At 64.6% G+C, this 53,401-nt stretch carries 60 protein-coding genes, 1 tRNA gene and 2 pseudogenes (1 of these 63 cut by a window edge); 30 read left to right on the top strand and 33 right to left on the bottom strand.

The window, feature by feature from the left end; translation table 11 throughout:
* Positions 1–431 carry the 5' portion of a TetR/AcrR family transcriptional regulator gene (locus tag QJT82_RS35670; RefSeq protein ID WP_028343504.1) on the bottom strand. The gene continues 184 nt to the left of window position 1, outside the view, so only the first 431 of its 615 coding nucleotides appear in the window; it begins with the start codon at positions 429–431; its stop codon lies beyond the left edge, outside the window.
* 75 nt (positions 432–506) lie between these two features.
* Between QJT82_RS35670 and QJT82_RS35665 the strand changes: the two genes are divergently transcribed.
* Complete coding sequence (locus QJT82_RS35665; RefSeq protein WP_028343503.1) at positions 507–911, top strand: hypothetical protein; 405 nt, start codon at positions 507–509, stop codon at positions 909–911.
* 273 nt (positions 912–1,184) lie between these two features.
* On the opposite strand, the gene QJT82_RS35660 is transcribed toward QJT82_RS35665, so the two are convergent.
* The 5 genes from QJT82_RS35660 to QJT82_RS35640 all read right to left on the bottom strand — a co-directional run bounded on the left by QJT82_RS35660 (position 1,185) and on the right by QJT82_RS35640 (position 6,238).
* Positions 1,185–2,402: an alpha-hydroxy acid oxidase gene (locus tag QJT82_RS35660; RefSeq protein WP_338132192.1), complete on the bottom strand. Its 1,218-nt coding sequence runs from the start codon at positions 2,400–2,402 to the stop codon at positions 1,185–1,187.
* 44 nt (positions 2,403–2,446) lie between these two features.
* Positions 2,447–3,256, bottom strand: coding sequence for an MlaD family protein (locus QJT82_RS35655; RefSeq protein WP_028343501.1), 810 nt, complete (start codon positions 3,254–3,256; stop codon positions 2,447–2,449).
* 259 nt (positions 3,257–3,515) lie between these two features.
* Positions 3,516–4,445 carry a DMT family transporter gene (locus QJT82_RS35650; protein WP_028343500.1) on the bottom strand — a complete coding sequence of 310 codons (930 nt, stop codon included), beginning with the start codon at positions 4,443–4,445 and terminating at the stop codon, positions 3,516–3,518.
* Between the two features lie 218 nt (positions 4,446–4,663).
* Complete coding sequence (locus QJT82_RS35645; RefSeq protein WP_028343499.1) at positions 4,664–5,050, bottom strand: hypothetical protein; 387 nt, start codon at positions 5,048–5,050, stop codon at positions 4,664–4,666.
* Between the two features lie 414 nt (positions 5,051–5,464).
* Positions 5,465–6,238 carry a LuxR family transcriptional regulator gene (locus QJT82_RS35640; RefSeq protein WP_028343498.1) on the bottom strand — a complete coding sequence of 258 codons (774 nt, stop codon included), beginning with the start codon at positions 6,236–6,238 and terminating at the stop codon, positions 5,465–5,467.
* A 78-nt stretch (positions 6,239–6,316) separates the two neighbouring features.
* Between QJT82_RS35640 and QJT82_RS35635 the strand changes: the two genes are divergently transcribed.
* The 3 genes from QJT82_RS35635 to QJT82_RS35625 are packed head-to-tail and all read left to right on the top strand — an operon-like array spanning position 6,317 to position 8,554.
* Positions 6,317–6,973, top strand: coding sequence for an acyl-homoserine-lactone synthase (locus tag QJT82_RS35635; RefSeq protein ID WP_051448079.1), 657 nt, complete (start codon positions 6,317–6,319; stop codon positions 6,971–6,973).
* Entirely contained in the window at positions 6,933–8,297 is a 1,365-nt protein-coding gene (locus tag QJT82_RS35630) for a cytochrome P450 (protein ID WP_245288857.1), read from the top strand. The genes QJT82_RS35635 and QJT82_RS35630 overlap by 41 nt, the downstream gene beginning before the upstream one ends.
* A 38-nt stretch (positions 8,298–8,335) precedes the next feature.
* The gene (locus tag QJT82_RS35625) at positions 8,336–8,554 is read left to right on the top strand and encodes a hypothetical protein (RefSeq protein WP_028343496.1); all 219 of its coding nucleotides are present in this window, start codon (positions 8,336–8,338) and stop codon (positions 8,552–8,554) included.
* Positions 8,555–8,607: 53 nt separating this feature from the next.
* Here QJT82_RS35625 and QJT82_RS35620 read toward each other — a convergent pair.
* Positions 8,608–9,076 (bottom strand): annotated as a pseudogene (locus QJT82_RS35620) (YbaK/EbsC family protein).
* 478 nt (positions 9,077–9,554) lie between these two features.
* Here QJT82_RS35620 and QJT82_RS35615 point away from each other — a divergent pair.
* The 5 genes and pseudogenes from QJT82_RS35615 to QJT82_RS35595 form a co-directional block, all read left to right on the top strand.
* Positions 9,555–10,721 (top strand): annotated as a pseudogene (locus tag QJT82_RS35615) (adenylosuccinate synthase); the annotation flags it as partial.
* Between the two features lie 35 nt (positions 10,722–10,756).
* Positions 10,757–12,304: a hypothetical protein gene (locus tag QJT82_RS35610; protein WP_028343493.1), complete on the top strand. Its 1,548-nt coding sequence runs from the start codon at positions 10,757–10,759 to the stop codon at positions 12,302–12,304.
* A 198-nt stretch (positions 12,305–12,502) separates the two neighbouring features.
* Entirely contained in the window at positions 12,503–12,937 is a 435-nt protein-coding gene (locus QJT82_RS35605; RefSeq protein WP_028343492.1) for a DUF5413 family protein, read from the top strand.
* A gap of 375 nt (positions 12,938–13,312) precedes the next feature.
* Positions 13,313–13,681: a cyclic nucleotide-binding domain-containing protein gene (locus QJT82_RS35600; protein ID WP_146993002.1), complete on the top strand. Its 369-nt coding sequence runs from the start codon at positions 13,313–13,315 to the stop codon at positions 13,679–13,681.
* Between the two features lie 94 nt (positions 13,682–13,775).
* Entirely contained in the window at positions 13,776–14,339 is a 564-nt protein-coding gene (locus QJT82_RS35595; RefSeq protein WP_028343490.1) for a DUF4112 domain-containing protein, read from the top strand.
* Between the two features lie 113 nt (positions 14,340–14,452).
* On the opposite strand, the gene QJT82_RS35590 is transcribed toward QJT82_RS35595, so the two are convergent.
* The 5 genes from QJT82_RS35590 to QJT82_RS35570 all read right to left on the bottom strand — a co-directional run bounded on the left by QJT82_RS35590 (position 14,453) and on the right by QJT82_RS35570 (position 17,915).
* The gene (locus QJT82_RS35590) at positions 14,453–14,743 is read right to left on the bottom strand and encodes a hypothetical protein (RefSeq protein WP_016844322.1); all 291 of its coding nucleotides are present in this window, start codon (positions 14,741–14,743) and stop codon (positions 14,453–14,455) included.
* Positions 14,744–14,967: 224 nt separating this feature from the next.
* A complete protein-coding gene (locus QJT82_RS35585) occupies positions 14,968–15,132 on the bottom strand; it encodes a DUF3309 family protein (RefSeq protein ID WP_016844323.1) in 165 nt (54 codons plus the stop codon).
* Between the two features lie 196 nt (positions 15,133–15,328).
* Positions 15,329–15,742 carry a peptide-methionine (R)-S-oxide reductase MsrB gene (gene msrB, locus QJT82_RS35580; protein ID WP_028343489.1) on the bottom strand — a complete coding sequence of 138 codons (414 nt, stop codon included), beginning with the start codon at positions 15,740–15,742 and terminating at the stop codon, positions 15,329–15,331.
* A 115-nt stretch (positions 15,743–15,857) separates the two neighbouring features.
* Positions 15,858–16,574, bottom strand: a complete 717-nt coding sequence (msrA, locus tag QJT82_RS35575) for a peptide-methionine (S)-S-oxide reductase MsrA (RefSeq protein ID WP_028343488.1) — start codon at positions 16,572–16,574, stop codon at positions 15,858–15,860.
* Positions 16,575–16,805: 231 nt separating this feature from the next.
* Positions 16,806–17,915, bottom strand: a complete 1,110-nt coding sequence (locus QJT82_RS35570; protein WP_028343487.1) for an ATP-dependent RecD-like DNA helicase — start codon at positions 17,913–17,915, stop codon at positions 16,806–16,808.
* A 218-nt stretch (positions 17,916–18,133) separates the two neighbouring features.
* Between QJT82_RS35570 and QJT82_RS35565 the strand changes: the two genes are divergently transcribed.
* The 7 genes from QJT82_RS35565 to QJT82_RS35535 all read left to right on the top strand — a co-directional run bounded on the left by QJT82_RS35565 (position 18,134) and on the right by QJT82_RS35535 (position 25,010).
* Positions 18,134–19,339: an LLM class flavin-dependent oxidoreductase gene (locus tag QJT82_RS35565; protein ID WP_028343486.1), complete on the top strand. Its 1,206-nt coding sequence runs from the start codon at positions 18,134–18,136 to the stop codon at positions 19,337–19,339.
* 314 nt (positions 19,340–19,653) lie between these two features.
* Positions 19,654–20,604: a sulfonate ABC transporter substrate-binding protein gene (locus tag QJT82_RS35560; RefSeq protein ID WP_028343485.1), complete on the top strand. Its 951-nt coding sequence runs from the start codon at positions 19,654–19,656 to the stop codon at positions 20,602–20,604.
* A gap of 40 nt (positions 20,605–20,644) precedes the next feature.
* The gene (locus QJT82_RS35555; RefSeq protein WP_028343484.1) at positions 20,645–21,598 is read left to right on the top strand and encodes a sulfonate ABC transporter substrate-binding protein; all 954 of its coding nucleotides are present in this window, start codon (positions 20,645–20,647) and stop codon (positions 21,596–21,598) included.
* Positions 21,580–22,761, top strand: coding sequence for an FMNH2-dependent alkanesulfonate monooxygenase (ssuD, locus tag QJT82_RS35550; RefSeq protein ID WP_035632763.1), 1,182 nt, complete (start codon positions 21,580–21,582; stop codon positions 22,759–22,761). The genes QJT82_RS35555 and ssuD overlap by 19 nt, the downstream gene beginning before the upstream one ends.
* Positions 22,758–23,564, top strand: a complete 807-nt coding sequence (gene ssuC, locus QJT82_RS35545; RefSeq protein WP_028343482.1) for an aliphatic sulfonate ABC transporter permease SsuC — start codon at positions 22,758–22,760, stop codon at positions 23,562–23,564. The genes ssuD and ssuC overlap by 4 nt, the downstream gene beginning before the upstream one ends.
* An 8-nt stretch (positions 23,565–23,572) precedes the next feature.
* Positions 23,573–24,412: an ATP-binding cassette domain-containing protein gene (locus QJT82_RS35540; protein ID WP_028343481.1), complete on the top strand. Its 840-nt coding sequence runs from the start codon at positions 23,573–23,575 to the stop codon at positions 24,410–24,412.
* Between the two features lie 7 nt (positions 24,413–24,419).
* Complete coding sequence (locus QJT82_RS35535) at positions 24,420–25,010, top strand: flavin reductase family protein (protein WP_028343480.1); 591 nt, start codon at positions 24,420–24,422, stop codon at positions 25,008–25,010.
* 26 nt (positions 25,011–25,036) lie between these two features.
* On the opposite strand, the gene QJT82_RS35530 is transcribed toward QJT82_RS35535, so the two are convergent.
* Entirely contained in the window at positions 25,037–25,354 is a 318-nt protein-coding gene (locus QJT82_RS35530) for a hypothetical protein (RefSeq protein WP_281446686.1), read from the bottom strand.
* Between the two features lie 224 nt (positions 25,355–25,578).
* Here QJT82_RS35530 and QJT82_RS35525 point away from each other — a divergent pair, with 224 nt between their 5' ends.
* A complete protein-coding gene (locus QJT82_RS35525) occupies positions 25,579–25,734 on the top strand; it encodes a hypothetical protein (protein ID WP_016844338.1) in 156 nt (51 codons plus the stop codon).
* 577 nt (positions 25,735–26,311) lie between these two features.
* On the opposite strand, the gene QJT82_RS35520 is transcribed toward QJT82_RS35525, so the two are convergent.
* The 9 genes from QJT82_RS35520 to QJT82_RS35480 all read right to left on the bottom strand — a co-directional run bounded on the left by QJT82_RS35520 (position 26,312) and on the right by QJT82_RS35480 (position 34,132).
* Entirely contained in the window at positions 26,312–26,488 is a 177-nt protein-coding gene (locus tag QJT82_RS35520; protein ID WP_196238220.1) for a hypothetical protein, read from the bottom strand.
* Between the two features lie 172 nt (positions 26,489–26,660).
* Positions 26,661–27,098, bottom strand: coding sequence for a hypothetical protein (locus QJT82_RS35515; RefSeq protein ID WP_028343479.1), 438 nt, complete (start codon positions 27,096–27,098; stop codon positions 26,661–26,663).
* 400 nt (positions 27,099–27,498) lie between these two features.
* Entirely contained in the window at positions 27,499–28,884 is a 1,386-nt protein-coding gene (locus QJT82_RS35510; protein ID WP_028343478.1) for a sigma-54 dependent transcriptional regulator, read from the bottom strand.
* 54 nt (positions 28,885–28,938) lie between these two features.
* On the bottom strand, positions 28,939–29,289 hold the full coding sequence (fliN, locus tag QJT82_RS35505) for a flagellar motor switch protein FliN (RefSeq protein WP_016844340.1): 351 nt from the start codon (positions 29,287–29,289) through the stop codon (positions 28,939–28,941).
* A 20-nt stretch (positions 29,290–29,309) separates the two neighbouring features.
* Complete coding sequence (locus QJT82_RS35500) at positions 29,310–29,933, bottom strand: FliH/SctL family protein (protein WP_028343477.1); 624 nt, start codon at positions 29,931–29,933, stop codon at positions 29,310–29,312.
* Positions 29,933–31,018 carry a flagellar motor switch protein FliG gene (fliG, locus tag QJT82_RS35495; protein ID WP_018273552.1) on the bottom strand — a complete coding sequence of 362 codons (1,086 nt, stop codon included), beginning with the start codon at positions 31,016–31,018 and terminating at the stop codon, positions 29,933–29,935. Before fliG ends, QJT82_RS35500 begins: the two co-directional genes overlap by 1 nt.
* Before the next feature lies 1 nt (position 31,019).
* A complete protein-coding gene (gene fliF, locus QJT82_RS35490) occupies positions 31,020–32,645 on the bottom strand; it encodes a flagellar basal-body MS-ring/collar protein FliF (protein WP_028343476.1) in 1,626 nt (541 codons plus the stop codon).
* 174 nt (positions 32,646–32,819) lie between these two features.
* Positions 32,820–33,095 carry a DUF1153 domain-containing protein gene (locus QJT82_RS35485; RefSeq protein WP_002714638.1) on the bottom strand — a complete coding sequence of 92 codons (276 nt, stop codon included), beginning with the start codon at positions 33,093–33,095 and terminating at the stop codon, positions 32,820–32,822.
* Positions 33,096–33,271: 176 nt separating this feature from the next.
* Complete coding sequence (locus QJT82_RS35480) at positions 33,272–34,132, bottom strand: LysR substrate-binding domain-containing protein (RefSeq protein ID WP_028343475.1); 861 nt, start codon at positions 34,130–34,132, stop codon at positions 33,272–33,274.
* 104 nt (positions 34,133–34,236) lie between these two features.
* Between QJT82_RS35480 and mdcA the strand changes: the two genes are divergently transcribed.
* From mdcA to QJT82_RS35465, 3 genes are read left to right on the top strand one after another with little or no spacing between them, the layout of a single operon-like run.
* Positions 34,237–35,868, top strand: coding sequence for a malonate decarboxylase subunit alpha (gene mdcA, locus QJT82_RS35475; RefSeq protein WP_028343474.1), 1,632 nt, complete (start codon positions 34,237–34,239; stop codon positions 35,866–35,868).
* 12 nt (positions 35,869–35,880) lie between these two features.
* Positions 35,881–37,140 carry a malonyl-CoA decarboxylase gene (locus tag QJT82_RS35470; RefSeq protein ID WP_080686909.1) on the top strand — a complete coding sequence of 420 codons (1,260 nt, stop codon included), beginning with the start codon at positions 35,881–35,883 and terminating at the stop codon, positions 37,138–37,140.
* Positions 37,141–37,175: 35 nt separating this feature from the next.
* The gene (locus QJT82_RS35465) at positions 37,176–37,955 is read left to right on the top strand and encodes an alpha/beta hydrolase (protein WP_028343473.1); all 780 of its coding nucleotides are present in this window, start codon (positions 37,176–37,178) and stop codon (positions 37,953–37,955) included.
* 118 nt (positions 37,956–38,073) lie between these two features.
* On the opposite strand, the gene opgC (QJT82_RS35460) is transcribed toward QJT82_RS35465, so the two are convergent.
* From opgC (QJT82_RS35460) to QJT82_RS35450, 3 genes are all read right to left on the bottom strand, one after another.
* Entirely contained in the window at positions 38,074–38,514 is a 441-nt protein-coding gene (gene opgC, locus QJT82_RS35460; RefSeq protein ID WP_281446685.1) for an OpgC domain-containing protein, read from the bottom strand.
* A 40-nt stretch (positions 38,515–38,554) separates the two neighbouring features.
* Complete coding sequence (gene opgC / locus QJT82_RS35455; RefSeq protein WP_281446684.1) at positions 38,555–39,301, bottom strand: OpgC domain-containing protein; 747 nt, start codon at positions 39,299–39,301, stop codon at positions 38,555–38,557.
* 124 nt (positions 39,302–39,425) lie between these two features.
* Complete coding sequence (locus QJT82_RS35450) at positions 39,426–39,605, bottom strand: hypothetical protein (RefSeq protein WP_100213586.1); 180 nt, start codon at positions 39,603–39,605, stop codon at positions 39,426–39,428.
* A 515-nt stretch (positions 39,606–40,120) separates the two neighbouring features.
* Between QJT82_RS35450 and QJT82_RS35445 the strand changes: the two genes are divergently transcribed.
* Complete coding sequence (locus tag QJT82_RS35445) at positions 40,121–41,098, top strand: helix-turn-helix domain-containing protein (protein WP_028343471.1); 978 nt, start codon at positions 40,121–40,123, stop codon at positions 41,096–41,098.
* 201 nt (positions 41,099–41,299) lie between these two features.
* Here the strand turns inward: QJT82_RS35445 and QJT82_RS35440 are convergent, their stop codons facing one another.
* The 3 genes from QJT82_RS35440 to QJT82_RS35430 all read right to left on the bottom strand — a co-directional run bounded on the left by QJT82_RS35440 (position 41,300) and on the right by QJT82_RS35430 (position 42,027).
* Positions 41,300–41,500, bottom strand: coding sequence for a hypothetical protein (locus QJT82_RS35440; RefSeq protein WP_028343470.1), 201 nt, complete (start codon positions 41,498–41,500; stop codon positions 41,300–41,302).
* Positions 41,501–41,646: 146 nt separating this feature from the next.
* Complete coding sequence (locus QJT82_RS35435; protein WP_028343469.1) at positions 41,647–41,868, bottom strand: hypothetical protein; 222 nt, start codon at positions 41,866–41,868, stop codon at positions 41,647–41,649.
* Positions 41,869–42,027: a hypothetical protein gene (locus QJT82_RS35430; protein WP_196238219.1), complete on the bottom strand. Its 159-nt coding sequence runs from the start codon at positions 42,025–42,027 to the stop codon at positions 41,869–41,871.
* A gap of 164 nt (positions 42,028–42,191) precedes the next feature.
* Between QJT82_RS35430 and QJT82_RS35425 the strand changes: the two genes are divergently transcribed.
* From QJT82_RS35425 to QJT82_RS35415, 3 genes are all read left to right on the top strand, one after another.
* A complete protein-coding gene (locus tag QJT82_RS35425) occupies positions 42,192–42,377 on the top strand; it encodes a DUF3606 domain-containing protein (protein ID WP_028343468.1) in 186 nt (61 codons plus the stop codon).
* A gap of 1 nt (position 42,378) precedes the next feature.
* Positions 42,379–42,555: a DUF2934 domain-containing protein gene (locus QJT82_RS35420; protein WP_155258709.1), complete on the top strand. Its 177-nt coding sequence runs from the start codon at positions 42,379–42,381 to the stop codon at positions 42,553–42,555.
* Between the two features lie 114 nt (positions 42,556–42,669).
* Positions 42,670–43,014: a DUF1236 domain-containing protein gene (locus QJT82_RS35415; RefSeq protein WP_028333446.1), complete on the top strand. Its 345-nt coding sequence runs from the start codon at positions 42,670–42,672 to the stop codon at positions 43,012–43,014.
* Between the two features lie 113 nt (positions 43,015–43,127).
* Here QJT82_RS35415 and QJT82_RS35410 read toward each other — a convergent pair whose 3' ends face one another.
* From QJT82_RS35410 to QJT82_RS35400, 3 genes are all read right to left on the bottom strand, one after another.
* A complete protein-coding gene (locus tag QJT82_RS35410) occupies positions 43,128–43,346 on the bottom strand; it encodes a hypothetical protein (RefSeq protein ID WP_051448078.1) in 219 nt (72 codons plus the stop codon).
* 363 nt (positions 43,347–43,709) lie between these two features.
* Positions 43,710–44,423 (bottom strand): flagellar hook capping FlgD N-terminal domain-containing protein, encoded by a 714-nt coding sequence (locus QJT82_RS35405; protein WP_016844363.1) that lies wholly within the window; start codon positions 44,421–44,423, stop codon positions 43,710–43,712.
* Between the two features lie 10 nt (positions 44,424–44,433).
* Complete coding sequence (locus tag QJT82_RS35400; protein WP_051448077.1) at positions 44,434–46,017, bottom strand: flagellar hook-length control protein FliK; 1,584 nt, start codon at positions 46,015–46,017, stop codon at positions 44,434–44,436.
* A 358-nt stretch (positions 46,018–46,375) separates the two neighbouring features.
* Between QJT82_RS35400 and mnmA the strand changes: the two genes are divergently transcribed.
* The 6 genes from mnmA to QJT82_RS35370 all read left to right on the top strand — a co-directional run bounded on the left by mnmA (position 46,376) and on the right by QJT82_RS35370 (position 51,298).
* The gene (mnmA, locus tag QJT82_RS35395) at positions 46,376–47,572 is read left to right on the top strand and encodes a tRNA 2-thiouridine(34) synthase MnmA (protein WP_028343465.1); all 1,197 of its coding nucleotides are present in this window, start codon (positions 46,376–46,378) and stop codon (positions 47,570–47,572) included.
* A gap of 75 nt (positions 47,573–47,647) precedes the next feature.
* Positions 47,648–48,286, top strand: a complete 639-nt coding sequence (locus QJT82_RS35390) for a methyltransferase domain-containing protein (protein WP_028333443.1) — start codon at positions 47,648–47,650, stop codon at positions 48,284–48,286.
* 53 nt (positions 48,287–48,339) lie between these two features.
* The gene (locus QJT82_RS35385; protein WP_028343464.1) at positions 48,340–48,705 is read left to right on the top strand and encodes a hypothetical protein; all 366 of its coding nucleotides are present in this window, start codon (positions 48,340–48,342) and stop codon (positions 48,703–48,705) included.
* 116 nt (positions 48,706–48,821) lie between these two features.
* Positions 48,822–48,898: transfer RNA gene (locus tag QJT82_RS35380), tRNA-Met, on the top strand.
* An 801-nt stretch (positions 48,899–49,699) separates the two neighbouring features.
* Positions 49,700–50,305 carry a reverse transcriptase family protein gene (locus QJT82_RS35375; protein ID WP_259244847.1) on the top strand — a complete coding sequence of 202 codons (606 nt, stop codon included), beginning with the start codon at positions 49,700–49,702 and terminating at the stop codon, positions 50,303–50,305.
* A 60-nt stretch (positions 50,306–50,365) separates the two neighbouring features.
* Positions 50,366–51,298 (top strand): trypsin-like peptidase domain-containing protein, encoded by a 933-nt coding sequence (locus tag QJT82_RS35370; protein WP_245288854.1) that lies wholly within the window; start codon positions 50,366–50,368, stop codon positions 51,296–51,298.
* 81 nt (positions 51,299–51,379) lie between these two features.
* Here the strand turns inward: QJT82_RS35370 and QJT82_RS35365 are convergent, their stop codons facing one another.
* The gene (locus tag QJT82_RS35365) at positions 51,380–52,801 is read right to left on the bottom strand and encodes a hypothetical protein (protein ID WP_028343463.1); all 1,422 of its coding nucleotides are present in this window, start codon (positions 52,799–52,801) and stop codon (positions 51,380–51,382) included.
* Entirely contained in the window at positions 52,798–53,190 is a 393-nt protein-coding gene (locus QJT82_RS35360; protein ID WP_028343462.1) for a hypothetical protein, read from the bottom strand. Before QJT82_RS35360 ends, QJT82_RS35365 begins: the two co-directional genes overlap by 4 nt.
* Positions 53,191–53,401: the final 211 nt, after the last annotated feature.

Below are 53,401 nucleotides of genomic sequence, written 5' to 3'. Positions count from 1 at the left end.
TCGATCAATGCGGTGACGCCGCGGCGGCGGCGCTCGTTGCGCTCGCGCACGGCCTCGGCGAATTCGGGATCGGTCGCCATCGCGTCGTGCAGCCGGCCGACCGCGGAATCCCGGCTCCAGAATCCGCAGAAGATCTCGACCATCCGGTCGAGCGCGGCGCGCGGATCGGCCATCGTCATGGCGTCGACGAGCTGATGCAGCCCGCCATGGCGCGCGATCTCGTCGAACACGGCCTCGAGCAGCCCGCGCCGCGAGCCGAACTGGTTGTAGACGGTCAGCCGGGTCACGCCGGCCGCCTTCGCCACCGTATCCAGCGAGAAGCGCGCGATGCTCTCCTCGCGCAATGTGCGCGAGGCGGCCTCGATCACACGCTCGCGGGTCTCGGCGGCGGCGGCGCTGCGCGCCGGGCTCACATAGCTGCGCGGCGGCATCGGTTTGCCTTGCTTTCGTCAGATTGACTATACATTATGTATATCTAATTTCCAATGCCCGTTTGGAGCGACAACATGCAGACCGCCCTCATCATAGCGCTGTCCCTTCACGTCCTGTCCTCGGTGTTTTGGGCCGGCTCGAGCTTCACCCTGGCGCGCACCGGCGGCCTCGGCGGCGAAAAGCTGCTGTTTCCGCAAATCGGCGCCGCGACGGTCGCGGTCGTGACCGGCGCCACGCTCTGGCGCCTGGTTCACGAAGGCTCGTTCGGGCTGTCGGAGCAGATTTTGGCCGGTGGCGCGATCGCAGCACTGGCCGCGATCGCCGTGCAGATCATCGTCGGCGGCGGCGCGGTCCGGCAGCTGCGCAATGATGCCGGCGATACCTCAGCCGCGCGCTCGCGCCTGGCGGTTGCCCAGCGCATCGCCGCCGCCCTGCTCGCGGTCACCGCGCTGTGCATGGGCGCGGCGCGCTATGCGTGATGGTTTCCTACCTCTCCCGCTTGCGGGCAGGGCTATCGCATATGCCGCCTTCGGCGGCTGCGGAGGTAACTCGGCCTCGTGGTTCGAGACGCGCCGCAAGCGGCGCTCCTCACCATGAGGGTCTACTATTTTGCCGCAAAACAAGACCTCATCCTGAGGAGCCCGCCGAAGGCGGGCATCTCGAAGGATGGCCACGAGGGCACCGCCACGAAATGCGATAGCCCTGCCCGCTAGCGGGAGAGGGGACGTAGTCCCGTTGCGGATGCAATCGTCTCAGAACTTCCGCACCAGGTCCGGGGTGATCTCCTTCAGGCTGCGAATGCCAAGCAGCGCGAGATCGCGGTCGATCTCGGCATGCAGCAGCGAGATCGCGCGCGCCACGCCGGCCTCGCCGGCGACCACGGCGGCATAGAGGAACGGCCGCCCGACCCAGACGAAATCAGCACCGAGCGCCAGCGCCTTGATCACGTCGGTGCCGCGGCGGATGCCGCCGTCGACCATCACGGTCATGTTGCCCTTCTGCGCCGCGATCTCCGGCAGCGTGCGCAAGCCGGCGACGGTGTAGTCGAGCTGGCGGCCGCCATGGTTGGAGACCATCACGCCGTCGCAGCCATGCTCGCGCGCCAGCCGGGCGTCTTCCGGCGAGATCAGTCCCTTGACCACGAGCTTGCCGCTCCAGCGCTTGCGGATCAGTTCGACATGCTTCCAGGCCAGCTGGTCGCGGCTGCCGATGTTGCGCATCAGATTCTTGGACAGCACCGGCGGGCCCTGCTTGGCGTCCATGTTCTCGAAATGCGGCATGCCGTGATTGAACACGGTGCGCGCCCAGGTGTTGAGCAGCCAGTCGGGATGGGTGATGGTGTCCCAGAACACCCGCGGCGTGATCTCGAGCGGCACCTGGAAGCCGTTGCGGATGTTGTTCTCGCGGTTGGGCGGCACCGGCACGTCGGCGGTGACGACGAAGGTGTCGTAGCCGGCGGCGGCGACGCGATCGACCAGCGGCTCGATCCGCTCGGGAAGGCCGGCGAGATAGGCCTGGTACCAGGCCGAAGGATTGGCGGCGCGAACGTCCTCCAGCGTGATCAGCGAGGAGGCCGACAGGATCATCGGGATGTTGGCGGCGGCCGCGGCGTGCGTCAGCACGATGTCGCCGCGATAGGCGCAGAGGGCAGAGGAGCCCATCGGCGGAATGCCGAACGGCGAGGCGTAGCTCTTGCCGAACAGCGTCGTGGACTGGTCGCGGCCGGAGACGTCCTGCAGCACGCGCGGCACGAAGCCGTATTCCTCGAACGCCCGGCGATTGTCGGTGCGCGCTGTGTCGGTCTCGGCGCCGCCGGAGATGTAGCCGTAGAGGAATTTCGGCAACAGCCGCCGCGCCTGCGGTTCGAAATCGTCGAGCGTGAGATAGCGCCGCAGATGCCGCGGTACGGCGGGTGCTGCGCGGTTGACGGTTGCGGGAGGCGGAGAGGGGGCTGCGGTCCGGTCGTGCACGTTGAGCGTTTCCGTTGTTCTTGGTTCTTGGTCGGAAGGCCAGACTAGCGCCTGCCGGCGGGCCCGACAAATTTCTCGTTGAACTTGTTGACGGACTGGTTGACGTCGCTGAGCGTCTTGCGGGTCTCGGCGATCATGGCGCCGGATTTCTTGTCGAAGCTCTGGATCAGCTCGCGCAGCGAGATCACGGTCGGCAGCAGCTCGCCGCCATATTTGTCGCTGCCGAAGCTCTTCAGGAACTTGTCGGCCGCGGTCATCTTGGCGTCGACCGCGCTGATCCCGTCGTCGGCGGCGTCGATGAAGCCGGCGATCAGCTCGCCATTGCCGGACAGCGAGTTGGTGAAATTCTCGAGCCCGAGCAGCGAGTCCTTGATGTCGGCCTCGTTCTCGCTGATGACGCGGTCGACATTGCGCAGCGCGACCCGCAGCTTCTCCTGGATTCCCATCGTGCCTTCGGCGTCGGCTGTCAGCTCGGGAATGCCGTCGGCGCCGAGCGTCGGCGGCGGAGCATCGTCGGTGCCGCCGGTGAAGGAGATCGAGGCGATCCCGGTGAGGCCCTGGAATTCGAGGCCGGCCTGCGTGTCCTTCTTGATCGGGGCGTTGCCTTCGATCCGCGTCATCGCCACCACGCGGTGCCGGTCGAGCCTGATCGAAACCACCTCGCCGATCCGCACGCCGGCGAAGTTGACGCTGCCGCCGCGGCGCAGGCCGGAGGCTGAGCCCTCGAAGATGACGCGGAACGGTACCATCCGCTTGATGCCGGCATAGCGCTGATAGCCCAGCCAGCCGCCGAGCGAGCCGGCGATCAGGGCCAGCGTCAGGGTGCCGATCAAGAGATTGCTGGCGCGCGCCATGCGTAAAACCCGTCTGCGAAGCAGACCTCAAGAGATAGCGGATTTGCCGCGGATAGTCACCGCACCTGACCCCTTACCTCGCCCCGCTTGCGGGGTCGAGACGAGCGAAGCTCGCTCTTAGAGGTCGGATCGCATGCAGCGCAGTGGAATGCGGTCCGGGTGAGGGGGAGTCTCCGCGCATTCGTCTCTCGCCGTCCTCGCGGAGCGAGCCCCTCACCCCAACCCTCTCCCCGTAAGAACGGGGAGAGGGAGAGGAGAATTACGCACTCTGCTTCCGCGACGCCGCGAAGACGCCGGCCAGCACCAGCGCGAAGCCGATGAAATGGAAGGCCTGCGGATGCTCGCCGATGAACACGATCGACATGATGGTGCCGAACACCGGAACCATGTGGAAGAACGGTGCGGCGCGGTTGGCGCCGATCAGCTGCACACCGCGGTTGAAGCACAGATAGGCCAGTGTCGAGGGGAACACCGCGACATAGAACAGCGACAGCAGATTGTTGATCGTGAGCTGCATCACCGGACGCGCGCCGAGTTCCCAGATGTAGAGCGGGATCAGGACCAGCGCGCCGCAGCCGAAGGTGAAGGCGGCGACCGACAGGCCGTGGATTTTGGGCCGCTTCAGGGTCAGCACCGAATACAGCGCGAAGATCACCAGTGCGACGATGAAGATCAGATCGCCCTTGTTGAATTCGATCTTCGACAGCGTCGTGAGATCGCCGTGCAGCAGGATCACCAGCACGCCGGCGAGCGACAGCAGCACGCCGAACAATTGCGCCAGCGTCAGCCGTGCGCCGAGCAGGATCAGCGACCACAGCGCGACCACCAGCGGTGCCGCGGATTGCAGCAGCAGCGTGTTGAGCGCCTGGGTGTGCTCCAGCGCCCAGTATTGCAGCGTGTTGAAGGCGCTGATGCCGGTGATCGACATCAGCACCATGATGCCGAGATTGTTGCGGATCACGGGCCAGTCGCGGACGAGGTGTTTCCAGGCAAACGGCAGGATGATCAGGAAGGCCGCCGACCAGCGCAGGAACGACAGCGTCACCGGCGGAATGTGGCCGGCGGCGAGGCGGCCGACGATCGCATTGCCGGCCCAGCACGTCGCGGTGATGCAGAGCAGCAGGTACGGCTGGTTGGCGATCCAGGAGCCGGCCGCAGGCGTTGATGTGGTGGAATCGGAGGCAGACATAAAGAGGGCCCGGGTTCACGACGCCGCGGCCTGCCCGGCTGGCACCGCCGGGCCGGTATGGATCTCCCCGGCTCGGATCACAGACACGGATTCCGCCATTCCATCAATGGGGATAGACGCATCGCGACCATGCGCGAAGACCCCTTCACCAAGGCAGCATGGCGGCGTTTGGCAGAGGCAGCCCCGCACCGGTCGCGCAGGGAATCGAACGCCTGGTCCTAGCCGGTCTCCGGCGGCGTGGTCTGGCGCTTGACGATCTGCTCGGCGAGTTCGATCAGGATCCGCTTGGTGTCGGGGTCCTGCACGTCGCGAAACACCCGCAGCATGCGCAGTTCGAGCAGGGACTGCAGCGATTCCGCCGTCTGCCCGGCTTGCGTCGGCGCTGCCGTGACCGGCCGGCGATTGAGGATGTCGGCGGCGATTCCGAGCATCTCGGCGACGGTAGCCAGGCGACCGGTATCGATTTTCACGGTGCCGTCGACGCCGTTCTTTTGCAGGGAGGCGCCGGCGCACAGGATCTCGGCGAGATCCGCCTGCGACAGCCCGATTGCGCGCCAGCGCGCCTGTACCAATTGGTCGATCTGGTCGTCCTGTGATGTGCTCATGATGCGTTCAGACCATCTCCAGCTCGGTCCGTGGACAGCATTTCCGCTACGAAAGTTGGTAGCAAATGAACCAGCGGTTCGTCGCGATGGGACTTCTACGGATCATGCGGCTGGACAACGGGTCCTGCCGTACCGGGCAACGTGCAGGATGATCCGCGTCTCTATGCCAGCCGGGCAGTCGCGCCGGACGGGCACCGGAGTGCGCACCCTGGTCTGGTATGCGCGCGTCAGCGTCATCCGGCCCTGGCCTTATTATCAAGACCGTGCGCGAATGCAATCAGGGGGCGATCGGGAAGATCAACCCAACCCGGATGTGTGACCGCGCCACAGATCGCGGGTGTTTGGTCCTGGCAGGGCGATGCGGTGGGCATGGCGGCAGCCCCGGGGAGCACCGCCATGGCTGCGCGGCGCCGCTCACAAATCGATGATCCCGAGCGCGATGCTCTTGGCCACCCCGTGAGTCTTGTTGGATGCCTCGAGCTTGCGCAGCGCCTGCTTGATGAAGCCTTCCACCGTCTCCGGCGAAATGCCGAGGATCTGCGCGGTGTCGGCCACGGTCTTGCCGCGCGCCGCCCAGGCGATCACTTCCTTTTCCCGCCCGGTGAGCTTGATGGTCTCGGCGGCGTCCGCGGGTTTGAGGATGGTCGGCGCGTTGCGTTGGTCGCGGTTGACGATATCCATCGCCCGCTGCACCCAGTAGATCATCAACAGATGCAGTTCATGGCGATGGCAGACGAACAGCTTGTCGAAGTCGCGCGGCTCGTCTTCCCAGAAGAACACCGTCGAGCTCGAATGCACGGCGCCGAGCCGGTCGCGATAGTGGAACGGCACGACGAAGCCGTCCTTGAATCCGAACTCCCGGGCGGCGTCCATCGTCTTGACCTCGGGCGGTCGCCTGCGTCCGCTTCGCTCCGGCAGCTTCAGGCTGCTCCAGCTGAACGGCGTGTTGGTGCGTCGTGACCGCGCCAGCGCCGGATCGGCATGAACGAACTCGTTCTGCACATACGCCCGCTTCCAGGCGTCGGGAAATGTGCCGGTATGATAGGGCAGATCGAGGTCGGGCCGGCCGGCATCGACAAAGGCAAAGCCCGAGAAGCCGTAGTTCTGGACAACGCGGTGCAATGACGAGCTGAGCTCGTCGATGGTATCGGACGCCTCGATGGTCGAAATCGCGTCTACCAGGCCCATTACTAAAACCCCCGGTTTCCGGGGGTACCACAGTTAACCCCTTTCGTTCCAGATGTTCCGCATTTGGAGGAAGGGATAATGCCGCATTTATTGGACGGCTATCATGCACTCATCACCAGGGAAGAGCTTGATCCGGCGCATGTCGGGGCGATGTTGCGGCTGCGCAAACGCCTGTTCGTCGATCATTGCGGCTGGCTTCTGACCACGGTCGGGGATGCCGAACGCGATCAGTTCGACTGTTGGTATACCGAGCACTGCCTGTTGTTCTCCGGCGTCGAGCTCGTCGGTGGCTTCCGGGCGATCCGCACCGATTATCCCTACCTCACCGCGTCGGTCTTCCCGCAGCTTGCGGTGCGCCGCTTTCCGAGCCGTCGCGATGCCTGGGAGATCAGCCGCTTCGGCGTGCTGCCTGGTGTCGCGAGGTCGCAGACCGCGCGCGTGAACTACGCGCTGATGTTCCGCTTCGCCGAGCTGCGCGGAGCGAAGGCGCTGGTGGCGCTGGCCGACCTCTCCTATGAGCGTTTTCTCACCCGCATGGACATCCGCACCCGCCGCTACGGCCCGCCGCAGGTGATCGGCAATGATCGCATGGGCCGCCCGCTGACGGCGCTCGCCGGAGAAATCCCGCTCGGTCTCGCCGCCAATCCCGGCCTGACCAAATTCCTCGACCTTGGACGGCAATTGGAGATCCACGATGCCTCACATGTTCTCGGACGTTCGAGCATTCCAGCGTGATCCGCTGCGTCTGCTGTTGACGCGCGGCAACGAGTCCGCGCTGGGGCTGGTGCCGCTGCGGCTCGGTCCCGCTCCCGTCTTCCTGGTGAACGATCCCGATCTGCTGCGCCCGATCCTGAAGGCGCCGGAGACCGACATCGGAAAGGGCAAGCTGATCAAGAAGCTTTCGCCGGTGCTCGGCCGCAGCTCGCTGATGCTGAGCGGCGAGGAGCACAAGCGGCGGCGGACGGTGCTGCAGAAGCACATGGCCAAGGGCAGCGTCGAGAAATTCCTGCCGCATATGTGCGCCGAGATCCGCGCGGTCGGCGCCAGCCTGGCGCGGCTCGGATCGTTCGATCCGCACCATGTCACCGCAATGCTGGCGCTGCGGACGATCTGCGTCGCGATCTTCGGCTCCCAGGTGATGTCGTCCGGCGACGAGGAAGCCCTCGTTCAGGCGGTGGGCGCGATCGAGGACGATCTGGCGGAAGAGATGTTCCGCGCGTTGCCGTTCGGTCCGGTGGCCTGGTATCGGCGGCGCAAGAACCGGGTCTGTGCCAAGCTTGCGATGTCGACGGTGGTGCAACGCCTGCGCCGCAAGGCGGGTTCGAGCAGCGCGCTGCGCGATCTCGAGGCACTCGGCCTGACCGATCGCGATCTCGAGGACGAGATCCTGACATTGCTGCTGGCCGGCCATCACACCACAGGTTCGACTGCCGCGTGGATGTTCTACCAGATGGCTGCCGATCCCGCCCTGATGGACGAGATTGCCGACGAGGCGGCGGAGTGCCTCGGCGACGACGGCGAGCTGCGACTTGACGCGGTGAAGCGCGCCAATCTGAGCGCGACGCTGGTCAAGGAGGTCTGCCGGCTCTATCCCAGCGCCTGGTGGTTCTCGCGCGAGGTGATGCAGCCGGTGACGATCGGCGGGCGCGATCTCAAGGTTGGCACCTCGCTTCTGATCTGCCCCTGGCAATTGCAGCGCGATCCCAGGCATTTCGAGGATCCGGACCGCTTCCTGATGACGCGGCGCTACAACACCGACGCCTACATCCCGTTCGGCGCCGGTCCGCGCGCCTGCGCCGGGATGGGGGTTGCGATGCTCGAGCTGCAACTGCTCGCGCTCGAGATCGCCGCGGCCTATCGCTTCACCGGCGTCAGCCCGAATCCGGCGCCGTGGCCGAAAGCCTCGGTGACGCTGATTCCCCCGCCGATGACCATCGACATCGAAATCCGCGAGACGCGCTCGCGCATCCCGCATCTCGGCGACGAAGCCGAGCATCTGCCGTACATCCCAACCGTGGGTGCGGCGTCCATCAGCACACTACAATCGGTATCCCAATGACAACTCAGCTAACAACGGCCAGCGCCGGGCAAAGGGCCATGGATCAAGTGCAAGTGCGCAGTTTGCGCGACGTCATCGCTGTCTTGATCGAGCAGCGCAGCATCGTGAGGGCTGCCGGCGCAAGCTTCGCCGCGCATCTGCTCGACCTCGCGATCATGCAGCTGCGGCTCAACGTCAACGATATTTCGGCGGAGGAATTATCCGGTCTGTCCGACTTCGTCGGCGCGGAGTTCATGAGGGACAAGTCCTCGCATTGATCGCGGCGATCGGTCTTCCGATCAGTCTTGCGTAGGATCAGTCTTGCGCAGGTTCAGTCCTGCGTCGCCACCAGCGGCTTCATCATGGCGCCGGCGGCAAGCGCGGCGTCGTTCGGATCGATTTCGATCTGCAGGCCGCGCTGGCCGCCATTGACGAAGACGGTGACGTGGGAAGTCGGAGGCCAAGCGGTCTTAGGAAGACAAATATGTCTGGCAACTCCTTGGCTCACAGAACGACATGGCTACGATCCGACTTGGGCGCATCATCCTGGCCGACTTGCCGCCGAGGGCGGCGGCAAGCTTCTTCATGCTGACCTCGCAGTCGGACGGCACCACGGCGCAGACCGGCTTGCCGTCGACCTCCGCCATCAGCGTCTTGAGCATGCGGTTCGGGTCGACGCCGAGCGCCTCGGCCGCCTGCAGCCCGATGCTCTCGGCGCTGGAATCGTAGACATAGGTGTGAAGCTTGAAGGCAATGCCGAGCTTGCGCAGCGCCATCGTCGCTTGTGTCGAATTGGGCATGGACCCTGCCGGTTAATCTAGGTGAATGATCGCCGTAATAAGAGCTGCGATCAATCCGCAGCACGTCTGGCGTCACGTTGCCGTAACATTAAATTCCCGCCAGCCCGGCGCGGCCGGGCGCAGCATGGAATTTAATGGGGATATCAAAGGGTTGTAGCTCGTCTAAAAGGCGTAAACGGGCCCCTTCTTGCTTGCGCAGCCGATCCGCTTCCTTTATCCGGTAGGCGCCTTGCGTGCGCGCGGCCGGGCGCCGCGATTTAGGCTGGGCATATCAATGCAGATCGCAGTGGGCGGACGCGTTTTCGCCGCGATCATGGTCTGAAAACACCTGAAGTCGGAGGCCAAGCGGTCTTAGGAAGACAAATATGTCTGGCAACTCCTTGGCTCACATAGGGTCGGGAGGCCAAGCGGTCTTAGGAAGACAAATATGTCTGGCAACTCCTTGGCTCACAGAACGACATGGCTACGATCCGACTTGCTCGTGATCAATGGCGAGACCTACAAGCTGGCGCTGCTGCCCTCCGGCGTGCTGCGCCCGAACAAGCTCGCGGTGATCGGCAATGGCGTGGTGTTCGATCCGCAGGCCTTCCTCGACGAGGTCGCCAAGCTGAAGGGGCAGGGCGTCGCGGTTGGACCGGACAATCTGCGGATCGCCGAGAACGTCACGCTGATCCTGCCGCTGCATCGCGAGCTCGACGCGTTGCGCGAATCCGGTAACGCCATCACCTCGATCGGCACCACCCGCCGCGGCATCGGCCCGGCCTATGAGGACAAGGTCGGCCGCCGCGCCATCCGCCTGATGGACCTCGCCGACCTCGACACCCTGCCGCACAAGATCGAACGCCTGCTGGCGCATCACAATGCGCTGCGCCGCGGCCTCAATCTGCAGGAGATCGACGGCAAGGGCATCCTGAGCGAGCTCTCGGCGCTGGCGCCGAAGCTGCTGCCCTATGCCGAGACGGTGTGGCGGCTGCTCGACCTCAAGCGCCGCGAGGGCAAGCGCATCCTGTTCGAGGGCGCGCAGGGCGCGCTGCTCGACGTCGACCACGGCACCTATCCCTATGTGACGTCGTCCAACACGGTGGCGGCACAGGCCGCGACCGGCACCGGCCTCGGCCCGGGCGCGGTCGGCTATGTGCTGGGTATCTGCAAGGCCTACACCACCCGGGTCGGCCAGGGTCCGTTCCCGACCGAGCTGAACGACGAGATCGGCGAGGAAATCGGCCGTCGCGGCAAGGAATTCGGCGTCAATACCGGGCGCAAGCGCCGGGTCGGCTGGTTCGATGCCATGCTGGTGCGACAGACTGTCCGTACCTGCGGAATTGCCGGGCTGGCGCTGACCAAGCTCGATATTCTCGACGGGTTCGACAGCATCAAGGTCTGCATCGGCTACAAGCTCGACGGCAAGGAAATCGACCATCTGCCGGCGGGCGAGGGCGCACAGGCCCGGGTCGAGCCGATCTATGAGATCATCGAGGGCTGGAAGCAGCCGACGGCCAATGCCCGGTCCTGGGCGGACCTGCCGGCCCAGGCCATCAAATACGTTCGCCGGGTCGAGGAACTGGTGGGGTGTCCGATCGCCCTGCTGTCCACCAGCCCGGAACGTGAAGATACTATTCTGGTACAGAATCCGTTCGAGGCTTAACGGGATATTACCTATATCCCTCCAATTGTGTGGAAATGGCTGACTACTACCCGCTGATCGCCCGCGCCATCGCCGGATTGGACCCCAACGCCCCCGGCGAAGCCCGCCGTGCGCTGTATGCGCGGGCGCGAACGGCGTTGATCCAGCAGCTTCGCGGCGTGCAGCCGCCGCTCTCCGAATCCGAGATCACCCGCGAACGGCTGTCGCTGGAGGAGGCGGTTCGCAAGGTCGAGTCCGAAGCCGCGCAGCGCGCCCGCGAGGCCTCGCGTCCCGGTGGCGCGGCCGCTGCCCGCGGCAGCCGCGCCAATGCCCGGCCGCCCGAGCCCGGTCCCGCCGACACTGCCGCGCGCCCGCGGCCCCCGGCCGACCCCCGTCCGCCGCGCAATTTGCGCCCCGACGCGCCGCCGCCGGCCCCGCCGCGGCCGCAGAACCCGCCCGGTCCCGAGACCCAGGCGCCGCCGCCCCGGCCGGGCCCGCCCCGCCGCGGTCCGGAAGGCGCGCCGCCGCCGGTGCCGCCGGCCGCGCCGGGCGTGCGCGGCTTCCGCGACATCACCGCCGACGCCGACGATCTCGGCCGTGCCGCGGCGCAAGCCAGCCGCAACGCGCGCAAGACCTACGCCAACGTGCCGTCGCCCTCGCCGGAATTCGACCGGCTCGAGCCGAGCCTGGAGAATCGCGGTGGCGATCCCGAGGCGCCGTATTCCTACGACGAGTCGATCGAGGAGGCCGAGCGCTACACCCCGCAGCCGCCGCAGGGTCCGCCGCCGCAGCGGTCGCGGGGCGGCAATGGCGAGCGCGAGCCGAAGAAGCCGCCGCGCGTCGGGTCGATGTTCCCGTTCAAGACCGCGATCGTGATCGGCATCCTGCTGATCCTGGTCGGCACCGGCATCCTGTTCCGGCAGCAGGCCACGACCCTTGTCAGCAGCCTGTTCAAATCCTCAGCCCCGGTCGAGGCGCCGAAGGATGCCGCGTCGACGCCTGCCAGCAAGAAGATCACCGACCGCGTCGGCCAGCCCTCGTCGTCGGGCGAGACGGTCGCCCCGGTGGCGCAGCGCGTGGTGCTGTATGACGAGGACCCGTCGGATCCGAAGGGCAAGCAGTATGTCGGTTCGGTGGTCTGGCGCACCGAGCAGGTCAAGGGATCGGGCAACCAGAAGCCCGACATCGCCGTGCGCGCCGACATCGACATCCCGGATCGCAAGTTCAAGATGACGATGTCGTTCCGCCGCAACACCGATTCATCGTTGCCGGCGAGCCATACCGCGGAATTGACCTTCATCCTGCCGCAGGATTTCGCCAATGGCGGCGTCGGCAACGTGCCGGGCATCCTGATGAAGTCCAATGAGCAGGCGCGCGGCACGCCGCTGGCCGGGCTCGCGGTCAAGGTCACCGACGGCTTCTTCCTGGTCGGCCTCTCCAATGTCGACGCCGACCGCTCGCGCAATCTGCAACTCCTGAAGGAGCGCTCGTGGTTCGACGTGCCGCTGGTCTACACCAACCAGCGCCGCGCCATCATCGCGATCGAAAAGGGCGCCCCCGGCGAGCGAGCCTTCAACGAGGCGTTCGCCGCGTGGGGTGAGTAGCGGCGTTAGCTCTCGCCTTCGTTGCCAGCAATGTCATCGCCCAGCTTCGTCCGGGCGATTCCGTATCGCAGCAAGATCTGCGGCTGTTGCAGCGCATTCGACGCGCAGCGCTCCGGAACATCGCCGCGGCTTTCGATTTTTCCCTAGAACCGTCGCGCGACCGCGTTACACTTGGCTGACGTCGGGCAAGGGGACGCCATGAAACGCTATCTGATCTTCGCAGCCATCGGTCCGTTCATCGGCGGCTTCCTGCTGCTGCTCATGACCACCTATCAGTCCGGCTACTGGACCGAGACCAGTGGCGGCGAGGTGACCAAGCTGCTCGTCGTGTTCGTGAAGTCGCTGCAATACAATTATCTGTTCGGCATCGTGCCGTCGCTGATGTTCGGTGCGATCGACGACATCCTGATGCATGTGAGGCGGATCGCGCCGGTGGTGCGGATGCTGCTCGTCGGCGCGGTGGCGTTCGTTGGCGCGGCGTTGACCTACGCCTCGCACGGCTCCGAGAGCGGCGCGGTGCAGTTCATCCTGTACGGAATGGTCGGCTTCATCCCGGGCGTGATCACGTCCTGGCTGGCGCACAAATATGCCGAAGAGCTGCACGCGCCGGCGCAGCCGGCTTCGCAGCACTAGGCGTCTACTCATCACCAAGGGAAAAGCAGAAATCGCGATCGGCGACGTCTGACCAAACGGCGAATGATCGCATCGGGATCGGACAGGGCCGCGCTTAACGCACGGCGCGGAATAGATCACCCGTTGCAGTAGTCTTGTCAGCGCACCAGACGGCCGGAGGGCCAGCGCACTTCACATAACTGTCATATCATCGTCACGCAAACGTAGTCCCAATGTCATGCCCGCGTCGTCCTCGCGACCCGCGGCCGCCCGGGGCAGCGGCGATGCCGATCTCGGGCCTGCTCTATTCTGTGTTCGCGCATTGATTTCAGCCGTCGCTGCAGACGACCGGGGACGTACGGGATCTGCGTCCGGATTCGGGGAAAGGAATTTCGAGTGGCAGATGCAAGCTTCAGCCTTCTGACGGGCAACAGTATCGAAACGCGCCTGGTCCGGGCCGGCGGCGTGATCTTTCGCGAGGGCGAGCAGGCCAACGAGCTCTTCGTGATCAAGAGCGGCTATGTGCGCATTCAGGTCGGCAACAAGACCATGGCGGACCTGGCGCCCGACACGATCTTTGGCGAGATGGCGTTGATCGACAACGAGCCGAGGAGCGCGACCGCCACGGCGCTCACGGATGTCGAGCTCGTCCCGGTCTCGGAAAAGCAGTTTCTCTTCCTCGTGAGCCAGACGCCGCATTTTGCCCTGAAGGTCATGCGGACGCTGGCGCAGCGCCTTAGAACCATGAACAAGGGCGTCTACTGAACGCGAGCACGGCAGAGCCTTGAGGTAACAGGCCTTGAAGGTGACACAGTGGTAATGTGACGCAACTTGAACCGCCTGCCTGCGTTACCATGTGATGGCCATGCCCGAGGACGACATCTTCACGCCCCACGCCGCGCGATCGCGGCCGCCTTTTGGCGGCGCGCAGGCGCGCAGCAAGGTCATCGACCAGGACGGGCGCGAGCTCGCCGATGGCCCGCTGCATCCGCAGTTCCAAGGTTTTCAGGGAGCCTTTCAGGAAGGCTTCCAGTTCGACTTCCGCAACTCCACCGCCAATCCGTTCGGCAATCTGACCCGCGAGCAGCGGCTGGCGCGGCTGGAGATGATCGCAAAGCTGCTCGACGTCGCCTTCATCGTGCCGGGCACCAATGTGCGCTACGGCATCGATGGGCTGATCGGCCTGATCCCCGTGGTCGGCGATATCATCACCACCGCGATCTCGCTGTGGCTGGTGCGTGAGGCCCGGTTGCTGGGCGCGCCCTGGCACATCACCGCGCGGATGCTCGCCAACGTCGCCGTCGACGGCGTGATCGGCATGGTGCCGGTGGCGGGCGATGCCTTCGACGTGATGTTCCGCGCCAATATCCGCAATGTGCGGATGCTGCGGCGCTGGCTCGACAAGCAGCCGAGGCGCGCATGATCCGGAAAAGTGTGCAGCGGTTTTCCGGTCAGATCATGCGCAAATAAATCCCTCTCAAAACAAAAGCCCCCGGATCGATCCGAGGGCTTTTCGTTGAGCGAAGAGCAGAAAGCTTATGCGGCGTCAGCGTCGGTCTGGCTGGCGGCCGGGCGCGGACGACGCGGCAGCGGGAAGGCCTCGCTCTCATAGAGCGAGCGGATGCCGTTCTGGTCGAAACGGGCTTCCTCGACCTGGAGATAGGCGCCGTTCAGCGAGTCCGCCGGCAGCTGCTCCATCGCGAACTGCACGGCCTCGGCAGCGGTGCCGAAACGGCGGTAGGCGAAACCCGCCCGCTTCTTCTTGCGGATCGCGGCAGGGAACAGTTCGGCGGATGTGTTATAGTTGAACGGACGCAGGGGACGCATGGTCGACGACCTCTTGTGTTCTTTTCAGTTGGCGTTGCGAAAGGGATTTTGGGGGACGGCGGCCTATTATCGGCGGCGCGCCGTACATGTCATTTCGACCCCTAATATAGGCCTCTTTGACAAAAATGCGACCCCAGAAGAGCCCCTGACAGGGCACATGCTGAATCCGCGCATAGCACGGGCACCGGCCAGATAAGTCATTTTGTTTCAATGACTTATGGCTCTCAAATCTTGTCGAGCCAGGCCAGGATCGCGACCACGATCAAAATCACCCCGAAAAGGCCCATTCCGGAGTGGCCGAGGCCATAGCCATAGCCGCGAATTCGGCCGCTATAGCCGCCCAGCAGGATAATCAGCAAAAGGATGATGAGGATCAGTCCAAGCGACATGGCGCCCTCCTCAGAACAGGCGGCAGCCGCACGGCGAGACGCCTACGGCCCCGCGAACACCGAGCAAAGCACATTCCGGCCTGCGAGTCGTTAAGGCCGTCAGCCGATCACGAGGATGTTGCCGGGGGCCGGAGCCAAAACGAAGCCCCACGCGACCGGCCTGTTGGTCGCGTGGGGCGCGGCGTGGTGGGCGGCGTTACTTCTTCTCGTCGAGCTTCAGCGCCGCCGAGTTGATGCAGTAGCGCAGGCCGGTCGGGCCGGGGCCGTCGTTGAAGACGTGGCCGAGATGGCCGTCGCATTTCGAGCACAGCACCTCGGTGCGGATCATGCCGTGGCTCATGTCGCGCTCCTCGTCGACATGGCTCTCGACCGAGGGCTTGGAGAAGCTCGGCCAGCCGCAGCCGGAATCGAACTTCTGGTCGGACTCGAACAGCGTCTGCCCGCAGCCGGCGCAGACATAGGTGCCCTTGCGGGGATCATGCTCGTATTCGCCGGTGAAAGGCCGCTCGGTCGCTTTCTCGCGCAGCACGGCGTACTGCATCGGCGTCAATTCCTTGCGCCACTCGGCCTCGCTCTTGCGGACCTTGCCGTCGGTCTTGGTATCGGACATTCAACCTCCTCGGTTTGATCGTCATTGCTAGGAGCGAAGCGACGAAGCAATCCATCTATCCGCTTGCGGCACTATGGATTGCTTCGCTTCGCTCGCAATGACGGGAAGCGTCGCCTCAGTTGGTGACCTTGGTGCTGCCCACCAGCGTCGGCTTCTCGATGTAGTTCTCCGCGAAGATCTTCCTCAGGTTCTCGACCTTCGGGATGTCGTTATAGGCAATATAGGGCTGGTTCGGGTGCAGCGTCAGATAGTCCTGGTGGTAGCCCTCCGCCGGATAGAACGCCTCCAGCGCGCCGACCTTGGTGACGATCGGCTTCTTGTAGACCTTGGCGGCGTTGAGCTGGGCGATATAGGCGTCCGCGACCTTCTTCTGCTCGTCGCTGGTGGTGAAGATCGCCGAGCGATATTGCGTGCCGGAATCGGGGCCTTGCCGATTCAGCTGGGTCGGGTCGTGCACGACGGAGAAGAAGATCTGCAGGATCTTGCCGTAGGAGATCTTCTGCGGGTCGTACTTGATCTCGACCGATTCCGCATGGCCGGTCGTGCCGGTCGAGACCTTCTCGTAATCGGCGTTTGCCTTGCTGCCGCCGGAGTAGCCGGACACCGCGCTGACGATGCCGGCGGTGTGCTGGAATACGCCCTGCACACCCCAGAAGCAGCCGCCGGCCAGCACCGCGGTCTTGATGCCGGTTTCCGGCGCGCTCGCGGCCGGCGGCGGGATGATCACGGCGTCCTCGGCGGCAAGCGAGGGCGCAACGGCAAAAGCTGTGACGGCCAGCGCGCCGATCGCGGCGGCGCAAAGCGAGAGGCGGCTGAGGGAGCTTTTGGGCATGGGTTCCTCGTGGGATCGCAATTGGGGCCAGTCTAGAGCGGGAGCCGCCATTGGCCAATCAGGCCGGCGGCTCCGACGCTTCAAAATACGGGCGAGGGGGCGTTTTGTTACGGCGCCGGCCACACGGTTTCGTGAGAAGGAGAACGTCATTCCGGGGCGATGCGAAAGCATCGAACCCGGAATCTCGAGATTCCGGGTCTAGTGCTTACGCACCATCCCGGAATGACGGCGTCACACCACCACGCTGAGCCGTTTCGCTGCCCGCGTAATCCCCGTGTACAGCCACCGCGCGCGCGAGTCCTGGAACGCAAAGCTCTCGTCGAACAGCACGACGTCGTCCCATTGCGAGCCCTGCGACTTGTGCACGGTCAGCACGTAGCCGTAGTCGAACTCGTCATAGGGCTTGCGCTGCTCCCACGGCACGCCCTCGACGCCGCCGTCGAAGCATTCGCCGCGCACCGAGACCTTGGTGACCTTGTAGCCGAAGTCCTCGTCCGGCATCACGCGCATGGTGATGATCTTGGATTTCGACTGCGCGCGCGCCTTGACCCGCCACAGGCCGCCGTTGAACAGGCCCTTCTTGCGGTTGTTGCGCAGGCAGACCAGCTTGTCGCCGGCAACCGGCAGCGGATCCTCGATGTTCTGCCGCTGCCGCACCCGCATGTTGTAGGCGCGGCGGGTGTTGTTGCGGCCGACCAGCACCTGGTCGGCGCTCATCACGCGGTCCGGATCGAGCTCCTTGCGCGACACCACCTCGCTCTCGCCGTGGCGGCCGATCTCGAGCTCGCGGCCCTCCCGGATATCCATCGACATCCGCACGATCGGATCGTCCTGCGCCTGGCGGTGCACCTCGGTCAGCATCGCGTCGGGCTCGGCATCGGTGAAGAAGCCGCCGCCCTGGATCGGCGGCAATTGCGCGGGATCGCCGAGCACCAGCAGCGGGCAGTCGAACGACATCAAATCGCGGCCGAGCTCGGCGTCGACCATCGAGCACTCGTCGATCACGATCAGCTTCGCCTTCGATGCCGGCGCGTCGTCCCAGAGCTCGAAGCTCGGCTGCTCGACGCCGGACTCGCGGGCGCGGTAGATCAGGGAATGGATCGTCGAGGCGCTGTCGCAGCCCTTGTTGCGCATGACGAGCGCCGCCTTGCCGGTGAAGGCCGCGAACTTCACCTCGCCGTCGACGCCTTCGGCGATGTGGCGGGCGAGCGTGGTCTTGCCGGTTCCGGCATAGCCGAACAGGCGGAACACAGGCGGCGTGCCGTTCTGGCCGGGCTTGGCCTTCAGCCAGTCGGCGACGGCTTTCAGCGCAGTGTCCTGATGCGGCGTGAAGGTGGTCATGAGCTTTCGGAAAAGTGAGCGCGCGACCGATAGCGCCGCGACTCAGGCCAGCACAAGCTAAACATTCATGCGTTCCGATCAAGCCATCTCCCGCTGTGCGGAATTGGGGTTTCGCCCCCGAGGCTAGACTTGATCCGGGGCACCACTAGACTGCCCCAAAACAACAAGCGGTCGGGACCACGACACGTGGTCGAGCAAGCGACCTTGGGAGTGACTCCATGAAATTCGGCATCTTTTACGAGCTGCAATTGCCGCGCCCCTGGAACGACGGCGACGAGCTCAGGCTCTACCAGAACGCGCTGACGCAACTGGAAACCGCCGACCGGCTCGCCTACGACTACGCCTGGGTCGTGGAACACCACTTCCTCGAGGAATATTCGCACTCGCCGGCGCCGGAATCCTTCCTTGCCGCCGCGAGCCAGCGCACCAAGAACATCCGGCTCGGCCACGGCATCTTCCAGCTCACCACCAATCATCCGGCCCGCGTCGCCGAGCGGGTCGCGGTGCTCGATCTCTTGAGCAACGGCCGCTGCGAGTTCGGCATGGGCGAGAGCGCCTCGATCACCGAGCTGACGCCGTTCGGCCGCGACATGGAGACCAAGCGCGAGGTGTTCGAGGAAGCCGTGCAGGCGATCTTCCCGATGTTCACCAAGGTCGGCACCGAGCATCACGGCAACTATTTCGATATACCCTTGCGCAATGTCGTGCCGAAGCCGGTGCAGAAGCCGCATCCGCCGCTGTGGATGGCGTGCTCGCAATTGCCGACCATCGAACGCGCCGGGCAGAACGGGTTTGGCGCGCTCGGCTTTCAGTTCGTCAGCGCCGAGGCGGCGCATGCCTGGGTGCACGCCTATTACAACGCGATCACCAAGCGGCTGAACAAGCTCGCCGACTACGAGATCAATCCGAACATGGCGCTGGTCTCGTTCTTCATGTGCGCGAAGACCGACGAGGAAGCCCGCAGGCGCGCCGACGGCGCAACCTTCTTCCAGTTCGCGCTGCGCTATTACGGCCAGGCGCAGAACCGGCAGCGGCCGGCGCCCGGCACCGTCAACATGTGGGACGAGTACAACAAGTGGAAGCGCGACAATCCGGAGGCGCAGGAGGCCGCGCTGCGCGGCGGCCTGATCGGCTCGCCCGAGACCTTGCGCAAGAAGCTGCGGCGCTTCCGTTCCTCGCATATCGATCAGGTGATCCTGCTCAACCAGGCCGGCAAGAACACGCATGAGCACATCTGCGAGTCGCTCGAGCTGTTCGCCAAGGAAGTGATGCCGGAGTTCCAGCACGATCCCGAGCACGATGCCTGGAAGAAGGGCGTGCTGGAAGGCTCGATCCAGCTCGAGGAGATCGACACCCAGGCGTTCACGGACCGCTATGGTAAACTCGCGGTCAATGTCGGCTCGAAAGCCGCCGCCGCCGGCTGATCGATTGCTGGAGCATCGGCTCTGATAATCAGAGCCGATGTTCCAGATTCTTGTTGGACGCGTTTTTTTACGCGAACCGGTACCCACTTCGCTCGAAAACGCTTCTGTACAGCGACCTCGCGTTTCCGTGAGGAAAATAATTCGCTACGCGCGATCCGTGCCTTAAAAGAAACGGCACGCGCGATGCCAGCACCTAAGTGCTGGCATCGCTATTTTTGTGCGGTGCTCGACAGCTTCATTCGCGCGCCCCATCATCCTGACATCGCATGATCGTGCAGCGCGATAGCGCGCTTGATCGTCAGGAGAGTTTTGGAATGAAGCGTCGTGAGTTCCTCCAGCTGTCGCTCGTCACAGCCGCCGCCGCTGCGCTGTCACGCGGTGCGCAGGCGCAGGCGGACGCGAAGGAAATTCGTATCGGCTACCAGAAGAACGGCGTGCTCGTTATCACGCGCCAGCGCGAGGCCTTGGAAAATCATTTCAAGCCGCAGGGCATCAGCGTGAAATGGGTCGAGTTCTCCTCGGGCCCGCCGATGATGGAAGCGATGAATGTCGGCAGCGTCGATTACGGCGCGGTCGGCGATTCCCCGCCGATCTTCGCGCAGGCCGCGGGCGCCGCCATCGTCTATGCCGCGGCTCAGCCCATCATCAACGGGTCCGGCATCCTGGTGCCGCAGAATTCGGCGATCACGTCAATCGCCGATCTCAAAGGCAAGCGGGTCGGCTTCACCAAGGGATCGAGCGCCCATAACGTCGTGATCCAGACGCTGGAGAAGGCCGGGCTCACCTATGACGACATCACGCCGGTCTATCTGACGCCGCCAGACGCCGGTCCCGCCTTCGCCAATGGGGGCATCGATGCCTGGGCGATCTGGGATCCGTATTTCGCGATCGCCGAGACCAAGCAGAACGGCCGCATTCTGGTCAAGACGCGCGACATCACCAAGACCAACTCGTTCTACATCGCCAACCGCGACTTCGCCCGCAATCGCGGCGCGGTCCTGCAGCAGATCGTCGATGTCACGACGTCGAGCGCGGCATGGGCGCAGGCGCATCCCGACGAGGTCGCCAAATCGCTGGCCGCAGTCACCGGCGTGCCGCTCGATATCCAGACCATCGCGGCGAAGCGGGCGGGCTTCTCGGTCGGACCCGTGACCGACGACATCATCGCGACCCAGCAGGGCGTCGCCGACCGCTTCTTCAAGCTCGGCCTGATCCCGAAGCAGATCGCGATCCGCGACATCGTCTGGCGCAATCCCCAGACCTGATCGGCGCACGTTTGGTCATTTCAATGCAGAGGATAGTCCCATGACGCGTTTATTTCGACGCTGGGTCGCCCGCGCGGTGCTGTCGCTCAGCATCGTCGCCGCAACCGTCAGCGCCTCCTACGGCCAGGAGAAGGTCGTCCGCATCGGTTACCAGAAATACGGCAAGCTGGTGCTGCTCAAGAGCAAGGGCTCGCTCGAGGAAAAGCTGAAGGCGGTCGGCACCAAGGTGGTGTGGACCGAGTTTCCGTCCGGGCCGCCGCTGCTCGAAGCGCTCAATGTCGGCGCGATCGATTTCGGCAACACCGGCGAGGCGCCGCCGATCTTCGCGCAGGCTGCCGGCGCGCCGATCCAGTATGTCGCCTACGAGCCGCCGGCGCCGAAGGGCGAGGCGATCCTGGTGCCGAAGGACAGCCCGATCAAGTCGGTCGCCGACCTGAAGGGCAAGAAGGTCGCGCTGAACAAGGGCTCCAACGTCCACTATCTCCTGGTGAAGGCGCTGGAGAAGGCCGGCGTCAAATATTCCGAGATCGAGCCGGTGTTCCTGGCGCCGGCCGACGCGCGCGCGGCGTTCGAGCGCGGCGCGGTCGATGCCTGGGTGATCTGGGATCCGTTCCAGGCCGCGGCCGAAGCTGCGACCGGCGCCCGCACCGTCGCCGACGGCACCGGCATCGTCGCGAACTATCAGTTCTACTTCGCCTCGAAGAAATTCCTGCAGGCCGATCCGAAGATCGTCGAGCTCGTGCTGGCGCAGCTGAGCGAGGTCGATGACTGGGCCAAGGGCGATATCCACGCCGTTGCCGAGCAGCTGGCGCCGAGCATCGGCCTGTCGGTGCCGGTGGTCGAGGTCGCGCTGAAGCGGCAGGCCTACGGCATCAAGCCGGTCACCGATGCCGTGGTCGCGGACCAGCAGCAGGTCGCCGACACGTTCTTCGCGCTCGGCCTGATCCCGAAACAAATCAAGATTTCCGACGTCGCATGGAGGCCGGGCACGTGAGCACCCCAACCAACGCCAACATCCTCTGGTTCCTGCCGACCCACGGCGACAGCCGCTATCTCGGCACGTCGATTGGCGGCCGCGAGGTGAACTTCAATTATCTGCGCCAGATCGCGCAGGCCGCGGATCAGCTCGGCTATTACGGCGTGCTGCTGCCGACCGGGCGGAGCTGCGAGGATTCCTGGGTGGTGGCCTCGGCCGTCGCGCCCTGGACCGAACGCCTGCGCTATCTGGTGGCGGTGAGGCCCGGCTTGCAGTCGCCGAGCGTCGCCGCACGCATGACCGCGACACTGGACCGGCTGTCGAACGGCCGCCTGCTGATCAACGTCGTCACCGGCGGCGATCCGATCGAGAACAAGGGCGACGGCATTTTCCTCGATCATGACGAGCGCTACGCGGTGACCCGCGAGTTCCTCAACGTCTACAGCGATCTGCTGGCGGGCAAGACCGTCAATGTCGAAGGCAAGCACATCCGGATCGAGGACGGCCGCCTGCTGTTCAATCCGGTGCAGTCGCCGCGGCCGCCGCTGTATTTCGGCGGCTCCTCGGATGCCGGCATCGACGTCGCGGTCGACACCGTCGACAAGTATCTCACCTGGGGCGAGCCGCCGGCGCAGGTCGCCGAGAAGATCGCCAAGGTGAAGGCGGTGGCGGCGCAGCGCGGCCGCAAGCTCTCGTTCGGCATCCGCCTGCATGTGATCGTGCGCGAGACCAATGCGGAAGCGTGGCGCGCCGCCGACGAGCTGATCCAGTACGTGACCGACGACACGGTGGCCGCCGCGCAAAAGATTTTTGCGCGAATGGATTCGGTCGGCCAGCAGCGCATGGCGCAGCTGCATGGCGGCCGGCGCGACAAGCTCGAGATCAGCCCGAACCTGTGGGCCGGCGTCGGCCTGGTGCGCGGCGGGGCCGGCACCGCGCTGGTCGGCGATCCCGAGACCGTCGCCGCGCGGATCAAGGAGTATCAGGAGATCGGCGTCGATACCTTCATCATGTCGGGTTACCCGCATCTCGAGGAAGCCTATCGCTTCGCCGAATTGGTGTTCCCGCTGTTGTCGCTGGCGCAGGGCGGCAACGTGACGCCGATCCGCGTCAACACCGGGCCGTTCGGTGAGACCATCGGCAACGACTACCGTCCGCAGAAGCAGGCATCGCAATCATGAGTCTTATCGACAGTCTCCCGCGCGTCGGCGCCCCGAAACTCCCGAAGGTCGACGGCTTGATCCCCTGGATCGTGCCTCTGGCGATCGTGCTGGTGTGGCAGCTCGCCTGCGTCACCGGCTACGTGCCCTCGCGGGTATTGCCGGCGCCGACTGACGTCGCGGCGGCGGGATGGAAGCTGCTGCTGTCCGGTGAACTGGTCCGCAACATCTGGGTCAGCTTCTGGCGCGCCTCGATCGGCTTTCTGATCGGCGGCGGCATCGGCTTTGCGTTCGGCCTCGCCAACGGGCTGTCGCAGCTGTCGGCAAAGCTCACCGACACCACCTTGCAGATGGTGCGCAACATTCCGCATTTGGCGCTGATCCCGCTCGTCATCCTGTGGTTCGGCATCGACGAGTCGGCAAAGCTGTTTTTGGTGGCGCTCGGCGTGTTCTTCCCGATCTATCTCAACACGCTGCACGGCATCCGCACCGTCGATCCGCAGCTGATCGAGATGGGCCGCATCTACGGCATGACCGACGGTGAGCTGTTTCGCCGGGTGATCTTCCCCGGCGCGCTGCCCTCGATCTTCGTCGGCCTGCGCTTCGCGCTCGGCATCATGTGGCTGACCCTGATCGTCGCCGAGACCATCGCGGCCTCGTCGGGCCTCGGCTACATGGCGATGCAGGCGCGCGAGTTCATGCTGATCGACGTCGTCGTGCTCTCGATCCTGATCTACGCCTTGCTCGGCAAGCTCGCCGACAGCGCCTCGCGGGCGCTGGAGCGGCTGACCCTGTCGTGGCATCCCGCCTTCCAGAAGAAGTGAGAATGAGAATGCAAGAAGCGCTTCGTTTCGAAACCGCTGAAGCCGAGCCGGTCGACCGCACCGAGATCGTCGTGAAGGCGCGGCAGTTGCGGCGCGTGCCGGAAGGCGCGGCCCGCGGCCTGTCGCTGACCATCCGCGGCCTGCGCAAGGCGTTCGGCGACAATGAGGTGCTGCGCGGCATCGACCTGCACATCCCGGCCGGCCAGTTCGTCGCGATCGTCGGCCGCAGCGGCTGCGGCAAGAGCACGCTGCTGCGTCTGATCGCCGGCCTCGACGCGCCGACGGCGGGAAGCATCGCGTTCGGCGAACAGCCCCGAGCGCAGGATGTCCGCGTCATGTTCCAGGAGCCGCGGCTGCTGCCCTGGGCGCGCGTGCTGTCCAATGTCGAGGTTGGGCTGGGGCGTGAGCGCTCGTCTGCTGATGCACAGGCGCGCGCCGAGCGCGCGCTGGTCGAGGTCGGCCTCGGCGACAAGCGCACCCAGTGGCCGTCGGTCCTCTCGGGCGGTCAGAAGCAGCGCGTGGCGCTGGCGCGGGCGCTGGTCAGCCAGCCGCGCGCGCTGGCGTTCGACGAACCGCTCGGCGCACTCGACGCGCTGACCCGGATATCGATGCAGCAATTGCTGGAGCGGGTCTGGCGCGACCAGGGCTTCACCGCGATCCTGGTGACGCATGACGTCGCCGAGGCGGTCGCGCTCGCCGACCGCGTGCTGGTCATCGAGGACGGCCGCATCGCCGAGGATGTCACGATCGACCTGCCGCGGCCGCGCCGGCGCGGGTCGGCCGAACTCGCCGCGCTGGAGGGCGAGATTCTGAAGCATCTGCTCGAGGGCAGCGAAGACAGTCTGTGAGGTCGCCATGAATTCCATCGTCCGCAATGTTTCGATCGAGCCCGCGGTTGCGGCCGCCGAATTCCGCGGCGCGATGCGTCACCTCACCGGCGGCGTCAGCGTGATCACGGCCGGTCGGGCTAAGGATATTTCGGGAATGACGGTGACCTCGGTGTCGTCGCTCTCGGTCGAGCCGCCGTCCCTGATCGTCAGCATCAACCGCGCGGCCTCGTCATGGCCGCTGATCGCGCGCCATGGCGTGTTCGGCGTCAACATCCTGGCCGCGGATCAGCGTGACATCGCCGAGCGCTTCACCGGCAAGGGCGGCCTGAAGGGCGCGGACCGCTTCACCGGGGCCGAGTGGACGACGCGCGCGTCAGGCGTCCCGCTGCTGGTCGGCGCGCTCGCCGCGGTTGATTGCGAGGTCGAGGAGACCATCGAACGGCATTCGCACGTGATCGTCATCGGCCGCGTGCTCGACGTGATCGCGTCGGAGCGTACCGCCGCGCTGGCGTATTGGCACGGCGAGTATGTCGCGATCGACCATGAGGAAGACGCCGCACGGCTGGCTGAGGTCAGCCTGCCGTCGCGTCATGTTCATGTGCGAGGGCCGCGCTAGCGCGCCGTGCTTATCCGGATCGGACTTTAGAAAACTGCGCTCAGCGATGCCGGGCTGTCGATGATCACATTGCTGCCGCGGACGCCAGCCCATACAGCCTGGACGGTTTGAGCTGCATTGGCCAGCGGAATGCCAACGACGAGCGTGGTCGGGATACGGCCAAAGCTCGACGGGGTCTCGTTATAGGTGAAGCTTGCGACGACCGGCGAGACCGTGCCGTTGACGGTGACGCCGAACACGCCGCCCGGAATATCGTTGCCCGTGGCGTAGGGATTCGGAACGTTAAGGGTGATGATCGCGGTGGTGCCGACGCCCTCCGGAATCGTCAGGCTGAGGCCTTGCATCGGCAAGTCGGAGGCCAAGCGGTCTTAGGAAGACAAATATGTCTGGCAACTCCTTGGCTCACAGAACGACATGGCTACGATCCGACTTATAAGAGATTGAATAAGGCAACCTGCCGCAAGATTCAAGGGATGAACGGCGCCGAGGCCGGCGCGGCATGTTGGCCGTGGCGCTTTCCCAATCGGCGCATTAAATGGCGCGGATGTTTCGGAGAGGTGACCGTTCGATGAAGCGCGTGGGAACCTGGTTGTTCTATCTCGTCGGTGCGATCGCCGTCGCCTATCTCGCGCTCTATGCCTATGTGACGTTCACCGGTCGCGACATCACGCCCGGCGATCCGATCCGGATCTTCCGCAAGCCCGACGCCCCAAGCTATTCGTGAGGCGCGGCAGGCCATGTACTCATAAATCGGTAGGGTAAGGGGACGACTGATGTCCGCTTGCCCGCCCATAGCAGCGGAATAGCGGACGTCGCCGGAGGTCGCAGACATGGCTCTAGCACATGGCCGGGCTAGATAACGGGCATCGCCTGAGACATTCGTCCAACTCAGACGGCAGCTCCTGCTAGCAAGAAAGCGCCGCCAAGCGCGACCATCACAAGTCCAGGCCAATTCGATTTGATGCCGAAACCGCTACCCGGTCTTTCAGGTTCCAGCGTGTCACGCCCCGAGCGAAGCCACCTTCCACCGCTGAATCGGCCTCGCCAGATTGGCTGATACGCCATCTGGAGCACGCCGCCGAAAACAAGGAGCACACCAAGCCATATGAGGGTCATGCTCTCCTCCTGCACCAGTGAACGCCAACAGGTTGCTCCGCCGGGAACCGCGGTCCGTTCAACGTCTGCCCGCTGCTCTCGGAATTAGAACGACCTTGAAAGCCGCCGGACGCGCCAGCGCGCTGCACGTAGGCTGGGGATCACGTTCTCTGAAGCTCAGGCTACGACAATCATAAGCATCCTGCTCAGTCTTCGTCCGGCTCGCGCACGACTGGCGGTTCGTCGGTTCGGTTCTCTTCGTCGTCTTGCTCTTCGTCCTCTTCGTCGTCATCAGGATCTCGGGGTGGCATCGTGTTGCCCATGATCGCGAAGACACGCCGGTCGAACCTGGTGGGAATTACCTCGGGGATTTGTAGGGTCATGTTGTTGCTCCTCGGATGTGACCCTGGGGCACTTTACCCCTTTTTCGGAGGGGCAGACACGGAATTGGCGGCCGGCGCGGTCGAGGTTGATCCCTGTCAGACGACCCTGAGATAAGTCTTCGAGTTCGTCGGATTCGGGCCAAAACCGGACTAAGCCGTCCTCGACCGTCGACTATAGGCCGGCCTCACTTACCGCAGACCTTCGCAGTCCCCACAGCACCGTGACTGAAGCCAATACAATGGTCAGCCCGACAGAGATGAACCCAAGCGTCACAAGCGCTTCTCGCCATGGCCGACCGCTGTGACCGGCAGCGGTAATCGGCGAGAGCGCGGCCGTCCCAAAGATCGCCGCCAGGGTCGTGAAGGCCCGATTGCCATACGTGCCGTACAGCACTGTCCAATAAGTTATCGCTTTCTGGCGCGTCTGCAATTTCACTTCGGACCATATGGCGCCCAGCGCAATAACAAACGTGCCGTTCATGACACTTTCAAGATGTGCCGCAAGTCCCATGCGTTGGTTTTGAAAGCTCGCTTCAACGAAGCCGGTCAGCAAGCCAAGCAGAAAAAGGAACATCCCGCGCCAAAGCAGACGCCGCTTGCCATCTTCCATAAGGGGACCTCGCCGAAATTGAGAATACGCAGCAAAACTCGGTCAGCTGCGCAAGCACGGAGCATCGCGATCAAGAACGGAAGCTTCTAACTGTTTGCGGCGCCCTATTTGGATGGCTCCGCCTTGACGATGTCGGCGGTGACAAGGACGATGTCGTCCTTTCCATCATTCTTATGCCAATGCAACGTGGTCCCGGGCTCACCGGTCGTGTCCCCCGGGTGGAAGGTCTGCGAACTGCCATCATCGCGGGTAACTGTGTCCGCGCCCTGCAGGGGAAATAAACAACCGATGGTCGGTCCTTGTGGCTGTGCATGCCGATATGCCTGCCGGGCTCAATGGTGAGCACTCGCAGGCGCAATTGCCTTTAGTCGCGGCAGGAGCACCCTGCCGCTCGCGGTCCTCAGCCGGCGTTCGCCATCCGTTGATAGTCGGGCGCGCCATTGCCGGCCGGGGTGATCGGAATGCCGCCGTCGGCATATTCGTTCAGCTTGTTGCGCAGCGTGCGGATCGAGATGCCGAGGATGTTGGCGGCATGGGTGCGGTTGCCGAGGCAGTGCTTCAGCGTTTCCAGGATCAGGTCGCGCTCGACATCGGCGACGGTGCGGCCGACCAGCGCGCGGGTGACCTGCTCGGCGGCAAGCGTCGCGTGCGCAACCGCAGGTGCGGTCTTGGCGAGGTCGAGCCGGTCGCCGTCGGGGGTCAGGATCGCGTCCGCACCAATCTCGTCGCCCTGCGCCATCAGGACCGAGCGATGGATGGTGTTCTCGAGCTCGCGGACGTTGCCCTGCCAGCGGTTCGCGGTCAGGACGCGGCGGGCATCAGTCGAGATCGGACGGACCGGCATGCCGTTGGCCTCGGCATATTTCCTGGCGAAATGCTGCGCCAGCTCGAGGATGTCGGCCGGGCGGTCGCGCAGCGGCGGAATCTTCAGGTTGACGACGTTGAGGCGGAACAGCAGGTCTTCGCGGAAGGTGCCTTCGCGCACCGCCTCCGACAGGTTGCGGTTCGAGGTCGCGATGATGCGGATGTCGACCGGGACCGGCCTGGTGCCGCCGACGCGGTCGATCACGCGCTCCTGGATCGCGCGCAGCAGCTTGGATTGCAGCCGAACGTCCATCTCGGAGATTTCGTCGAGCAGCAGCGTGCCGCCGGTCGCTTCCTCGAACTTGCCGATGCGGCGCGCCACCGCGCCGGTGAAGGCGCCCTTCTCATGGCCGAACAGCTCGGATTCCAGGAGGTGCTCGGGGATCGCGGCGCAGTTGATCGAGATGAACGGCCGCTTGGCGCGGGCCGAGCGGGAATGGACGTAGCGCGCCAGCACTTCCTTGCCGGTGCCGGACTCGCCGGTGATCATGACGGAGGCGTCCGAGCCTGCGATCTGCTGCGCCAGCTTGATCACCCGGCCCATCGCCTCGTCGCGGTAGATCAAATCGCGCGCGTCGTTGGCGACCGCGGCCAGCACCGCTGCGATCAGCTCGGGATCCGGCGGCAGCGGGATGTATTCCTTGGCGCCGGCATGGATCGCGGCGACCGCGGCGCGGGCGTCGTTGGAGATGCCGCAGGCGACGATCGGCACGTGGATGTGCTCGGCGTCGAGCCGCATCACGAGGTCGCGGATGTCGAGACCGACGTCGACCAGCAGGAGGTCGGCGCCCTTGCCGCCGCGCAGCACGTTCATCGCCTGTTCGGCGGCCTCGGCGTGGGTCACGGAGGCGCCGTTGTCCATCGCGATCTTGGTCGCGGTGGTGAGCTGGCCCTTCAGGGTGCCAACGATGAGAAGCCGCATGATGATCTCCTGTTCGTCTGGTCGCGCAGGTTCCGCGCGCTACCGCCTGAGTTGTTAAGAGCGTTCTGCCTTGATGATTTCGGTCATGGTCACGCCGAGCTTGTCTTCCACCAGCACCACTTCGCCGCGCGCCACCAGGCGGTTGTTGACGTAGATGTCGATCGCCTCGCCGACGCGGCGGTCGAGTTCGAGCACGGTGCCCGGTCCGAGCTTCAAGAGGTCGCCGACGTCCATCTTGGAGCGGCCGAGCACCGCCGAGACCTGCACCGGCACGTCGAACACGGCCTCGAGATCGGCCGCGATGCGGGCGGCATGCTCATCCTCGTTGTAACCGATGTCGTCGATCCCGGGCGCCTCGGCGGAGTTGAGATCGGGAAGCGGGACTTGGGTGTCGGTGTCGCTCATGGTTCAGCCCTCAATCGCCTTCAGCCGGCCTGGCCGCGGGACGCCAGATAGCGCCCGACGAGTTCGTTGATCTTGCCTTCGATCGCGGCGCGTTCCAGGACGACGCCGCCATCGGCCCATTCGATCCGGCAGTCGCCGGTCGCAATCGTCGGCTCGGCCAGGATCACCAGCCGGCCCTGGAAGCCGGAGTCCGCCGCCATCCGCTCGATATTGTCATGCGCCGCCTCGTAGAGCGCGTCATTGATGCGGACCACGAGATGCGGCGTCGCCACCAGATGCGAGAAGCAGTCAGAGACCAGCGCGGTGATCTCGCCGAGCGGCTCCCGCGCGATCAGCTCGGAACAAAGCTTGCGGGCGACCGCCACCGCGACGTCCACTGCCTCGGTCTCCATCCGCGTCTCGATGCCGGCGAAGCGCGCCGCGATGCCCTTGATCGCGGTGCCGATCTCCTCGAGCGCCTGCGCGGCGCGGCGGTCGCTCTCGACCTTGGCCTCGCGCAGCGCGGCCTCGTAGCCGGCGCGATAGGCCCGCGCCTCGGCATCGGCGACCTTCTGCGCGACCTCGGCCGGCGTCGGCGCGCGTTCGCGCGCGCGGTCCGGCGCCGAGAAATCCGTGTCGAACAGGAATTTTGCGGGCGCGGCCATCAATACACCAGCTCGTCGTCGGCGCGGTTCTTGGTCAGCGTGATCTCGCCGCGAGCGGCGAGGTCCTTGGCGAGGTTGACCAGAAGCGCCTGCGCCTCGTCGACATCGCGCAGCCGCACCGGGCCCATCGCGGCCATGTCGTCCATTAGCATCTTGCCGGCACGCGAGGACATGTTGCCGAGGAAGAAGCTGCGCACCTCCTCGTTGGCGCTCTTCAGCGCGACGCCGAGCTTGTCCTTGTCGATGTTGCGCATCAGCGTCTGGGCCGAGGCGGTATCGAGCTTGATCAGATCGTCGAAGGTGAACATCAGCGCCTTGATGCGCTCGGCGGATTCGCGGTTTTCCTCTTCCAGCGAGGTGATGAAGCGGGTCTCGGTCTGGCGGTCGAAATTGTTGAAGATCTCGGCCATCACCTCATGGGCGTCGCGGCGGCGGGTCTGCGACAGGTTCGACATGAATTCGGTGCGCAGCGTCTGCTCGACGCGCTCGATGACTTCCTTCTGCACCGCCTCCATCCGCAGCATGCGGCCGACCACGTCGAGCGCGATGTCCTCGGGCAGGATCGCGAGCACGCGCGCGGCGTGCTCCGGCTTCAGCTTCGACAGCACCACGGCGATGGTCTGCGGGTATTCGTTCTTGAGGTAGTTGGCGAGCACCTCTTCCTGCACGTTGGAGAGCTTCTCCCACATGTTGCGGCCGGCCGGGCCGCGGATCTCGTCCATGATGCCGGAGACGCGCTCGGCCGGCAGGTATTGCTGCAGCAGCCGTTCGGTGGCGTCGAAATTGCCCATCAGCGCGCCCGAGGCCGACATCCGCGAGACGAATTCCAGCATCAGGTCCTCGACCACGTCGGCCTCGACGGTGCCGAGGGTCGACATGTGGACCGACAGCTCGCGGACTTCCTCGTCGTCGAGCATCGACCAGATCTTGCCGCCATACTGCTCGCCGAGCGCGAGCATCAGGATCGCCGCGCGCTTCGGGCCTGGCAACGGCTTGCCCTTGGGCCGGGCGCTTTGCCGGTTTGCCAGCGTCGAGAGGACGGTGGCGATGTCGTTGGCGTTGGTGGTCTGGGGTACGGCGGCCATGTCAGTTCTCTACCGGCTCGCTCAGCCATTGACGGACGATGGAGACGGTTTCGTTCGGATTGCGTTCGGCGAGCTCGCCGACCCGATGCACGGCCTGGGCGTGGACCTGACCCTGGATCTGGGCGACGTCGATCAATTGCGCCGCGCCGCTGCCGCTCGGGATCAGCGCCTGACCAGGCGTGCCGGTGCTCTCGGGCGCTTCGGCCAGCGCGGGCATGCCCGCGCCGGTCAGCGCCGGAATGACGTCGGCCGCGACGATGCGCTTGACCAGCGGACGGACCACCATGAACAGCACGACCAGGCCGAGCATCATCATGACGCCGAGCTCGATGACGTACATCACGTCATCCTTGGTGAATTGCAGCATGCCGAGCAGGCCGGTCGGCTCGGCGATCGGCTGCGCGGCGGGCGGCTCGGCGAAGCGCAGGTTGACGACCTCGACCTGGTCGCCGCGCTTCTGGTCGAAGCCGATCGCGGAGCGGACCAAAGCGGCGATGCGGTCGAGCTGCTCCTTGGTGCGATCCTGATAGACCAGCTCGCCCTTTTCGTTCTTGGAGTAGCTGCCGTCGACCAGCACCGCGACCGAGATGCGGTTGACGCGGCCGGCCTCGGTCACTTCGGTCTTGGTGGTGCGGGAAATCTCGTAATTGTTGGTCTCTTCGCTCTTCTTGCTCTGGTCGCGGGCGCGGGCGGCATTGTCCTGGTTCTGGCTGCCCGGCAGCTCGTTGGCGACGGTGACCTGGCCAGAATTGTCGGCGGTGAGGCTCGATTCCTCGCGGGTCTGGGTCGAGCGCAGCACCCGGCCTTCGGGGTCGAACTTGTCCGAGGTCTGGGTGATCTTGTTGTAGTCGAAGTCGGCGGAGAGCTGGACGCGGGCGCGGCCGGTGCCGACCACCGAGGAGACGATGTCCTCGACCTGCTTGCGCATCCGCTTCTCGAAGGCGGCGCGGCGCTCATCGCCAACCGCGGCGTCGGCATCAGACTGGGCGCCGTCGGCGAGCAGCTGGCCGGCCTCGTCGACGATCGAGACCCGCTGCGGCTTCAGCCCGTTGACCGCGGAGGCGACGACGTGGCGGATCGCCCGGATCTGCTGCGGCTCCAGCGCGCCGCGCACCCTGAGCACGATCGAAGCTGATGGTTCGGGCGTCTCGCGCGAGAACAGCGGCTTCTCCGGCAGCACGAGGTGGACGCGCGCGGCCTGGACGCGGTCGATGGCACGGATGGTGCGGGCGAGCTCGCCCTCCAGCGCCCGCAGATGATTGATGTTCTGGACGAAGCTCGTGGTGCCCAAGGCATCCGATTTGTCGAAAATCTCGTAGCCGACGCCGCCGCCCTTGGGCATGCCGCCCTCGGCGAGCTTCATCCTGAGCCGCGTCACCTTGTCCTTCGGCACCATGATCGCGGCGCCGTCATTGCGCAGCTCGAACGGGATCGCCTGGCGCTCCAGCTCCTTGATGATTCCAGAGGAATCCTCGGTCGACAGGTCGGTGAAGAGGGTGGTCATCTGTGGCGTCGTGACGCGCATGATGACGAAAGCGAAGAAGCCGATCAGGGCCGCGGTGACCGCAACCATGGCCGCGAGGCGGGCCGCACCAAGACCTCTCAGGAAAGCAACCAGACTTTGCACCAACGGCCCCCAGGGATTCGGCCCGCGCGGGTCCGACTGGGCAAATATTGCCTAGGGTATGGTTTCCATATGGTTAACGAAGGTTAAGGACCGCGGCAAAATCGCGGACATGAAAAAAACCGGCTTCGCAAGGCGAGGCCGGTTTTCGTCAAATGCCACAGGATCGGCGCCGAATTACTGCCGATATTGCTGGATGCGGGTGGTGCGCAGCCCGGCCAGACCGTGCTGGTCGATCGAGAACTGCCAGGAAAGGAATTCATCGACGGTCAATGTGTAGCGGCTGCAGGCCTCCTCGAGGGAGAGCAGGCCGCCGCGGACCGCAGCGACGACTTCGGCCTTGCGGCGGATGACCCACCGTTTGGTACCGGGGGCCGGCAAATCCGCAATCGTTAACGGGCTGCCGTCAGGCCCGATGACGTATTTCACCCTCGGGCGATGGGGTTCTGTCATGGCGTACTCACAAACTCTCAACCACTGAACTCGCAAGGGGTAAGCTACGCCTCCCGGTTTAAAATTTGCCTAAGCCCAAGCGTTCAATACGAATCTCGTTGGAACGGCCGGGAACAGCGCCGGGCTGCCCGTCGGCAGGCAGACCGGCGCGCGGCGCAATTCGCGGTTCGGCGCACTCAGATCGTGGGGCGCAGGGGACCGCGCGCCAGCGTCAGCAAGGCATCGGCAAGCGCCTCCGAGGCCTTGTCCGGCCGTCTTTTCTCGTAGATGGCGAATTCCAGGTCGGGAAGCGGCGGCAGGCCGTCGCCAATTCCGAGAATGCGCAGGCCGGTGGTGACGGCGCTGAGCGGCAGCGGGGTGACGGCAAGGCCCGCGACGGCGGCGGCGCGGACGCCGGTCAGGCTCGGGCTGGTATAGACGATCTCCCAGCCGAGCTCACCGTCGCGCAGCGCGGAGAGCGCGGCATCGCGCGACACCGATCGTTCGCGGTACAGCGCCAGCGGCAGCGGCGCGCCGGGAACGAGATCGAACGTTTCCGCCGCGGTCCACACCAGCGGCTCGCGCCACACCAGGCGGCCCTTCGACGTTCCGAGCGGCCGCTTGGCGAACACCAGATCGAGCCGGCCCGCATTGAGCTGCTCGATCAGTTCGGCGCTGACGCCGATCTGCACCTCGAGCTTGACCCCGCGATGCAGCGCGGCGAAGCGGCCCAGCGCCGACGGCAATGAGCCGCCGGCGACTTCCTCGACCACGCCGAGACGGACCGAGCCGGACAGCCGCGGCGCCACCAGCCGCTGCCGCGCCGCCTCCTCGAGCTGCAGCAAACGCCGCGCATCCCCGAGCAGCATCTCGCCTTCGTCGGTCAACGCGACACTGCGCGTCGTGCGCCGGAACAGCGGCCGCCGGGTCTCGAGCTCGAGCCGCTTGATCTGCTGGCTGATGGTCGACTGGGTCAGATGCAATTGCTCGGCGGCGCGGTGGAAGCCGCCGCAATCGGCGACCGCGACGAAAGCCCGCAAGAGTTCGAGGTCGAGCATCGATTAATCCATAATTGTAATCAATCATATTATAGAATATCGTTTCTGTTATCAATTCCGGCCGCCTACCTTCGCTTCAGATGATCAAGCAAGGAGAGGCCATCATGTCGGAGACGACACAACGAACCGATCGCACGGCGCGCTTGGCGCGCGCGCGAGCTGTCTGCGGCACGAGTGGAAAGGTCTGCCCGCCCGACCGCGCGATCGAGCTGCTGGAGGCGGTCATCGCATCTGGCGACCGGGTGGCGCTCGAGGGCGATAACCAGAAGCAGGCGGATTTCCTGGCCGCGTGTCTCGCCGGGGTGGACCCGGCGCGGGTGCACGATCTGCACATGGTGCAGTCGGTGCTCGCGCTTCCCGATCATCTCGCGGTGTTCGAACGCGGCATCGCCAACCGCCTGGACTTCGCTTTTGCCGGCCCGCAGAGCCGCCGCCTCGCCGAGCTCGTCGCCGCCAAGGCGCTGCGGATCGGCGCGATCCATACCTATCTCGAGCTTTACGCGCGGATGCTGGTGGATCTGACGCCGCAGGTTGCGCTCATCGTGGCCGACAAGGCCGACCGCGACGGCAATCTGTACACCGGTCCGAACACCGAGGACACGCCGACCATCGCCGAGGCCGCGGCGTTCCGCGGTGGCGTCGTCGTGGCGCAGGTCAACGAGATCGTCGATCGCCTGCCGCGCGTCGATATCCCCGGCGACTGGGTCGATGTCGTGGTGCCCGGTCCGAAGCCGTATGCGATCGATCCGCTGTTCACGCGCGATCCCGCCAAGGTCAGGGACGAGAACGTCCTGATGGCGATGATGGCGATCTCGGCGGTGTACGAACCTTATCAGGTGACACGGCTCAATCACGGCATCGGCTATGCCACCGCGGCGATCGAGCTGATCCTGCCGACCTTTGCCGCCAAGCGCGGGCTGAAGGGCAAGGTCGCGCGGAATTTCGTGCTCAACCCGCATCCGACGCTGATCCCCGCCATCGAAGCCGGCTTCGTCGACAACGTCTATTGCTTCGGCTCGGAGCTCGGCATGGAGCGCTATGTCGCCAGCCGTCCCGATGTGTTTCCGGTCGGCGCCGACGGCAATCTGCGCTCCAACCGCGCGCTGGCGCAGGTCGCCGGACAATATGCCTGCGATCTGTTCGTCGGCGGCACCTTGCAGATCGATCCGGAGGGCAACAGCTCGACCGCCACCAAGGACCGCATCACCGGCTTCGGCGGTGCGCCGAACATGGGCGCCGATCCGCGCGGCCGGCGCCACGACAGCGTTGCCTGGCTGCGCGCCGGCGAGGAAGCAGGCGAGCGCCTGCGCGGCCGCAAGCTGGTGGTGCAGATGGTCCAGACCCGTCAACCGAACGGCGCGCCGAGCTTCGTCGAGCGCCTTGACGCGTTCGACCTCGCGGCCTCGGCCGGCTTCGCGCTGCCGCCCGTCATGATCCATGGCGACGACGTCACCCACGTGATCACCGAGCGCGGCGTCTGCAACCTGTTGCGCTGCCGCTCGCCGCAGGAGCGCGAGGCCGCCCTGCGCGCGGTCGCCGGCGACACCGAATTCGGCCGGCGGCTGGACGCCGGGACGACCGACGGCCTGCGCCGCCGCGGCATCGTGATGCTGCCGTCCGATCTCGGCCTCGACGTCGAGACGGCGACGCGCGACTGGCTCGCCGCGAAATCGATCGACGACCTCGTCACCGCATCGGGCGGCCTCTACGCGCCGCCCGCCAAATTCCGCCGCTAGAAGGAGGCTTCCATGACCCACGCCGAGCACATCCCGAGCAGCCCACCGGCCTCGCTCGACCAAGCGAGGCAGCTCGCCGCGGCGCTGTTGTCCGAGCGCGGCGAAGCGTCGGGCGCCCTGATCGCGCGCCAATTGCAGCAGACCATGCGCGCGCTCGATGCCGACGGCCGGCACGGTTTTCAACGCTATCTGGCGGGCGCGTTTCAGCCCGACGCGGCGGCGCTGCAGGATGCGGCGAAGCGTTATCTTGCCGACGGCACGGCGGTGGCCGCGGCCGCTTTGGCCGACGCCGCCGATCCGCCGCGGCAGGAGGTGTTGAGGCGGATGAACATGGCGCCGGGCGGCACGGCGAGCCTGATCGCGATGCGCAGCGAGATCGCCAGCCGTCTTGGCTCCGAACCGGAGCTGAAGCTGCTCGATGCTGATCTCAAGCATCTGTTCGTCTCATGGTTCAATCGCGGCTTCCTCGAGCTTCGTCGCATCGACTGGCAGTCGCCGGCCGCCGTGCTCGAGAAGCTGATCGCCTATGAGGCGGTGCACGAGATCAAGGGCTGGGACGATCTGCGCCGCCGCCTTGCGCCCGACCGCCGCTGCTTTGCCTTCTTCCATCCCGCGCTGCCCGGCGAGCCGCTGATCTTCGTCGAGGTCGCGCTGGTACAGGGATTGGCCACCGCCGTGCCGCCGCTGCTGGTGCAGGATGCGGATCAAGACAGCGCAGGCCTCAGGGCCACGCATGCCGACACCGCGATCTTCTATTCGATCTCCAATTGCCAGGACGGACTGCGCGGCGTGTCGTTCGGCAATTTCCTGATCAAGCAGGTGGTCGAGGAGCTGCAAACGGAATTCCCGCAGCTGAATTGCTTCTCCACGCTGTCACCGATCCCGGGCTTCCGGCGCTGGCTCGGCCAGCAGCCGCAATCCGGTGGCAATGACGTCGCGATGCTGCGCGAGCTGGACCGCGAAGGCTGGTGGCACGACGCGGCGACCTGCGAGACCTGGCGTCCGGTCCTGATGAGGCTGTGCGCGCAATATCTCACGCGCTCGCCGGCGTCCGGGAATCGCATCGATCCGGTGGCGCGCTTCCATCTCGGCAACGGTGCCCGATTGGAGCGGATCAACTGGCTCGGCAACACGGCCGATCGTGCGATGGCGGAATCTTTCGGCATCATGGTCAACTATCTTTACGATCACGACAGCATCGAGCGTAACCACGAGGCCTTTGCGCGCGTAGGAGAGATTGTCCGTTCACCGCAGGTGGACGCGCTTCTCTGATTTTCAACTCACCATACAGACAACGGAGCAGTAACATGATGATGAACAGACGCGCCTTCTCGACCGCCTTGCTCGCTGGAGCCGCGGCTTCACTGGTGTCCACGCGCGGCATGGCCGCCACCACGCCGCCGGTCAAGGCGCGCAACGTCGTGCTGGTGCACGGCCTGTTCGCCGACGGCTCCTGCTGGTCCGAGGTCATTCCGCGCTTGCAGGCGGCCGGGCTCAACGTGACGTCGGTGCAAAATCCGCTGACCACGCTGTCCGAAGCGGTTGCCTCCGCGCAGCGGGTGCTCGATCGCCAGGATGGTCCGACCGTGCTGGTCGGCCATTCCTTCTCCGGCATGATCGTCACCGAGGCCGGCGTGCATCCGAATGTCTCGGCGCTGGTCTATGTCGCGGCGCGCGCACCCGATGCGGACGAGGATTACACCGCGCTGGCCAAGACCTATCCGACGCCGCCCGCGAGCGCCGGCATCGTGTTCGACGGCGATGAGGGCCGGCTGAGCGAACAAGCGTTCCTGCGCGATTTCGCCGGCGACCTGCCGGAGGCGAAGGCGAAGGTGCTCTATGCCGTGCAGCAGCCGTTCCACAAGCAACTGCTGGCCGGCAAGACCAGCCATGCGGCCTGGCGCAGCAAGCCGAGCTACTACGCCGTCTCGACCGAAGACCGCACCATCAATCCGGATCTCGAGCGCTTCATGGCCAAGCGGATGGGCGCCACCACGATCGAGGTGAAGGCCAGCCATCTCGCGCTGATCTCGCAGCCGGACGCGATCGCGCGGCTGATCCTCGACGCCGCGCGGCAGTCGAGCTGAGTCTCGGCGTTGACCGTGCGTGGGAGAGCATCTGCCTCTCCCGCGCACGATGACGAAATCGCGTGGGGACGTAGTGACGCTTCCTGGGACCGCTTAGCGCCGGACCGGTCGGCGCGCCTTAGAGAATATGCGCGCCATGACCGTCGAAAATGCCGCGATCGCCGGCGCGCGGCACAAGATCATGTCCGGCGGTGTCGACATCCAGCGACCGGGCGCGCTTGGCGCCGAGCATGTTCAGCAGCGTCGCGACCGCGGTCATCGCAACGACACCGGCAAGACTGAGGCCGATCTGCATCGAGAGCCGGTTCGAGATGTCGAACAGGTCGCATTGGCTGGCGAGCGCCAGCAGGACGCCGAGACAATAGATCGGCAGCGAGTTCTCGCCACAACGCCTCGCGCTGCGCAGCATCGGCGTCGACAGCCCTCGCCAGCCCGCGGGAACCAGCCATGACGCCAGGATTGCAAGCGCCAGAAAATGCAGCAGCCGCAACGGGCTCAAATTTGACTTGTCCATTGGAAACAGCAGATCGGTCAGAGCCTGCGGCAAGTCGGAGGCCAAGCGGTCTTAGGAAGACAAATATGTCTGGCAACTCCTTGGCTCACAGAACGACATGGCTACGATCCGACTTGGGGCGCGACGTCACCCATCCCTGGATGGTCCTTCCCTCGATGACGTACCATGCGCCCAGCACGACCGGAAGCTGCCAGGCCAGCGGGTTGAAGAACCAGACGCCGTCGGGCCAGGCGGGAATGCTCCAGCCGAAGACGTGCACCAGCGCATAAAGCAACAGCGAAAGGCCAAGCGCCAGGTTCGGCGCTCGCAGCAGCAGCCACAGCAGCGGTGCGAACAACACGTGACAGATCACAAAGACCGGCAGGACGTCGGTATTGACGGGGTGGAATTGCAGCACTGCGGCGTGCGCAAGCGCTGCGCCCGGGCGTTCGAACAGAACCCGCGTATTGCTGTCGTCGGCGAGACGATCGCTGCCCGCGAGGTAGACGAGGATCGCGCAGGCGAGCGTCAGCAGCAGAAAGGCGGCATAGATATCCCATCCCCGCCGCAGCGAACGGCCGATCATGCCGCGCCAGCCGTCGCGCTGACGCGCCCTGCCGTAGGCCAGTGCGCAGGTGACGCCCGAGATGAACATGAATATTTCGGCGGCATCGCAGAAGCCATAGTTGCGCAGGGTCAGCCAGCTTCCGACGTTGTCTGGAATGTGATCGAGAAAGATCCACCATAACGCGATCCCGCGACAGACATCGATGCGCGGGTCGCGGCCGGTCGATCTGAACTCCGGCGGAATCTCGCCGAGCAATCGCTTCGAGCTGCGGGTTCGATCGTGCATCTGTCGATCTGTCCGGCGTGCCCGCGCGGCCTCATCGGACGTGGGTCGATGAGAGGCTCGGATGCTCCGAGGCGTGCGCGTGCCGGACTAGCCTCCGGCCAACCTGTATGATGGTGCGCTCCAGCTACCCGAGGGTTGGCGGCGCTTCCGCCGGCCAACCGCAATCACGGGGGCCGGGAGGATCGCTTTCCTCCGACGGAGCCTGCACGATTTCGCCGATGGCTGGCAACAAATGCTGCTTTCGCATTTCGGCGAGGCGGGCACGACAGTACTCATGATAAAGCATGTCGAATATGGTGGACATGATCGAACGCCTTCTTGATCACTTAGGTTGACTTTCCCACGTGACAGATTTCGACCATTTCAACCGGCGGCGATAACCGACAGTGCCGCAGGCAGTCCGACGCAACCAAAATCGATGTCAGTCGTTCTACTGAATGACCTGCGCGTGGCGTCTTAGCCAGGAAACCGCGTACAGGGGCATGACACTGATTTGCGCTTGCACGCCGCCCGGAATTTTTGAAACGAATCCGATGGCAGCAATTATAAATAGAGCGATCGCGACCGCGTCTTCTTAAAGGAGAAATTTCGCCGCGATTTTCATAAGCATTATATACGTAATATTCTAATCACCAAGTGAACCAGTTCACATCACCATCAATCACAGGCGAATGACACTAGCAGACCGATAGCGTAGCTTCTTGGACTGATGCGCACCGGTCAGGCGAAGGCCGGTGCGTGAATCGCAAAATGCAGATACTGGCTGTGGTGTGCCGCAGCATTTCATTCTGGTGTGTTTTGTGAAGGCTGGAGGTCCCCATGCCGACGGACGCAGCCAATTTCGCATCGTATCGATTTTCGACGCGCGACCTTCCGGAGCGCATTCGTATCCCGCTATGGCGCGAGCACTTTGGCCGCTGCGTCGTGCACGCCGATATCGAGCCGCTATCGGACATTGCCTTCCAGGCCGATGCGTCGCTGCGGGCGGTCCAGGGTTTGCGCATGCTGGCGCTGAAAGGCACGTCGATGCGTTTCAAGCGTTTGCAAGCGAACCTTGCCGATGGCGATGACTCCATCGGCGTGATTTTCTGCTCTCCGGGCAAAAGTCAGCTATCGCAGCGTGGCCGGGAAGCCGACCTTCGCGCCGGCGATGCGATCGCAATTCTGCACTCCGAGCCCGTCAGCGTCACCTATATCGACGGGTCGCAATTCGGTCTGGCCGTGCCGCGCGAGGCGCTTGCGCAGCGCGTGACCGACGTCGAAGGCCTGGCCATGCGGCCGATTTCGCACCGGACAGAAGCATTCCGATTGTTCACCTCATATCTGAAATCGGTGCTTAGAACGCGAGCGCTGAGCGCACCGAAGCTTCGCGATACGGTCGTGACCCATATCCACGATCTCGTCGCGCTCGCAATCGGCGAGTGTCCTGCACTGGGCGAGAGCAGCGCGAGCGCCGTCGTCGCCGCGCGGCACAGTGCAGTGCTCGACTACATTGCCGCTCACTTTCAGGAGCCCGGGCTCAGCGTTCAGGCGGTTGCACGTCGCCAGGGCATCTCGTCGCGCTATCTGCAGCGCCTGATGGCGTCATCGGGACCATCATTCACCGAGCGCATGAATGAATTGCGGCTCCAGCGGGCGCTCAAATTGCTCACCGAGGCCGATGCCGGCCGTCGGCGAATTTCCGATATCGCGCTCGAGGTCGGCTTCTCGGATGTTTCGTATTTCAACCGTCTGTTCCGAACCCGTTTCGGCGATTCGCCGCGCGGTGTCCGGCTCGCACGAAAGGGCTCCCACTGAGCCGCGCCGCCCTGATCGGGATGGGCGCGAGATGCTGCCTTGGGGGTGACCGCTCCGGAGCGGAGGGCGAGGTGGGTTGGAGCCGGCTGCAAGTCTGGTTAGGTCAAACCGGCGGTGGGGCGGGCTCGAGCCTCGATCGCCTCTCGGGGCAATGCGCGCATTAGCTTATGTGAATCGAACCAACTTATGTGAATCGAAGCGCTACGGCGGCGGCTCCGCTCCCGGAGTGGCGAGCCATTCTTCGATCTGGACGGCGCGCTCGGCCTCGCGGGCCTTCTTGAGAAGTCGTTCCCGCTCGGTGCCGGGAGGCAGGTGCGAGGCCCTCATGCGGGCCGCCTCTTCCAGCTGAATGAGGCGGTATGCGAGCGTCGTGGTTTGCTTGAAGCGATTGCGGCGTTTCATTTGTGCAATTGGTGTTTCAAACCCTGGTGCAGGTCCGAACCACGCTCGGCGGCGTTTGTTCCTATTGAACGGCGAGGCGTGCCCTGTCCTGGCCGCGTCTTTGAGAGCGCCAAGCGGCGGGCCGAGCTGAGAACGACCGTTCCCCGTCAGACGTTCGTCGAAGCCAGGGGGATGCGGAAGAGTTCGCTGTCGCCCTCATCGCGAACCGAAATGAAATTGCCGTCGCGAACCATCTCCGGCTTTTCAGTCCCGATCCGGTGAGCGATGAAGCTGCCGTGATCCTTGGCGTCCTTGTCGTCGGCACAGTCGTGACCGAGGACGTCATGTGCGGGGATGTCGCCCGCGAGATGGAAGAAATATCTGGGCATCTAGGTCAGCTTGTCCAAATTGCCGAACGGCTTCGCCGGCGGCGCGTTCTCGGCCTTCTTGATCTGCTGCGCGCCTTCCTCGGCAAGCCTGCCATCGTTGATGATCTCGGCGATGAGCTGCTTGACCCGTCCGCCGATCCTGTCTGCAATGCTTGTCATGGCTCACCCTTGTTCATCTCTCACGACTGAAGTATCGCTCGCGAATAATGTTCCTCCGAGGGGTGACAGCCCACCCATCCGGAAAAGGAACAAATAACTGTCCGGAAGATTGGATCGCCAACAACGGCCGAAGCTCGGGCCGAGCGGCTGACGCGAGAAGTCCGGTGACGAAACGCCTGACCAGGAAAGAGCAGTTCGATCGATCGAAGATCAACGTGCACGATCTGCGTCAGGTGAGATGCTGGACGCATGCCCTCGGCGTGTCGCGCGAACAGCTGCGTAAAGCCGTCGAGAAGGTCGGTGACTCCGCCGTGACGGTTCGCAAGGAGCTCGGGATTCCCGAGGAATGACATGGCCACCGAACAGCAAATCCGGAATTACGCGCGGCAGCTCTGGGAGAAGGCCGGAAAGCCCGACGGCAGGGACAAGGAATTCTGGCACGCGGCCGAGGTCGAGCTGAATGCGGAGAGCGAAAGTCCGGACGCGCCAACACCGGACCAGCCGAACAAGACGACCATTCCCGGATGAACGCCTTGGCGCGAGGTGCGTGCCGGCGGCGCGATTGATCGGGATCCTCCGTTAGGAACATTGCCATTCTGTCGCGGTTCTCGAAACGCCGCATGGAGCGGTGAGGAGGACGTTATGAAAAAGCTGGTTCTGATTTCTGTTGCCGCCGTATTGGCGTCGACGGGCGCTTTCGCCCAGAGCACGATTGTCGGCACGACCGGTGCCGGACATGCCGCCACCGTGCAGATCGAGCCGCAGTACCGTACGCGAATCCACAGCTATGTGACCGAACACAAGATCCGTCCCGTCGAGACGCGGGAGAGGATCGTCGTCGGCTCGCCTGTGCCGCGCGAGGTCGAGCTTGAAGCGGTGCCTGCCGATTGGGGCCCGTCGCTCACCAGATATCGCTATGTCTATACCGGCCAGCGCGTCATGCTGGTCGATCCCGACACCCGTACGGTCGTGCAGGAAGTCGAGTGAGGCCGCTGTGACGGCGGGCCGCCGGGAACGGCGGCGGCCCGCGCTCAGCCGGAACGCCTGATCTAGAGGGCAAGCGCCGTTCGGTCAGCGGCCATCGACCGCGTCGGCCGCGATCAGAGACCGATGCTGGCCACAGCCGCTTGCGCGATCCCCTTCGCGTCGAGGGCGCCGGTCTTGCCGATCTCGATAACCTTGCGGGCCACGATCTCGCAAAGCGGATCGTTCCGATCAACCAGACCCATCGAATGCAGCGCCAGGCTGAACGCCCTGTTGAAGAGCTCGATTTGCTCCGGCGTGTATTCGCCCGTCTTCAGCAAGCGATTGATCGGCATTGTCGAGCCCCACAGCAAGCAGCCAATTGACATGGCTATAGCATGGAACCGTCGCGATCGGCACCCGGCTTTCCCTGCGCCCTCTACAACAGAGAAGGCGGAACGAACAGCAAAGCTCGGGCAAATCATGTCGCGAGAATGCGGATGTTTGACTCACCGGCCGAACCACATATTCGGTGTCGTCCCTGCGAAAGCAGGGACCCATAACCACAAATGCTGATTGTTGAACGATGCTGGGACGACGAGTCCCCTTCTCAACACCCGCTGCGGCGTATGGGTCCCTGCTTTCGCAGGGACGACATTGGTGATTGTGGTGAGCGCGGTCGCCCGCTCAACGCGCAGCTACGGATCGTGGTAATGTGCTCAGCTCGAGCCAGTCGCCCCGCGCACCACGCGCTTGATCTTGTCGGTGGTGTAGGTCTGCCCGCCGATCGAGAGCAGCGGCGGGGAGGCGGTCAGGTCGACGGAATCGACGACGCCCTGCACCTCGGTCGAGATGGCGATCGGGTTGCCCTTGGAATCCTTGCCGGTGGCGGTCAGCGTGTAGGTGCCGGCCGGCCATTGCGTGCCGTCGTTGCCCTTGCCGTCCCAGACGAAGCTGGCATTGCCCTGCTTCAGACTGAAATTGCCGGAATAGGCGGTCTGGCCCGTCGCGCTCGTGATCGTGATGGTGGCGCTGGTGGCTTGCGGGGACACCAGATTCCAGGTCGCGGATTTGTCGAACTGCGTCTTGCTGCCGTCGACCGCGACCGTGTTGCCGACATAGACCAGCGCCTGGGTGGACTGCGCGCTCTTCTCGATCTCGATCAGCGACTTCAGCTGATCGTTGGATTTCAGCTGCTGCTCGACGCCGGCGAACTGCACCAGCTGCTGGGTGAACTGGTTGGTGTCGAGCGGGTCGAGCGGGTTCTGGTTCTGCAACTGCGTGGTCAGCAGCGTCAGGAAGGTCTGGAAATTGTCGGCGATGCCCTGCGACGAGGTCGTCAGGCCGCTGCCGCTGCTGCTTCCAGAGTTCGTTCCGTTGCTGGTGCCCGGTGCAGAGACGACGGGCGTCGGCATGGTTGCATCGACTGCCATGGTGAACTCCTTACACTCTGATATCGACGCCGCCGAGGGCGCCGGTTGCACGGCCGTAGGAGCGGCCCGCCGCTGCGGCGGGAACGCTGTCCTCCTCAGTGACGATCAAACGATGGGCGTTCGGATTGGACTGGCCATTGTTGTTCTGGCCCGACTGCGACTGGTCGCGCAGGCTGAACTGCAATCCGCCATTGCCGGTCGAGAGGCCGGCATTGTCGAGCGCGCGCTGCAGCTGGTTGGCGTCCTGGCGCAGCATCGACAGCGTTTCCGGGCGTTCGACGGTGAGATGCGAGGTGACCTGGCCGTTGCGATCGACATCGATGCGGACGTCGATGCGGCCGAGCTCGGCGGGGTCGAGCCGGATCTCGAAGCGACTCTTGCCGCTCTTGGCGGAGGCGGCGATCTGCATCGCAAGCCCGCTGAGCGGCACGGCGGCGCTTTGCGCGGCGTTGGTTACGGTCAATTGTGCGGTCGCAGACGACGTCGTCTGGGTAGTCGCCAATTGAGCCTGGAATGTATTGGCCGCCTGCGCGCTGGAATCGGGCGTCGCGAGCGCGGACTGCGCAGCCGCCTGGCCGCCGACTGTCGGCGCGGCGTTGCCGTCGCCCTTGGCATCCGACTTGATGGCATCGGCCGCGCCGTCCGCGGCGGCCTTCGCCTTGCCGGCCACGGCGGTCGGTTGCGCGACTGCGGGGACGATGTTGGTCGGCGCGCCCTGCGCGGTGCCCTGGGCTGCACCGTCCTGATCGGCAGGGGCCGTCGCGGCCGCGTCCGTCGTGGCAACCTGCGCCTTGGCCTGCGTCGTCGTCTTCGTGGTGGGCGTTCCGGCGGCAACCGTGGCGGCGAGCGCCGCATCGCCGGTCGCCGTCGCGGCGCCCGGAACCGTCGTTGCATCGGCGGTGGTGATGACCTGCGCGTCGGTCTTGACGCCGGCCGCCTTGGCGACCTTGTCGGCATTCGCCGTGGCGGTCGCCGCGGTAGCGGTGTCGGCGCCGGCAGGCGCACCGCTGCCGGCAGCGGCACCCGCGCCGGCGATGGCGGAGCTTGCCGCGATGGCCGCAGCCGCGATCGCCAGTGGTGCTGTGGGCTGGTCCGACGGCGCGGCGGTTGTCGCGGTCGGAGCGGTTGCCGGTGTAGCGGCCGCGGCCGCGATCACGGCATTGACAGTCGTGGCCCCGGATGTGTCCGGCTGCGCAGCGGCTTGGGTCGCAGACGTCTTGTCATCGGTGGACTGCGTATCGGTGCTCGACTTCGAGTCGTCCGATTTCGATTTCGACTTGGTCTTGGGCGGCGCGTCGCCATCGCTGTCGATCTTGTTGTCGTCCCGAGAACTGCCGGAATCCCGCGACGTCCGGTCGGGGCCCGGGCTGGTGTCGCGGGGGCGCGCGTCGGTCGTCGAGGGCGGATCGTCGGACCGCCGCGAGGGCGCCGGCTCGGAGTCGTAGCGGCTGTCGTTTGTGGACGCAGTGTTGCTGTCGACCAGCGCGGCAAAGCCGTCGTTCCCCGCCTGCGAAGCGGGATCGGGCCGCGACGACCGCTGCGTCGCGCCCTGAAAAGACCGGCCTGCCAATGCTTCCGACGTGACGCTGACCACTGCCAACCCTCGCAAATGAGACTTCCGGCGTTTTGTCAGCAAGGAGTGGGCCAACCAGGGCGGGTAATAAATAATGAGTTATTTCATAAGGTTACGGGCTTCCCCGATCGGCTGGAGCGGGTTCCCGGCGGGTCTCCTTTTTGCCCGGCGGCAAGATTTGCCGTCCACGCGCGGCACGGCACAGCTTCCGCCGGATTGCCTCACCGGAATACGGCCTATATTAAAGGTGGCCTCCAACGCGTCCGAACCGACCGAACCGGCTTGGACGTGTTCTAAGGCTCTCTGGACAAAAGGCTTTTTCCAATATTGTCGCGGAGTGCATAAGCTCGCCGCGACAGTGACCAATGACCGCTTAAAGATGCTCAACAGTCTGGATCTCGAAGGCCGCCCTGAAGACACACGGATCGTCGTTGCCATGTCCGGCGGCGTCGACTCGTCGGTGACGGCTGCGCTGTTGAAGTCGCAGGGCTATGACGTGGTCGGGATCACGCTGCAGCTCTACGACCACGGCGCCGCGACCCATCGCAAGGGCGCCTGCTGCGCCGGCCGTGACATCCACGATGCGCGCAATGTCGCCGAGCGGATCGGCATCCCGCATTACGTGCTCGACTACGAAAGCCGCTTCAAGCAATCGGTGATCGACAATTTCGCCGACAGCTACGCGCTCGGCGAGACGCCGGTGCCGTGCATCGAGTGCAACCGTTCGGTCAAGTTTCGCGATCTGCTCGCGACCGCGCGCGAGCTCGGGGCGCAGGCGCTCGCCACCGGCCACTATGTCGCCTCGCGGCGGCTTGCCGACGGATCGCGCTCGCTGGTCTGTGCCGCGGATGCCGATCGCGACCAGAGCTATTTCCTGTTTGCGACCACGCGCGAGCAGCTCGACTTCCTGCGCTTCCCGCTCGGCGACATGACCAAGCCGCAGACCCGCGAGCTGGCGCGGCGCTTCGATCTCGAGGTCGCCGACAAGCAGGACAGCCAGGACATCTGTTTCGTGCCGACCGGCCGCTACACCGACATCATCGGACGGTTGAAGCCGAACGCGATCGCGCCGGGCGACATCGTCGATCTCGACGGTCATGTGATCGGCCAGCACCAGGGCATCGTTCATTTCACCGTCGGCCAGCGCAAGGGGCTCGGCATTGCCTCCGGCAGCCCGCTCTATGTGGTCAAGCTCGATGCGGCGACGCGCCGCGTCGTGGTCGGGCCGCGCGAGGCGCTGCGGATGGATCGCATCGCGCTGCGCGACGTCAACTGGATCGGCGACGGCGCGCTGGATCGCGTGATCGGCGAGGGCATCGAGCTCTATGTCCGGGTGCGTTCGACGCGCGCGCCGCAGCCGGCGTGGTTGCGCGCCGCCGATGGCGGCTATGAGGTCGAGCTCGTCGCCGGCGAGGAGGGCGTGTCGCCCGGCCAGGCCTGCGTGTTCTACGACGCAGCCTCCGGGCAGGCGCGTGTGCTCGGCGGTGGCTTCATCAGGAGTGCAAGCGCAAGCCGCGCAATACGGGCTGCGACGCAGGATGCGATGGCGCCGATTGCAGAAGCGGTTCGCGGATAGCGCATGATCCGGAAAAGTGGGGACCGGTTTTCCGCGACGATCATGCGCAAACAAGAGTAACTTCGGGGCAGGGGAATGGCTGGGGACATCGACCGCGAAGGGGTCGAAAAGGCGTATGGCCGCTGGGCACCGATCTACGATCTGGTGTTCGGCAAGGTGTTCGATCAGGGCCGTCAGTCGACGATCGCGGAAGCCGACCGGATCGGCGGACGCGTGCTCGACGTCGGCGTCGGCACCGGGCTGTCGCTGTCGGAATACAAGCGCACCACGAAACTATGCGGCGTCGATATATCCGAGCCGATGCTGCGGCGGGCGCTCAAACGCGTGCGCACGCAGGGCCTCAGCAATGTCGAGGCGCTGGCGGTGATGGACGCCAAGAATCTCGCGTTTCCGGATGCGTTCTTCGACGCGGTGGTCGCGCAATATGTCATCACCGCGGTGCCGGATCCCGAGGCGACGCTCGACGATTTCATCCGCGTGCTGAAGCCCGGCGGCGAGCTGATCCTGGTCAATCACATCGGCGCCGAGAGCGGCCCGCGCCGCGTCTTCGAGCTCGCCTTCGCGCCGCTGGCGCGGCGGCTCGGCTGGCGTCCGGAATTTCCGTGGGAGCGGCTGACCAATTGGGCGGCGAAGCATGGCGGGGTCAGCCTTGCGGAGCGCCGGCCGATGCCGCCGATGGGGCATTTCTCGCTGATCCGCTTCCGCAAATCGTGAGATTGCGGCGATTTTGACGTGGAACATCGGCGCGCCGTCACGGTTTTCTCGTCATGAGGATCAATCGAACACTCGCTTTATCCTGTGTGCTGATGATGGCACCCGCTGTGGCCGTGGCGCAGGCGCCGCCGACGTCAGCTACACCGCCGGCCCAGACCGCGCCACCGGCGCCGTCGCGCACCGCCGTGAATTGCGCGCCGCAGCAGCCTTCGCATCCCGGTGCTGTGGTTCCGGAAGGAACCACCACCGGGCAGAGCAGCCAGCCGCTGGCCGACAAGCTCGCCAAATCCGACGGGGTGTTGTGCCCGCCGGCCGGGGTTGATCCCGAAATGCGTGCGCCGACCCCGCAAGGCGGCAACACGCCGGTGATTCCACCGCCCGGCAGCCCTGGCGGCGACCCATCGGTGAGGCCGAAATAGCCTCTGCCTGCAATAAGTTGCTGCCCCGTCCGCCTTTGCTTGACAGGCGCGCATGCCACTCTTTATATGCCGCGCGTTCGCACCCGCGGCTCACCAGCCGCCGATGGCGAGCCCATGGCGGGGTAGCTCAGCTGGTTAGAGCACGGGAATCATAATCCTGGGGTCGGGGGTTCGAGTCCCTCCCCCGCTACCAGATCCAGCATAACCCCTTGATTTCCCAGACTTGGCCGATGGAAGTTTCGACGCGAGGGAGTCTCATTGATACATCCGAAGCGGCCGCTGATCAAATTCCACGGCCCAACCCACCGCACGACATAACGCCGCTCAAGATCAACGTGCCGCCCTAGCGGCGGCGGCTTATCGCCGCCATCCGTCCTTTAGTCATTGCAGCAGCTGCAGGTAGCGACAGGCATGGGCACCGTTTTTCAGGCGGGCAAATCGACGGCGTTGATCGTGCTATCGTGGGAGCTCACTCTCTTCTCCTACATCGGTTAGATGGGCGGGGATCTGAGCTCGTGAAGTTGGCGGAGGGCGCACTTGCTCCAAGCGAAGCGCACTGCATGCCGTCTTATGCCCAGGTCATCGTGCAGGAAGGTAAGAGTCGGAATTTCGATTCCTACAAATCGAGGACGTGGCACGCTAACGTTCCCGGGTGATGGTTACCGTGGGCGCGGTCGCGACCGCATGCTCTCTCTATCCTTGGGCGGGAGGCATTAGTCACTAATGCTCCCTGTCACCTAAGACTGCTGCTGATCCCGAAGCCCGATTTGGCGGAAGCGTTGATCTGCGAGCGTCGGCGACCTAAGGCCAAATATCCATGTGAATTTCCCAAGGAGGACGTGGCGCCAGCGCGATGCGCTGCTATTGAAGATGCTACGAGGTCTCCCCTCGCATGCGCGCTGTCGTAACTGCGGCGTAAGAGCGAAAGTCTAATCAAGGATCGTGCGCGCCACGTTGCTCGCTGAATGCCTGGCGTGATTGGAAGGGAGACCTCGTGCCCAGCCTTGCATCGTTCTTCGGCGCTCCTATCCGGGTCACCGTTCCAAACGAGCTCACGTGCGAAGCCGAGCTGCTGAAGTTTCTTGCTCTGTCGACAGCCGAACTCAAGAAGATTTGGTGGTTTCGGGGCCGGATGTATCAGAAGTTCGAGATTTCGAAAGGCGGACAAAAGAAGCGCGTCATAAGCGCACCGGACCGCCGATTGAAGATGCTGCAGACAAAGATCGCGTCCTCGCTCGCGTCGATATACAGACCGCGGAATCCCGTTCATGGCTTTGTGGACGGCCGCTCGGTCAAAACGAACGCTACGGCTCATCTCCGGAGCAAGTTCGTGTTGAACTTGGACATCGAAGGCTTCTTTATGGCCATCACGGAAGGACGCGTGTCCGGCCTAATGGGTGCGCTCGGCGTCGACGGTCGAGTCGCTGAAATCCTGGCGCGGATCTGCTGCAACGAGGGTGTCCTGCCCCAAGGCGCGCCTAGCAGTCCAGTAATTTCCAACATGATCTGCTTCCGGATGGACAAGGAATTGCAGACAATCGCGAAGGAAAGCCGCTGCATCTACACCAGGTATGCCGACGATATCACTTTCTCCAGCTAACAGCCGCTGACCTTGCTATTCGAAGGACCCCCGCCGCCGGCCGGGAATTTCCCGCTCGATTTGCTCAAGGATCGGCTTCGCGGAGCTTTCCGATCCAACGGCTTCGCGATCAATCCGCAGAAGATCCACTACGCCGACAAGCATTCGCGCCGAACAGTGACCGGCCTCAAGATCAACGAGTTCGTCAACGTCGACCGAAAATACGTACGAAACACCCGCGCAGCCTTGTTCGTGACCGAAACACGAGGCGCTGCGGTCGCCCAGAAGATTCTCAAAGACAAGTATGGTCGCGAAGCGACGCTCGCGTCGCATCTTCGCGGACGGATATCCTGGGTGGGGCACATCAAGGGACCTTCGGACCCGATTTTCCGTGGTCTGGCCTCGCGCTACAACAAGCTCTTCCCTTCCGAGAAACTCGAAATTCTGCCAACGAATTTGGAGATCAGGGAGCGCGCGGTGTGGGTAGTCGAGCATTGGGCAGATGACGCAGCGGAAGGCAGCGCGCAGGGCACGGCTTTCTTCTTGAAGTCAGTGGGTCTCGTTACGGCCTGGCATTGCGTGGAGGGGGCGACAGAGATCGCGGTCTATCACCCCAGCAAGACTTCGAATAAATTCAAGGTGACGGTCGCCAAGAACGACGCGCATCGGGACTTGGCCGTGCTCGCACACGAAATACCCGTCACCGAGTACTACGAGTTCGACATCTCGAAACGCACATTCAAGGTCGGCGACAATACGACGGCGATTGGATTTCCGAGCTTCGGCCCAGGCGACAAGATCAACGTCCGATCCGGGTCGATAACCTCGTTGCCCACGAAGAGCGCCGTCCCGATGATCGAGGTGACGCAAAAGCTCTCGCAAGGCATGTCCGGCGGTCCGTTGCTCGATGATGACGGCGCGGTCGCCGGTGTCAATCATAAAGGCGGACCAGGAGAGGCCAGAGATTTCGCCGTGCACGTGAACGCGCTGACCGACTGGCTGAGCAAGTCGTAGAGATGTCCGGACCATGGCTTCAAGGCGCCCTTGGGCGGACTCAGGCGCCTGGCGATACCCACAACGACTTAGGCGATTTCGCTACATGAAGAAGCGAAACTGATACGGTGTCGAACCCAGGCCGTCCATGCGCTTGACGACGCGCGCGAGCACTTTCGCGTAAGCCATCGTCACCGGCAGCATGTCGTACAGCGCGTCGTTGTTCCAATCCATCTTCGCGAGAGCGAGAGCCGAACGCGCCGTGTCGTCCCAACTACCATGGCCCGCGTGGCGCACCAGACGGATCGGGCGCGGCGTGCTACGACCTCCTTGATAATATGAGCGTTCGGCAACGCCCTTCACGTCGCCGTGCATCCAAAGCAGGCACTCCCGATCCCCGAGCGGGATCAGCGTGCCGCGTTCAACTGGATAGCCGAAAGGCTTTCCTTTAGCGCCGCCTTGCCGGTCGCGTTCGATCCTGACGCCGCGCCAGCCCACGTCCTCAACGACCTGCACCAAGTCGACCGCCTCGCAGAGATGCAACGCCTCCATGCAGCCGTCGATCTCCTCCTTCTTGAACTCTGTAGTCTTGTGCACCGTGACCCTGCGAGGCGTGCGGCCCGAGTGCCTTCTGCGATAGAGGTCCAACGATCTGCTCATGACACGGAACATCTCGGTCCGGGACATGAAAGGGTTTTCTCGCTGAACTTCGATTTCGTGGGCGTCGTAGGCGACAAACTCGAGACCGGCACCTTCGGCGTCGAAGACCTGACTGCAGCATGTTACGAAGCGCGGCCGGTCCGATTCGGTCGGACGCACCGCGTAGGAGAGACCGATATAGGCGGCCTCAGGATCCGTGTCAGCGAGCTTCCAGGGGACGCCTCCCGCCTTCGCGTAAATCGCAAGTCCGATGCGCCACATGACGCTTGCGCGGTCCGGATAGGCGAGCGCGCGGTCTTCGCGTACCAATTGGATCGGAATGCGTCGCGCGGCGGTCGCCGCCTTGAGGTGGTCGTGGAGGTCGAAATCGTCGCCGGCGGACCCCACGAAGCCCGCGGCCCAGCTTTGCGGGATGTAGATGAAGACAATGTCGAACGCATCCCGACGCGCCTCGAGAGATTGGATGGCGCGAATCAGCCGATCCGCCAACACGACGTGGGGCCTAGCCGAGTCCTTCATCTCGAACTCCAGCCGATCGTCCAACTCGAAGTGGCAATCCTTAACGGCGCCTCGCATATCGAGATTGAACGCCTTGCGGAAGCCGGGCCAGGCCGGGAGGTAGTCCTTGCGTTCGGTCGCCTTGAACTCGGCCGCGAGTTCTTTCATGAAGCCGTAGAGTCGCGCCCCCTGCCGGGCCGGTGCGATCGTCGCGATCCGAATGGGGTTGGGGACTAGGCCTGACGAATAGGGACCAAACCGCAACAGCCCGCGCAGGGGGTGCAGGTCGACGTCGGATGTTCGCTCGGGATGGAATGCGAGCTCGGCTTCCGGGATGAAAAGGTGAGGCGATATCTCGCTCGTCATGGGCGGCCTCTTCCTGAGTAAGCTGTCGTATCGTCGAGCCTGAAGGCCGCATCCACGCCCGCGCTGATGCCGAGGGCCAGGATATCGCGCTCCGGGCACGCGAACAGCGTCGACCAGAACGAGAGAAGGGCATTGAGCGCCGGATTGTAGCGCCTCACTGTGCGCTCGCGGGCAAAATCGGTCGCCGCGGTTCTGTTCCCCTGCGTGATGCCTTCGAACACGGTGCGCGGCTCGAGCAGAAGCCAGAGCCGCTCGTCCGCCCAATCCAGCCGGATGCCCAGGCCCTCCCGCCAACTCAGTTCGGGATGCTTCGGTACCGTTCCACCGAGGCTGCCGGTCAGTTTCTTGAGCGGCCCCCACTTCGCGTCGTCGATCGAGGCCGGGGTCAAGAGATCGCTGCTTCGGCGACGATCTGCAGTCATCGCATGCGTTCGGGTCAGCGCGCGGGTCAACGCCTCACGGAGAAGCCCACGCTCTTGGCTTTCGTAGCGCAATCTGCCGCGCGGCAATCAGGGTGACAGTGCGCATTGCCTCGCCTTAATTGTTACCGGATCCTAAGCCGTTGCCTCACGTAAATTGCTCCCCTGGACCGGGAACGAG

Source organism: Bradyrhizobium sp. Mp19 (genome assembly GCF_029952935.1).
Classification (GTDB): domain Bacteria; phylum Pseudomonadota; class Alphaproteobacteria; order Rhizobiales; family Xanthobacteraceae; genus Bradyrhizobium; species Bradyrhizobium elkanii.
The sequence above is the reverse complement of the archived record's forward strand: the minus strand, read 5'-3'. Positions and strand labels throughout refer to the sequence as shown.

What these genes read in the sequence shown, in the direction of transcription:
- fliG (WP_018273552.1), bottom strand. Translation starts at nt 31,018, where the DNA reads ATGGCCGCCGTACCCCAGACCACCAACGCCAACGACATCGCCACCGTC.
- QJT82_RS35485 (WP_002714638.1), bottom strand. Translation starts at nt 33,095, where the DNA reads ATGACAGAACCCCATCGCCCGAGGGTGAAATACGTCATCGGGCCTGAC.
- QJT82_RS35590 (WP_016844322.1), bottom strand. Translation starts at nt 14,743, where the DNA reads ATGCGTCCCCTGCGTCCGTTCAACTATAACACATCCGCCGAACTGTTC.
- mnmA (WP_028343465.1), top strand. Translation starts at nt 46,376, where the DNA reads ATGCTCAACAGTCTGGATCTCGAAGGCCGCCCTGAAGACACACGGATC.
- QJT82_RS35560 (WP_028343485.1), top strand. Translation starts at nt 19,654, where the DNA reads ATGAAGCGTCGTGAGTTCCTCCAGCTGTCGCTCGTCACAGCCGCCGCC.
- QJT82_RS35635 (WP_051448079.1), top strand. Translation starts at nt 6,317, where the DNA reads ATGCCGCATTTATTGGACGGCTATCATGCACTCATCACCAGGGAAGAG.
- QJT82_RS35535 (WP_028343480.1), top strand. Translation starts at nt 24,420, where the DNA reads ATGAATTCCATCGTCCGCAATGTTTCGATCGAGCCCGCGGTTGCGGCC.
- ssuC (WP_028343482.1), top strand. Translation starts at nt 22,758, where the DNA reads ATGAGTCTTATCGACAGTCTCCCGCGCGTCGGCGCCCCGAAACTCCCG.
- QJT82_RS35595 (WP_028343490.1), top strand. Translation starts at nt 13,776, where the DNA reads ATGGCCATGCCCGAGGACGACATCTTCACGCCCCACGCCGCGCGATCG.
- QJT82_RS35585 (WP_016844323.1), bottom strand. Translation starts at nt 15,132, where the DNA reads ATGTCGCTTGGACTGATCCTCATCATCCTTTTGCTGATTATCCTGCTG.
- QJT82_RS35520 (WP_196238220.1), bottom strand. Translation starts at nt 26,488, where the DNA reads ATGACCCTACAAATCCCCGAGGTAATTCCCACCAGGTTCGACCGGCGT.
- msrB (WP_028343489.1), bottom strand. Translation starts at nt 15,742, where the DNA reads ATGTCCGATACCAAGACCGACGGCAAGGTCCGCAAGAGCGAGGCCGAG.
- QJT82_RS35645 (WP_028343499.1), bottom strand. Translation starts at nt 5,050, where the DNA reads ATGAGCACATCACAGGACGACCAGATCGACCAATTGGTACAGGCGCGC.
- QJT82_RS35510 (WP_028343478.1), bottom strand. Translation starts at nt 28,884, where the DNA reads ATGCGGCTTCTCATCGTTGGCACCCTGAAGGGCCAGCTCACCACCGCG.
- mdcA (WP_028343474.1), top strand. Translation starts at nt 34,237, where the DNA reads ATGTCGGAGACGACACAACGAACCGATCGCACGGCGCGCTTGGCGCGC.
- QJT82_RS35440 (WP_028343470.1), bottom strand. Translation starts at nt 41,500, where the DNA reads ATGAAACGCCGCAATCGCTTCAAGCAAACCACGACGCTCGCATACCGC.
- fliN (WP_016844340.1), bottom strand. Translation starts at nt 29,289, where the DNA reads ATGAGCGACACCGACACCCAAGTCCCGCTTCCCGATCTCAACTCCGCC.
- QJT82_RS35500 (WP_028343477.1), bottom strand. Translation starts at nt 29,933, where the DNA reads ATGGCCGCGCCCGCAAAATTCCTGTTCGACACGGATTTCTCGGCGCCG.
- QJT82_RS35665 (WP_028343503.1), top strand. Translation starts at nt 507, where the DNA reads ATGCAGACCGCCCTCATCATAGCGCTGTCCCTTCACGTCCTGTCCTCG.
- QJT82_RS35415 (WP_028333446.1), top strand. Translation starts at nt 42,670, where the DNA reads ATGAAAAAGCTGGTTCTGATTTCTGTTGCCGCCGTATTGGCGTCGACG.
- QJT82_RS35465 (WP_028343473.1), top strand. Translation starts at nt 37,176, where the DNA reads ATGATGATGAACAGACGCGCCTTCTCGACCGCCTTGCTCGCTGGAGCC.
- QJT82_RS35630 (WP_245288857.1), top strand. Translation starts at nt 6,933, where the DNA reads ATGCCTCACATGTTCTCGGACGTTCGAGCATTCCAGCGTGATCCGCTG.
- QJT82_RS35435 (WP_028343469.1), bottom strand. Translation starts at nt 41,868, where the DNA reads ATGCCCAGATATTTCTTCCATCTCGCGGGCGACATCCCCGCACATGAC.
- msrA (WP_028343488.1), bottom strand. Translation starts at nt 16,574, where the DNA reads ATGCCCAAAAGCTCCCTCAGCCGCCTCTCGCTTTGCGCCGCCGCGATC.
- QJT82_RS35610 (WP_028343493.1), top strand. Translation starts at nt 10,757, where the DNA reads ATGGCTGACTACTACCCGCTGATCGCCCGCGCCATCGCCGGATTGGAC.
- QJT82_RS35655 (WP_028343501.1), bottom strand. Translation starts at nt 3,256, where the DNA reads ATGGCGCGCGCCAGCAATCTCTTGATCGGCACCCTGACGCTGGCCCTG.
- ssuD (WP_035632763.1), top strand. Translation starts at nt 21,580, where the DNA reads ATGGAGGCCGGGCACGTGAGCACCCCAACCAACGCCAACATCCTCTGG.
- QJT82_RS35625 (WP_028343496.1), top strand. Translation starts at nt 8,336, where the DNA reads ATGGATCAAGTGCAAGTGCGCAGTTTGCGCGACGTCATCGCTGTCTTG.
- QJT82_RS35565 (WP_028343486.1), top strand. Translation starts at nt 18,134, where the DNA reads ATGAAATTCGGCATCTTTTACGAGCTGCAATTGCCGCGCCCCTGGAAC.
- QJT82_RS35515 (WP_028343479.1), bottom strand. Translation starts at nt 27,098, where the DNA reads ATGGAAGATGGCAAGCGGCGTCTGCTTTGGCGCGGGATGTTCCTTTTT.
- QJT82_RS35385 (WP_028343464.1), top strand. Translation starts at nt 48,340, where the DNA reads ATGAGGATCAATCGAACACTCGCTTTATCCTGTGTGCTGATGATGGCA.
- QJT82_RS35605 (WP_028343492.1), top strand. Translation starts at nt 12,503, where the DNA reads ATGAAACGCTATCTGATCTTCGCAGCCATCGGTCCGTTCATCGGCGGC.
- QJT82_RS35450 (WP_100213586.1), bottom strand. Translation starts at nt 39,605, where the DNA reads ATGTCCACCATATTCGACATGCTTTATCATGAGTACTGTCGTGCCCGC.
- QJT82_RS35410 (WP_051448078.1), bottom strand. Translation starts at nt 43,346, where the DNA reads ATGCCGATCAATCGCTTGCTGAAGACGGGCGAATACACGCCGGAGCAA.
- QJT82_RS35420 (WP_155258709.1), top strand. Translation starts at nt 42,379, where the DNA reads ATGGCCACCGAACAGCAAATCCGGAATTACGCGCGGCAGCTCTGGGAG.
- QJT82_RS35445 (WP_028343471.1), top strand. Translation starts at nt 40,121, where the DNA reads ATGCCGACGGACGCAGCCAATTTCGCATCGTATCGATTTTCGACGCGC.
- QJT82_RS35555 (WP_028343484.1), top strand. Translation starts at nt 20,645, where the DNA reads ATGACGCGTTTATTTCGACGCTGGGTCGCCCGCGCGGTGCTGTCGCTC.
- QJT82_RS35405 (WP_016844363.1), bottom strand. Translation starts at nt 44,423, where the DNA reads ATGGCAGTCGATGCAACCATGCCGACGCCCGTCGTCTCTGCACCGGGC.
- QJT82_RS35365 (WP_028343463.1), bottom strand. Translation starts at nt 52,801, where the DNA reads ATGACGAGCGAGATATCGCCTCACCTTTTCATCCCGGAAGCCGAGCTC.
- QJT82_RS35650 (WP_028343500.1), bottom strand. Translation starts at nt 4,445, where the DNA reads ATGTCTGCCTCCGATTCCACCACATCAACGCCTGCGGCCGGCTCCTGG.
- opgC (WP_281446684.1), bottom strand. Translation starts at nt 39,301, where the DNA reads ATGCACGATCGAACCCGCAGCTCGAAGCGATTGCTCGGCGAGATTCCG.
- QJT82_RS35525 (WP_016844338.1), top strand. Translation starts at nt 25,579, where the DNA reads ATGAAGCGCGTGGGAACCTGGTTGTTCTATCTCGTCGGTGCGATCGCC.
- QJT82_RS35570 (WP_028343487.1), bottom strand. Translation starts at nt 17,915, where the DNA reads ATGACCACCTTCACGCCGCATCAGGACACTGCGCTGAAAGCCGTCGCC.
- QJT82_RS35470 (WP_080686909.1), top strand. Translation starts at nt 35,881, where the DNA reads ATGACCCACGCCGAGCACATCCCGAGCAGCCCACCGGCCTCGCTCGAC.
- QJT82_RS35430 (WP_196238219.1), bottom strand. Translation starts at nt 42,027, where the DNA reads ATGACAAGCATTGCAGACAGGATCGGCGGACGGGTCAAGCAGCTCATC.
- QJT82_RS35540 (WP_028343481.1), top strand. Translation starts at nt 23,573, where the DNA reads ATGCAAGAAGCGCTTCGTTTCGAAACCGCTGAAGCCGAGCCGGTCGAC.
- QJT82_RS35640 (WP_028343498.1), bottom strand. Translation starts at nt 6,238, where the DNA reads ATGGGCCTGGTAGACGCGATTTCGACCATCGAGGCGTCCGATACCATC.
- QJT82_RS35390 (WP_028333443.1), top strand. Translation starts at nt 47,648, where the DNA reads ATGGCTGGGGACATCGACCGCGAAGGGGTCGAAAAGGCGTATGGCCGC.
- QJT82_RS35530 (WP_281446686.1), bottom strand. Translation starts at nt 25,354, where the DNA reads ATGCAAGGCCTCAGCCTGACGATTCCGGAGGGCGTCGGCACCACCGCG.
- QJT82_RS35480 (WP_028343475.1), bottom strand. Translation starts at nt 34,132, where the DNA reads ATGCTCGACCTCGAACTCTTGCGGGCTTTCGTCGCGGTCGCCGATTGC.